Origin of the sequence: Burkholderia sp. Se-20373 (assembly GCF_017104705.1) — a bacterium.
GTDB lineage: Bacteria > Pseudomonadota > Gammaproteobacteria > Burkholderiales > Burkholderiaceae > Burkholderia.
The window spans coordinates 1-54,671 of record NZ_JAAGPH010000044.1 but is presented as its reverse complement, the minus strand read 5'-3'; the positions used below and the strand labels follow the sequence as shown (position 1 = coordinate 54,671).

Genomic DNA, 54,671 nt, shown 5'->3' with positions numbered 1-54,671 from the left:
CTCGCGCAGCGCCTGCCGCGCCGCATGCTCGGCTGCCTCGTCGTCGCACCCGTAATGCAGCACCGCGTCGCCCGCCTCGTCGTGATACTCGCGCGCATCGGGCAATGCGGACGCGGGCGGCTCGCGCAACCCGCCGTCGTTCAGGAACGGACAGAACACGATCGCGTATTCGAGGCCTTTCGACTTGTGCACGGTGACGATCTGCACGAGGTTGCGATCGGATTCGAGCCGCAGCTGCGCTTCCTCGCCGCCGCCGTCGAGCCGTTGCGCGGCGAGCCAGCGCAGTGTCGGCGCGATGCCCGGCTGCGCGGATGCGCGCGCCTGCGTCAGTTCGGCCAGATGGTTGATGTCGGTCACGCGGCGCTCGCCGTCCGCGCCGGCCATCAGGCGCTCGGCAATCCGCAGCTCGCGCGTGAACGTGCGCCACATCACCGCGAAGCCGCGTTCGCGCCACAACAGCCGATACCGCGAGAAGCGCTCGACCCAGCTCATCGCGTCGGCGCTGTCCGCCGCCGAGGCTTCCCGTTGCGCGTCGCCGTCGCCCTGCTCCATCCGCCACAGCGCGCCGGCATCGAGGCCGAACCAGTCGGATGCGAGCGCCGCGCGCAAGCGCCGCAGGTCGCCCGGTGCATCGATCGCCGCCAGCACGCGTTCGAGCTGCTCGGCGTCGCCGGTCGAGAACACCGAGGCCTGCGCCAGTTCGACGCTGCCGATGCCCCACGTGGCCAGCACGCGCTTCACGAGACTGCCCTGCCGGTGCGTCTGCACGAGCACCGCGATATCGCCCGGCGACAGCGGTGTCTCGCCGAGCCGCACGCGCCCTTCGCGCGCGCCGCGCATCAGCCGTGCGATCTCGGCGGCGCAGGCCTGGGCGGCCTGTGCCTGTGCATCACGCTTGAGCAACGTGCCTTCGCCACCGGGCAACGCCCATACCCGGAAGTCGCCTGCCGGGCCCGGATCGGTTGCGTCGACGAACGGCGCGCGCACGCGCGTGCCGGCACGCACCGCGTAGTAGTCGAGCCCGTCCAGCACGAAGGCGCGCGGATTCGACATGAAGAAGCGGTTGCACGCGTCGACGATCGCGGGCGTCGAACGCTGGTTGACCGCGAGCGTATAGCACGCGCTCGCCCGCGCGCGCGCGGCGAGATAGGTATGCAGATCGGCCGCGCGGAAGCTGTAGATCGCCTGCTTCGGATCGCCGACCAGGAACAGCGGGCCGCCCGGCGCGAAGATCCGGTCGAAGATCGCGAACTGCAGCGGGTCGGTATCCTGGAACTCGTCGATCAGCGCGGCCGGATAGCGCGCGCGCAGCGTTTCGGCGAGCCACGGATGCGCATGCAGCGCGTGGTACAGGTTCGCGAGCAGATCGTCGAACGAGACGACGCGCCGCGTGCGCTTGCGCTCGGCCAGCTCGCCCGGCGCCATGTCGAGCCATTCGGCGATCAGCGCGAGCCAGCGCGCGCGCTGCGCGGCCTCGGCCGCCGCCACGGCCGCTTCGAGCGCGTCGGCGACGTCGAAGAATGCGTGTTCGGGCGTCGCGCCGCCTTTTTTCGTCGCCTTCACGAGCGCGGTGCGGGTGAGCTTCAGCGCGGCCTTCGGCAGCGCAGCCGTCGCGTCGCCCTGTGCGAAATGCGCGGTCCATGCGGCCAGCGCAGCGGCCACGGCCTCGGGTTTGTGCGAGCGCTGGTTGAGCGCGGGTTGCGCGACGCGCAGCAACGCATCGATCGCGTCGCGCTCGGCGGCCCACATCCGCCCGGCCTCGGCGAAGCATTCGCCAGCCGCCGCCTCGGCCGATTCGTCCGGCTCGGTCACGCCGTCCCACCGCAGCGCGGCAAGCGGCTTCTTCAGCCGGCGCGCGAGCTGCGTATCGAGCGCGGCCGGGCCGGCGCCCGATTCGACGAGCCAGGTCGCGAAGCCCGGCCAGCGCGCGGCTGCCGGCTCGACGCGCGTGCGCCAGAAATCCGCTGCCAGTTCGAAGCGCAGCGACGCATCGTCGGCCTCCATGTCGAACGCGAACGGCATCGCCGCCGCGAACGGCGCTTCCTGCAGCGCGCGCTGGCAGAACGCATGGATCGTATGGATCGCGGCCTGGTCGAATGCGCGCAGCGCACGCCGGATCCGCTTCGCGGCCGTTTCGGGATCGAGCGCGCCGTCTTCGCCGAGCGTGGTTTCCAGCAGACGCTCGATGAACGGATCACCGCCGTCGTCACCGGTGTCGAGCGCATGCGCGAGCTGCGCGAGCCGGCCGCGAATCCGTTCGTGCAGCTCGGCGGTCGCCGCTTTCGTGAAGGTCACGACGAGGATTTGATCCGCACCGAGATCCTTCTCCAGCAGCAGGCGCACATACAGCGCGCAGATGTTCCAGGTCTTGCCGGTACCGGCCGACGCCTCGATCTGGTTGACACCGTCGAGCGGGCACGCGAACACATCGAGTTCGAGCGCCTGCTGCGGCTGCGACACGGCGCTCATGCGACCTCCTTCAGATGGGCGACGAGCGGATCGAACACGAGCCGCGCAAGCGTGCCGAACGGCTCGTCGAGCGATGCAAGCGCACCGCGCCACGCGATCGCGATGGCCGGATCGTCGGCTTCGCTCACGACCCGCTCGTTGATCCAGACGCTCGCGGCCTTCGCCTCGCCGTCGGACACCCTCGCCCACGCGCTGCGCGGGAAAAACCGCAGCGGCATGCGCCGCCCCGCGCGAAACAGCGCGGCCAGCGGCGCGAGCTGCTCGAGCGGCGCCGCGACGGGTGTCAGCTCGAATGCACCGCCGCTGCCGAACCACAGCGTGCGGCGCGGGCCGCCAGGCTCCACCGCGCAGTAGACGAGATGCGCGAGCCACGCGGACAGGTAGTCGCGCGCACTCGGCCGTGCGTAGCGATAGATGATCTGCCCGGCCGGCGTGAGCCGGTTCAGCGTGCCGTGCAGGTCGAGCGGCGCGCTCACCGCGTCGGCCGACAGCCGCGCGTCGTCGGCGCCGAACAGCGCCTGGTCGGTGTCCGGCCAGGCCGGCACGACGGTGAGCGTGAACGGCCGCCGCTCCATCCCGTCGGCCAGCGCGCGGCGCACGTTCGACGCGAGCTGCGTTATCGAGCCGAGCGCCTGGTCGCGCCACACGGCGCCCGTCGCACCGCCCGGCAGTTCGGGGCTCGCGTCCGCGATGCGCAGCGCGTGATCGTGCACGCCGCCCTCGTCCGACTCGATCAGCAACGGCAGCACGCGCTCGGCGAGCGCATCGCTGCCGGCGAAGTCGAGCGCGAACGGCTCGGTGTCGAGCAGTTCGGCCTGCGCGTCGGCGAGCACGATGCCGAGCCGCGCGCGCAGCAGCGCACGCGCGGGATGGCGCCAGAAGCGTTCGAATTCGCTGAATGCGACAGGCTCGACCGGTTCGGCCGGCAGCGGCTGCGCGAAGAACGGCAACTCGCGCGGCCCGTCGCGCGACCCCTCGGCGGCCAGCAACGACGCGAGCGTCGCACGCTCGGCGTCAAAGGAAACGAGTTCGCTGCCGGGCTGGAAATAGGCGGCCGCGAACGGTTGCAGCGGATGCTCGACGACGAATGCGCGCCGCGCGGCATCGACCGCATCCGGCGCCGCGTCGGGCCCGGCCGTGACGAGCGCGAGATGGTCGAGCAGTTCGTCGACGAGTGCCGCGGGCGGCAACGGCGCGTTGTCGCGAATGCTGCGGCCCGTGTAGGCAATCATCAACCGGTCGCGCGCGGCGAGCAGCAGGTCGAGAAACAGGTTGCGCTCGTCGTCGCGGCGCTGGCGGTCGCCCAGCTTCGGCAATACGGCCATCAGGTCGAATTCGTCGGCACGCGCGAGGCTCGGCAGCACGCCATCGTCCATCCCGAGCAGGCAGACGACGCGATACGGCAGGCCGCGCAGGCTCGTCAGCGACGAGAACGTGACGCCGCCCCACGGCACGCCGCCGCGCGCCGGATCGTCGAGCGCGGCGGCCAGCCCCGCCCGGACGACGGCCGCCGGCAACGCTTCGTCCGGCGCGCCCTCTGTCATCGCGGCCAGCATCGCGTCGAGCGCGTCGCGCACGCCCGCGAGCGCGTCCGCATACGCGGCGCCCGAATCGAAGAACCGCGCGAGCGTATCGGCGAACAGCTCGCTCCAGCCTTGCGGCGTATGCGATTCGGCCAGCCGCCGCGCGAAGCCGTCGAGATCGTCGGTGAAGCGCGCGAGCCGGCCGAGCAGTTCGGCCTCGCTGCCGGTGGCCGCCTCGATCGGCAGCCACGCGCCGACCGGCGCCGCGCCTTCGGGCATCGCATAACCGAGAAAGAGCCGCGCGAGCGCATCGGAGAACGTATGGCGCGGCGACGGCACGGCCGCGTCGTCGCTCACGAGCGGCGACAGCCCGCGCCGCGCGCCGGCCGCCGCGAGCCAGGTCTGCACCGTCTCCAGCGCCGCCGCATCGATGCCGTAGCGCGCCGCCACCGCGTCGACGCGCAGCCATTCGACCAGCTCGGGCGCGCCGACCTGCCGCTCCGGCAACGCGAGCCAGTCGAGCAACACGCGCGCGACCGGGTTCGCCTGCGACGGCGGCAAGCCGGTGATCCGGTAAGGCACACGCGAGCCGCCGGCGCCGGCCGTGCCGAACACGGCATCGATCAGCGGCCCGGCCGCGGCGAGATCGGCCACCGCGACGAGCACGTCGGACGGCTGCAGGCTCGCGTCGGCGTCGAACCACGCGAGCAGCCGGTCGTGCAGCACCTCGAGCTGCCGCGCGAGGCTGTGGCACACGTGTACCTCGATCCCGCGCTCGGCCGGCGTGTCGCCGATTTCGGCCTCCGGCTGCAGTTCGAGGATCGCGTTCTGCACGCGCGCGAGCCACGTCGGCGCGGGATTCTCGACGAAACGCGACGCGTCGCCCGACGCGGCGCTTTCAGTCAGTTCGTGCAGCATGTGCAGCTGCGCCTGGGTCTGCCTGCCCCATTCGGCGAGCAGCGGATGGCCGACTTCCTGGTAATCGAGCCGCCCGGCCGCATCGAGCGCCTCGGCATGCGCGGCGGTCACGATGTCGAACCAGAACTCGCGGCACGGGTTCAGCGCATAGACGCGCACGTCGATCCAGCGCGACAGCTCGCGCAGCAACGCGACATGCAGCGGCGGCATCGTCGGCAGCGCGAACACGCTGACCGATTCCGGCCAGTCCGCGCGCGCGATCGCTTCGGGATCGAGATGGCGCGCCTCGACGAGGAAGCGGTGCGCCGGCGGCGTGCCGCTGTCGCTCAGCTCCGCGAGCAGCGCACGCCACAGCGCGGCCTGCCAGCGCTCGTCGTCGCGCGCGGCGTCGCTGATCCCGCGCGGCGCGCCGTCGCCCGCGAGCACGGACTCGCCGGCCTGCCATGCGGCCAGCCATTCGGGACGATAGGTCAGGTAATGATCGAGCACGGCCGCGACGCGGTGTGCCAGCTCGTAGCGCATCGCATCGTCGGACGCGGACAGATACGCGGCCAGCCGCGGCGACGCGAGCCACGGCGCGCCGCCTGCCGCCTGCGCGAACAGCCGGTAGCAGCGCCACACGAGGCGATCGGGCGCGAACGGCGAACGCTTGGGCACCTCCATCACGCGACCGATCTGCGCCCACAGCCATTGCGCGAGATAGGTGAACTCGACGTTCGCGCACACGCCGTTGCGCGCGGCGATGTCGAGCTCGAGACGGCGGCGCAGCGCCGCGCTCGGCACGATGACCTGTTGCGGCGCCCACGGGCCATTGCGGGCCGGGAACGCGGCCAGATCCTCGAGCAGCGCGTCGGCCAGCGTTTCGTGACGATTCGAATAGAAGAGATGGAGCATGAAGCGGGCGTCGGAACCTCGCGCCGGCCGGGCCGGGCGAACAGGATCACCAAGGATAGCAAATGGGCCGCCGTCGCGAACCTCGTCCGGACGGCCAGGTTTTACGGACCGCGAAATACGATAGACTCGTCGCCAGTCAAGATGCCGCCCCCGGGCGTCTTCGTCTGCTATTCAGCCCATCGATGCGCTATTCGGTCGAAATCAGAAAGTTTTTCTACAGCCAGTACTTTTTCGGCGGCCTGCGGATCGCGGTCGGCGTCTCGCTGCCGGCCGTGCTGTGCCTGATCGTGTTTCACAACCGGGAGCTCGGCTTCACGATCTCGACGGGCGCGCTCGGCGCCTGTGTCGTCGACATGCCCGGCCCGCTCAAGTACAAGCACAACGAAATGCTCGCTTGCAGCGTGATCGGTTTTCTGGCCGCGCTCGCCACCGGCCTCGCGACACCGAACATCTTCGTGCTGTGGCTCACCATCGTGCCGCTCACCTTCGTGCTGTCGCTGATCGTCGTCTACGGCAACCGCTGGCCGCAGATCAGCTTCGCGACGCTGTTCATGATGGTGATGACGCTCGAGGAGAAGTTCACGCCGCTGCAGGCGTTCATCAACGCCGGCTGGATCCTCGCGGGCGGGCTCTGGTACACGTACTGGGCCACGCTCGTGTCGCAATGGCAAGCGCGCCGGATCGAGCAGCAGGCGCTGGCCGAGAGCCTGTTCGCGTGCGCCGACTACCTGCTCGCGCGCGCGCAGTTCTACGATCTCGATGCCGATCTCGACGAGTGCTACCGCAATCTCGTCGCCAAGCAGATCACGGCGGTCGAAACGCAGGAAACCGCGCGCGACATCGTGCTGCGCAACCTGCCGAAGCTGCGCCGCGGCAAGCTCGACCCCGGCCGCACGACGATGTACAACCTGTTCATCAACAGCGTCGACCTGCACGAGCTGTTCGTCGGCGCCCACACCGACTACCCGCTGGTGCGCAATACGTTCGGCGGCTCCGATCTGATCATTTTCTACCGCGACCTGATCCGCAAGGCGGCTGCCGATCTCGAGGAAATCGGCCTCGCGGTGCTCGAGAACCGCGCGCCGCATTCGCGGATCAGCGTGAAGGCCGAGCTGCGCGCGATCGAGTACGAGATCGAGCTGATGCGCAAGAAGAACTTCCCGGCCACCAATGCGGAAGCGTATGCGGCCGTGCTGGCCACGTTCCGCCGCATCTGGAGCGCGACGCGCCTGATCGACCGGATGCGCCGCAACCTGTCGGGCCGCGCCGATCCGCAGCAAACCGAGCTGAAGATCGACAAGGCGCTCACGCGCTTCCTGCAGCGCCGCCGGATGTCGCCGCTCCTGATCTTCTCGAACCTGAACATGCGCTCGCCGAGCTTCCGCCACGCGCTGCGCGTGACGATCGCGGTCGCGGTCGGGTTCTGGCTCGGCCGGCTGCTGCCGCTCACGAACGCGTACTGGATCGTGATGACGACCATCATCATCCTGAAGCCCGGCTACTCGCTCACCAAGCAGCGCAACGCGGCGCGTATCGTCGGTACGCTGATCGGCTGCGCGGCGAGCGTCGCGCTGATCTACACGGTCAAGGACACGCACCTGCTGATCGCGATCATGTTCGGGTCGATGGTGATGAGCTACAGCCTGCTGCTGTTCAACTACGCGGCGAGCGTCGTGTTCACGTCGTCGTACGTGCTGCTGATGTTCCACCTGCTCGCGCCGGGCAGCATGCGGATCATCGGCGAGCGCGCGATCGACACGGTGGTCGGCTGCATGATCGCGATCGCCGCGAGCCGGCTGTTCCCTTACTGGGAATACCGGCTGATGGGCAAGCAGGTCGCCGACATGCTCACCGCCACCCGCAAGTATTTCGAAGCCGTGTGGCGCGCCGGGCGCGGCATGTCGCCGCCGCCGGTGCCGGCCGCCGACGGCGCGGCCGTCGTGCCGGTCGTCGCCGCGGCCATCGAGACGCCGGCCACGGCGCTCGACGACGACTACCGCTACCGCCTCGCGCGCAAGGACGTGCACATCGCGTTCGCGAATCTCGGGCAGGCGTTCCAGCGGATGATGATCGAGCCGAAGGCGCACCAGCGCTTCGTGCCCGAACTGAACGACCTGCTCGTGCAGACGCACGTGCTCGGCGCGCAGATCACGGCCGCCGCGCCGCTGATCCGCACGGCCTGCGCGGCCGACGGCAGCATCCTCCACGACGACGCGCTGCATCGCGGCCTCGCTGCCGTGCTCGACAATCTCGAGAAGGCGGAAGCGGGCGAGCCGCCGCCCGCCGACCAGCTCGACGCGTCGAAGCAGATCACGCGCGACCTCGACGCGATGGTCGTGTCCGCGGAGCAATCCGATGCGGTGGGGGCCGAGCTCACGCACGACCTGAAGGTGCTCGCGCACCAGTGCAAGCAGATGCTCGCGTCGTCGCTGCTGATCCGCAAGGATGCGAGCGTGATCCGCCTGCCCGCCTGACCCCAGGCTTTACCCCGCCGGTGGCCGGCCCGCGCATGCCGCGGATCGGCCCCGGCGCTCCCGATTCAGCGATCCCCGCAGCATGACCCGCCCGTCCCACGCGGCCCGCGCCCTCGAGGCACGACCGCCCCGCCCCGCATTGCGCCCGTCGCGCCAGTCAGGGAATACCCGATTCCGGTCACCCGGCCCGGCTTGTTATCATTCGTTCACATTTAAGTTGTCTATACAACTTGAGCCAATCGGACCGGCCCCGTTCGCCCGGTCCGTCGCATAACGATATCGGAGACACGATGAAAAACTTGCAGCGCCACCTGAGCGCGCGGCACATCCGCTTTCTCGCGCTGGGTTCGGCGATCGGCACGGGCCTGTTCTACGGTTCGGCGTCCGCGATCCAGCTCGCGGGCCCGGCGGTGATTCTGGCGTACATCCTGGGCGGCGCGGCCGTCTACATGGTGATGCGCGCGCTCGGCGAGATGGCCGTGCGCGAGCCCGTCGCCGGCTCGTTCGGCCACTATGCGACCGAGAACCTCGGCCCGTTCGCCGGATTCGTCACCGGCTGGACCTACACGCTCGAAATGGTGATCGTCGCGATCGCCGACATCACCGCGTTCGGCATCTACATGGGCTTCTGGTTTCCGGATGTCCCGCAATGGATCTGGGTGCTCGGCGTGGTCGCGATCATCTGCGGGCTGAACCTGTGCCACGTGAAGGTGTTCGGCGAACTCGAGTTCTGGCTGTCGATCATCAAGGTCGGCGCGATCATCGCGATGATCGGCGGCGGCGTCGCGATCCTGCTGACCGGCATGCACTTCGGCCACTCGGCCGACGTGCCGACGTTCGCGAACCTGTGGAATCATGGCGGCTTCCTGCCGAACGGCGTCGGCGGGCTGATCGCGTCGCTGTCGGTCGTGATCTTCGCGTACGGCGGGATCGAGGTGATCGGCATGAGCGCCGGCGAGGCGAAGGATCCGGAGCGCGTGATTCCGCGCGCGATCAACGCGGTGCCCGCGCGCATCCTGCTGTTCTACGTGCTGACGATGGTCGTGCTGATGTCGATCAGCCCGTGGACGGGTGTCGGCAACGACGGCAGCCCGTTCGTGCAGATCTTCTCGGCGCTCGGCGTGAAGTCGGCCGCGACGATCCTCAACCTGGTGGTGATCAGCGCGGCGATCTCCGCGATCAACAGCGACATCTTCGGCGCGGGCCGGATGATGTTCGGGATGGCGCGCCAGGGCCAGGCGCCGGCCGTGCTGATGACGACGTCGCGGCACGGTGTGCCGTGGGTCACGGTGCTCGTGATGGCGGTCGCGCTGCTCGTCGGCGTGCTGCTCAACTACCTGATGCCGAAGGACGTGTTCCTGATGGTCGCCGCGATCGCGACGTTCGCCACCGTGTGGGTGTGGCTGATGATCCTGCTGTCGCAGGTCGCGATGCGCCGCCGGCTGTCGACCGCCGAAGTCGCGGCGCTGAAGTTCAAGGTGCCGTTGTGGCCGGTCGCGCCGGCCCTGACGATCGCGTTCATGGGCTTCGTGATCGTGATGCTCGGCTGGTTCGAGGACACGCGCGTCGCGCTGTATGTCGGCGCGGCCTGGCTCGCGCTGCTCGCGGCCGTGTTCTACGCACGGATCCGCCCGAAGTTCGCCCCTGCGTCACGTTGACGCTCGACTGATCTGCCTACGCGGCGCGCCGGTTCCGGCGCCCGCTTCTCTTCCGGCTCCGCGCGGCATCCCGCGCGCCGACAGCCGGGCCTCATCCCCTTCGCATCCACCCTGCGTGCGCGGCCCGCCGGGCCGCGCATCGGCACGTCAGTGCGACGCCGCGCTCGCGGCCTCGGCCGGATGGGCCTCGTCGTATGCGTGCTTCTGCGAAATCGCGTTGTACAGGATCGTCCCGATCACGAGCAGCACGGCCACGACGATCAGGATGCTCACGTTGCGGACAGGGTTCTTCTTGCGCTGATCGTTCATGGTCGGGGCGACTCCGTCAAATTCATCGAAGCGGGCATTCTACGCGCTTGCGCGCCCGCTGCGACGCGCCGTTTCCGATCCCCCTTCCCCGTCCTCCGCCCGCTCCCCCGCAAGCTTTCATTTGATAATCGTTCCCATTTCGATCTAGAATCTCGAGTCTTTCATTTTGTAATGTTTCGGGTCGCTCGGGCGGCAGGCGCGCCCCGGAACGCTCCCATCGTCCACCTGCCCCTTCCGGAGTCTTCATGTCGAATCCGCGCACCCGCCTGCTGCCGCTTGCCGGCGCCCTCGCCCTTGCCGCCGCCGCATTCGCGCCGCTGGCCCACGCGGCCGAGGAAGTGAGCCTGTACACCACCCGCGAACCGAAGCTGATCCAGCCGCTCATCGACGCCTTCACGAAGCAGAGCGGCGTCAAGGTCAACACGGTGTTCGTAAAGGACGGCCTGCTCGAGCGCGTGAAGGCGGAAGGCGCGCAGTCGCCGGCCGACGTGCTGATGACGGTCGACGTCGGCAACCTGCTCGACCTCGTCGACGGCGGGCTCACGCAGCCGGTGCGCTCGAAGGCGCTCGACGACGCGATTCCCGCGAACCTGCGCGGCGCGAACGGCGACTGGTACGCGCTGTCGCTGCGCGACCGCGTGCTGTACGTCGAGAAGGACCTGAAGGTCGATGCGTTCCGCTACGAGGATCTCGCCGATCCGAAATGGAAGGGCAAGGTCTGCATCCGCTCGGGCCAGCACCCGTACAACACGGCGCTCGTCGCGGCGATGATCGCGCACGACGGCGAAGCGGCGACCGAGAAGTGGCTGCGCGGCGTGAAGGCGAACCTCGCGCGCAAGGCGACGGGCGGCGACCGCGACGTCGCGCGCGACATCCTCGGCGGCATCTGTGACGTCGGCCTCGCGAACGCTTACTACGTCGGCCACATGAAGAATGCGGAGCCCGGCAGCGATGCACGCAAGTGGGGCGACGCGATCAAGGTCGTGCGGCCGACGTTCGCGAACGCGAAGAGCGGCGGCACGCACGTGAACATCAGCGGCGCGACGGTCGCGAAGCATGCGCCGCACAAGGCCAACGCGGTGAAACTGCTCGAGTACCTCGTGTCGCCGGAAGCGCAGGCGCTGTATGCGCAGGCGAACTACGAATACCCGGTGCGCGCGAACGTGAAGCTCGACCCGGTGATCGCCAGCTTCGGCACGCTGAAGATCGACCCGCTGCCGCTGGCGGACATCGCGAAGCATCGCAAGCAGGCGAGCCAGTTGGTCGACAAGGTCGGTTTTGACAACTGACGCAACCCCCGCCGGCGGCGCGCGCCGCGCGCCCTGCCGGCCGCGCCTGCTACCGCGCGCGGGCAGCCTGTGGCTGCTCGCGGCGCTGGCGATCGCCGCGGCTGTGGCGGCGCCGCTCGCGGTGCTCGTGGCCGCCGCGTTCGACGCCGATCTCGCCCACTGGCGCCATCTCGCCGAATTCGTGCTGCCGCAGGCACTCGTCAATACGCTGCTGCTGCTCGCGGGCGTCGGTGCGATCGTGTCGATCGTCGGCACCGGCTGCGCGTGGCTCGTCACCGCGTACGACTTTCCCGGCCGCCGGATGCTGACGTGGGCGCTGCTGCTGCCGCTCGCGGTTCCCACCTACATCGTCGCGTTCGCCTATCTCGACCTGCTGCACCCGATCGGCCCGGTGCAGGGCGCAGTCCGCTGGCTGCTCGGCTTCGACAGCCCGCGCCAGTTCCGCCTGCCCGACCTGCGCTCGCTGCCCGGCGCGATCTTCGTGCTCGGCTTCGTGCTGTATCCGTATGTTTACCTGAGCACGCGCGCGATGTTCGTCACGCAGTCCGCGAGCCTGCTCGAAGCCGTGCGCACGCTCGGCGCGGGACGCATCGCCACGTTCTGGCGCGTCGTCGTGCCGCTCGCGCGGCCCGCGATCGCGGTGGGCGTGAGCCTCGCGCTGCTCGAAACGCTGAACGATATCGGCGCGTCGGAATTCCTCGGCGTGCAAACGCTGACCGTGTCCGTCTACACGACGTGGATCACGCGCTCCGATCTCGCCGGCGCCGCGCAGATCGCACTTGCGATGCTCGCGATCGTCGTCGGCATGATCGTGCTCGAACGCTACGGGCGCCGCCGCCAGCGCTACGCGCATGGCCGGCGCATGCGGCCGATCACGCCGCGCCGCCTGACGGGTACGGCCGCATTGGGCGCCGCCGTGCTCGGCTGGCTGCCCGTGCTGCTCGGCTTCGGCGCACCGGCTGCGTACCTCGCGGTCGAGACGGCCAAGCGGCTGCATCTGGTCGGCGGCGTCTCCGCACAGTTGATGACCGGGCTCGCGAACACGCTGACGATCGCCACCGCCGCCACCGTCGCGACGCTCGCGTGCGGGCTCGTCGTCGCATGGGCCGCGCGCGCGCAACGCGACAGCGCCCGCGCGGGCCCGGCCCGCGTGTGCGCGAGAATCGCGAGCCTCGGCTATGCGGTGCCCGGCACCGTGCTCGCGATCGGCCTGCTGATCCCGTTCGCGGCGGCCGACCGGCTGTTCGGCGCGGTGCTCGGCCGCGACGGGCTGCTGCTGATGGGCTCGTCGGCCGCGCTCGTGATCGCCTATACCGTGCGCTTTCTCGCGATCCCGGCCGGCAGTATCGAAGCCGGCCTCGCGCGCATCCCGCCGTCGCTCGAACAGGCGGCGCGCTCGCTCGGCGAGACGGCCGGCGGCACGCTGCGCCGCGTGCACCTGCCGCTGCTGCGGCCCGCGCTCACGACGAGCGCGCTGCTGGTGTTCGTCGACGCGATGAAGGAATTGCCGGCGACGCTGCTGCTGCGTCCGCTGAACTTCGACACGCTCGCGACCTGGCTGTATGCGGAAGCCGCGCGCGGCACCTACGAGGAAGGCGCGGTCGCCGCGCTCGCGATCGTGCTGGCCGGGCTCGCGCCCGTGATCCTGCTCGCCCGCACCCGCCACAAGATCGGAGCCTGACACCGTGAATCTGCTCGAACTCGATGACCTCTGCCTCGCCTACGACACGCCGCACGGCCGCCGCACCGTCGTCGACGGGCTGAGCCTCGCGCTGCCGCGCGGCGACATCGGCTGCCTGCTCGGCGCGTCCGGCTGCGGCAAGACCACCGTGCTGCGCGCGATCGCCGGCTTCGAGCCGGTGCGCATGGGGCGCATCATGCTCGACGGGGTGCCCGTCGCGGCGCCATCGCTCGACGTGCCGCCCGAGCGGCGGCGCATCGGCATGATGTTCCAGGATTACGCGCTGTTCCCGCACCTGAGCGCGGCGGACAACGTCGCGTTCGGCCTGCGGCGCATGCCGAAGGCCGAACGGCGCGTGCGTGTCGCGGAAATGCTCGAACTCGTCGGCCTCGCCGATGCCGGCGGCGCGTATCCGCACGAGCTGTCGGGCGGCCAGCAGCAGCGCGTCGCACTCGCGCGTGCGCTCGCACCGTCGCCGGAGCTACTGCTGCTCGACGAGCCGTTCTCGAATCTCGACGTCGATACACGCGAGCGGCTTGCGTTCGAGCTGCGCGACATCCTGAAACGCACGGGCCACACCGCGATCCTCGTCACGCACAACCAGGCCGAAGCGTTCGCGATCGCCGACCGGATCGGCGTGATGAAGGACGGCCAGCTCGCGCAATGGGATACGCCGTACGCGCTGCATCACCATCCGGCCAGCCCGTTCGTCGCGGATTTCGTGCGCCGCGACGCGCTGGCCGACGAACGCGCGCGCGCACTGGCGCGCGGCCGCTGAACTCGCGGGCGCGATGCGCGCCCGCGTCGTTGTTTCATCACCGCGTTTCGTTGCCGCGCTTCATTGCCGCGTCAGGCCGGCTCGGCAAGATCGCGCACGGGCAACGCGGTCGAATACTTGATCTGCTCCATCGCAAACGACGAGCTGACGTCGAACAGCGGCACCGCGCGAATCAGCTGCTTGTAGACGCGGTCGTAATCGTCGATGCCGGTTACCACGACACGCAGCAGGTAATCGGTCTCGCCGCTCATCCGGTACACCTCGACCACTTCCGGCATGTCGCGCACGGCCTGCGTGAAACGCTGCGCCCATTCCTCGGTGTGCTGGTTCGTGCGGATCGCGACGAACACCGTCGTGCCGACCCCGAGCTTGCGCGGATCGCACAGCGCAACCTGCGCGCGAATCGCGCCGGTTTCCTTGAGCCGCTGCACGCGCTTCCAGCACGGCGTCTGCGACAGGTTCACGCGCTGCGCCAGTTCCGCGATCGGCAGCGTGGCATCGGCCTGCAACAGCTCCAGCAGCTTGCGATCGATGGCGTCCATTTCTCCAGTCCCTCGTAGATAGAAATTTATTCTATGCATCCTGCACAACGGGGAACAATATGAAAACGGCTTCGCCGCGTCGACCGGTATAAATACCGATCCCGCACGTGCGAGGCGCGAGCGAATCCGCCGCCACACCGCACGCGCCAAATGAAACAGGCGACTCCGCCCGTGAAGGGGGAATCGCCTGGCGTTCCTGCAAATCGCAGCCAGCCCGGCGCTCACGCGCCACTGGCCGGCGTCAGCGCACCGCTCAATACGCGACCGTCGCGATCTCGTGCACGAAGCTGCCTTGCTCGAGCGCGTCGACGAACGCGACCGCGTAGTCTTCCGCCGAGATCTTGCTGTTGCCTTGTGCGTCCGCGATCAGCTTGCCGACGCCCGTGCGGAACGTACCGGTGCGCTCGCCCGGGGCGATCAGCGCGGCCGGCGCGAAGAACGTCCAGTCGAGATCGCCGACCGTCTTCAGGTAGTCGAGTGCGTCGCGGTGCGCGAGTGCGACCGCCTTGTACGCTTCCGGGAAACCTTCGCTGTCGACGAGCTGCTGGCCCGGCGCAACTTCGAGCGAACCGGCGCCGCCCACCACGACGAGGCGCTTCAGCCCCGCCTGGCGCGTGCCGGCAACCAGCGCCTTCGCAGCCGCGACGACCTTCGCCGCATCGTCCTGCTTCGGGCCGTACGCGCTCGCGACGACGTCATGGCCCGGCAGTGCGGCCGCAATGCTGGCCGCGTCGAACAGGTCGGCCGCCTTCGCGGTGATGCCGTCGCCGGCCGCACCCGGATTGCGCGACAGCGCGGTCACGCGATGGCCGCGTCGTGCCGCTTCCGCGGCGATGCGCGAGCCGATCGTGCCGGTGGCGCCGAACAGCGCGATATTCAAGGTACGTTGCGTCATATCGATTCTCCAGTTAGAAAAATATGTAACGAAGTTAATTACATATAAGACCGAAAAAAACGGGGCAAAGCCCCCGTCGCGCCGGTCGCCGCGCCTCTCGCGCCGTCCGGCCGCCTGCCCTGCCGACGGTTACCCGCCGGCGCGTGTCGCCTGCTGCGTGCGCTGCTCCAGCGCCAGCACGTCGGCCGTCACGTCAGCCAGCGTGCGCGTGCCCAGCGATGCTTCCATCGCCCGCTGCGCGTCGCCGATGTAGCCGACCAGCGCGCCCTGGATGTGCCGCCCGACGAGACACGCGGGATTCGGCGCCTCGCGGTGCAGCGCGAACAGTTGCGCATCGTCGACCGCGCGATACACGTCGAGCAGCGTGATCGCGCCGGGCTCGCGCGCCAGCAGCGCACCGCCGCCCGCGCCCAGTTGCGACGTGGTCAGCCCCGCGGCCGCCAGCATCGACAACAACCGGCGGATCAGCGCCGGATTCGTGTTCACGCTGCCCGCGATGATGTCGGACGACAACGGCACGCCCTCCTGCATCGACAGCAAGGCAAGCACGTGGACGGCAAACGCGAACCGGCTGCTGGTATTCATTCCTGACTCACTTGACGACGCCGGCCCATCCCGCAGCCGGCGACATGTGTAACCATCATAATTACATTTAGCGGATCATGCAAGCCCGCGTCACTCTCCGCTCGCGGGCTTGGCGCCCGGCGCATTCTGCTGGCTCCACTGCTGGAGCTTCTTGCCGGCTTCGGCGATCTTCGCGCCGGCTTCGGAAGCCGCATGCGCGACGACCGCGGACGCGGCCGCGTCGATCTGTGCCTGCGCGGCGGACGCGAGGCCGCTCGCGGACAGCGGCGGCACGGCCGACGCCGCGGACGCGATGCCGGCCTTCGCGGCGTTGAGCTGCTGGTTGACCGTGCTCGCCACCTGGTCGAGCGCCTTGGCCGCATTGTTCGCGGCATCGGCGGCCGCGCTCGCGGCCGTATCGGGTTGCGTGACCGGCGCGCCGGACTTCTCGCAGCCCGCGAGCAACAACAGCGCACCGGCGGCCACGGCCGCCAGTACGGACCCGGGCACGCGACGCGCCCGCGATGTCTTCGTGTTCATCAGCAATCTCCGGCCGCGCGTCGCGCGGCCTCGTGGTTGGACCGACGTCGATGATACCGCCTGTGGAACAGGGCCAATCACGCACCGTGATTAAAAATGGCTTTCAATTTCGGACTCGTCTGATTCAATCGCACACGCGAGGACACTAAAGTGGGCACGCTTCAATCCGCTTTGGACGCGCCCCCTTTTTCTCATGAATTTCCTCGTCGACTGGCTCATCGCCCTGGCCGCCGTGCTCGCCGCCACCCTGTTCCTGTGCCTGCGCCCGCCGTCGGCGCGTCGCCTGGCCGAATCCGGGCGCCCGCGCCGCGTCGCGTCCGCGCGCCTGCTCACGCAGGCCGTGATCGGCTTCTGGACGGCCGCGCTGATCGTCGCGGAAGGCATCCTCGGCCCCACCGCCGACGGTCAGTCGCTGGCGGGCTTCGCGGCACTCGCGTTTGCCGCACTCGGGCTGACGACCGTCGCCGCCTACTGGTCGGCGTGCGCACTGCGGCTGCGCCGGCCGCCGCCGCTGTTCCCGCGCCGCTGACGCGCCGCAACGGTGCGTGGCGAAGCACCATCACGCACCACGCCGTGCCAATCGACATATCACGCGCACCAGTTCCGCACACGTCGCACCACACGCGTGCACCCGGCATCACGTCACCCGCGCACCGGCCACGCCCCCTTCCCGTGCACGATTCACCGGATTGCCGCACCCCACGGGGTTGAAGCACCAACTCAACGCAGCCGTTCACCAAGTTGGCTCGATACTTGCATTCCTTGCCCGTTTTTTGCGCAAGGAAGCCACGGCATGGATGGTCTGAAATCCGGCGTCGACACACTGTTCCTGTTGATCGGCGCCGTCATGGTGCTCGCGATGCACGCGGGCTTCGCATTTCTCGAACTCGGCACGGTCCGCAAGAAGAACCAGGTCAACGCGCTCGTGAAGATCCTGGTCGACTTCTCGGTGTCGACACTCGCGTATTTCTTCATCGGCTACACGATCGCGTACGGCGTCGAGTTCTTCGACGACATCGGCACGCTGTCGCAGCACAGCGGCTATGCGCTCGTGCGCTTCTTCTTCCTGCTGACCTTCGCGGCGGCGATCCCGGCGATCGTGTCCGGCGGCATCGCCGAACGCGCGAAGTTCAATCCGCAGCTCGTCGCGACGCTGATCATCGTCGGCTTCATCTATCCGTTCTTCGAAGGGATCGCGTGGAACGAGCGCTTCGGCGTGCAGGCCTGGCTCACGCACGCGTTCGGTGCGCCGTTCCATGATTTCGCGGGCTCCGTCGTCGTGCACGCGTTCGGCGGCTGGGTCGCGCTGCCCGCCGTGCTGCTGCTCGGCGCGCGCCACGGCCGCTATGCGAAGGACGGCCGGATCGCCGCGCACCCGCCGTCGAACATCCCGTTCCTCGCACTCGGCGCGTGGGTGCTCGCGGTCGGCTGGTTCGGGTTCAACGTGATGAGCGCGCAGACGCTCGACAAGATCAGCGGCCTCGTCGCCGTGAATTCGCTGATGGCGATGGTCGGCGGCACGCTCGCCGCGTGGATGGCCGGCCGCAACGACCCGGGCTTCACGTACAACGGGCCGCTCGCGGGCCTCGTCGCGGTGTGCGCGGGCTCCGACGTGATGCACCCGATCGGCGCGCTCGTCACGGGCGCCGCGGCCGGTGCGCTGTTCGTCGCGATGTTCACCTGCGTGCAGAACAAGTGGCGCATCGACGACGTGCTCGGCGTGTGGCCGCTGCACGGCATGTGCGGCGCGCTCGGCGGCCTCGCGGCCGGCGTGTTCGGCCTGCCCGCGCTCGGCGGTCTCGGCGGCGTGTCGTTCCTGTCGCAGCTCGTCGGCACGCTCGGCGGCATCGCGATCGCGACCGCCGGCGGCACGCTCGTCTACGGCGCGCTGAAAGCGACCGTCGGGCTGCGCCTCGACCGCGAAGCCGAGTTCGACGGCGCGGACCTGTCGATCCACCGCATCTCGGCGACGCCCGAACGCGATTGAGCGCCTGACGAACGCCCGGCGACGCATTACGTTTTCAATTCAAAAAACTTTCATCGAGCGTCCTTACACTTCCGTCCAGTTTTCAATTTGCCTTCGCCGAGCTTGCCGACCGCCTGCTTCGCGAAGGCCATTCTTCCAACAACTGAAACTGGACTCCACATGCCCGCGTTGCCCAATGCTGCCCGTCGTCAGGCCCTGAAGATCCTTGCCGGCGCGCCGATGCTTCCCCTTTCCGGCCTCGCGCTGCCGGCCCTGCTGACGGGTTGCGGCGGCGACGACAATCCCGCGTCGACGCCGGCCCCGGTCGCCGCCGCGTACACGTCGGCGACGTTCTCGGCGATGGCCGCCCCGACGCTCGACAACGCGGCCGCGATGGCCACGACGACGGTCGGCTCGACGCTGTCGGTGTCGTTCTCGGACGGCTCGGCGCGCAACTTCAAGCTGGCGTACCGGCCGTTCTTCGTGACCGGCGACCTGGTGCCGGACGGCAAGGGCGGCACGACGCTCGCGGGCGGCTACTACGACATCAACAACCAGCCGATCATCGATCGCTCGGTGGCCGGCAAGGAGCGCCAGTTCTATTCCGACTGCCCGGACGGCAGCTCGCTGCTGACGCTGAAGAACGCGAACGTGCCCGGCGTGAAGGGCAACACGGTGTTCGCCGTCGTGCAGTTCGAATACACGACGCGCGACCAGGCGAGCGCATCGCAGTACGGCCAGCTGCCGTCGCCGATCGCGGTGATCACGCTCGACCAGGATCCGGCCAACGGCGCGCTGAAGGTCGTCAAGTACCACAACGTCGACACGTCGAAGGCGCACGGCCTGTGGATCACGTGCGGCGCGAGCCTGTCGCCGTGGGGCACGCACCTGTCGAGCGAGGAGTACGAGCCGGACGCGACGAAGGTCGCGACCGACGCGCAGTTCAAGGCGTTCAGCAAGAACACGTTCGGCGACGAGACGAAGGCGAACCCCTACCACTACGGCCACCTGCCCGAGATCACCGTGAATCCGGACGGCACGGGCACCGTGAAGAAGCACTACTGCCTCGGCCGCATCTCGCACGAGCTGATCCAGGTGATGCCGGACCAGCGCACCGTGATGATGGGTGACGATGCCACCAACGGCGGCCTGTTCATGTTCGTCGCCGACAAGGCGGCCGACCTGTCCGCCGGCACGCTGTACGTCGCGAAGTGGACGCAGACGTCGTCCGCCGGCGCGGGCACCGCGACGCTCACGTGGATCAGGATCGGCCACGCAACCAGCGGCGAGATCGAGGCGCTCGCGAACACGCTGAAGGCGTCGGACATCATGGACCTCGCGACCACCGACCCGAACGATGCGAGCTACACGAAGATCCACTTCGGCGGCAAGTTCAACTGGATGCGCGTGAAGCCGGGGATGGAAAAGGCGGCCGCGTTCCTCGAGACGCACCGCTACGCGGCGCTGCTCGGCGGCAGCATGGGCTTCACGAAGCTCGAAGGCACGACCGTGAACGCGAAGGACAAGATCGTCTACACGGCGATGTCGCGGATCGAGACGTCGATGGTCAAGGGCAATGCGGTGTCGCGCGACGTCGCGGTCGACAAGAAGATCGCCGCGGGCGCCGTCTATGCGCTGAACCTGAAGGGCAGCCAGCGCGACACGACGGGCAGCGCGATCGACAGCGACTGGGTGCCGGTCGACATGGGCGCGCCGGCCGCGCTCGTCGGCGAGGATCTCGCCGCGGCCGACGGGCTCGGCAACCTCGCGAACCCGGATAAGATCGCGAACCCGGACAATCTCAAGTTTTCCGAAAAGCTGCGCACGCTCTTCATCGGCGAAGACTCGGGCATGCACGTGAACAACTTCCTGTGGGCCTACAACGTCGACACGAAGTCGCTCGTGCGCGTGCTGTCGTGCCCGGCCGGCGCCGAATCGACGGGCCTGCACGCGGTCGACGAGATCAACGGCTGGACCTACATCATGAGCAACTTCCAGCACGCGGGCGACTGGGAATCGCCGCTGCACGACAAGGTCAAGCCGACGCTCGATCCGCTCGTGCGCGCGAACTTCAAGGACCGCTTCGGCGCCAGCGTCGGCTACCTGACGGCCGAACAGACCAGCATCAAGCTCGCGAAGGCCTGACCGCGCCACGCGAGGAGGGCCCCCTCTGGCGGGCCCCGTTCTTCATCACCGTTCATTCGTCGGCGCTCCACGCCGTTTGATGCGCGATGCCCGTTGCGGGCGTCGCGCTTTTTTTTGCGCACGCGAATCACGCAAGGCGCGCGCGCAAACAGACGCTGCCCGCGTTCAAACGGGGGGTTTCGACGATCGGGGGATAATACGGGCCTGACGCATCCGGGCGGACGAGCAGAAAGACAGGCAAAAAAAAGCGCCACGGAGACCGTGGCGCTAAAAAAGTTCTAGCCATTCCGAGGGCCGTGCTAGAACCTGAGAGACTGCGCGAAACATCGTTGCCGGTTAAACTCTTGAAACGATGTTTCGAAAACGTGAGACATTCTTTCCGTTTCCGCCCGACAAGTCAAGCGGTATTTGCACCGGTTCATGCACTTTCTGGCAACGCTCCTTTGAGCGTTTTCCTAATAAACCAAGGGTGAACCCGTAAAATCTCATCCAATGACCGGTTCGCCCGCGGAACATGCATCCTTTGACAATAGTCCTACAATACCAACAAAATTGAAATCGAGTTTCGGAATTAGAGAGAATCCCTCGTGTCGACAACTGTAACCCCTCCCGCGTCGCGGGACCGTGAATCGTCGCCCGACGAGATCACCGCCCTGGCCCGCGGCCTCGCCGTGCTGCGTCGCATCGCGGCTGCCGACGCGCCCGTCAGCAACCGCGAGCTGACCGAACTGACCGGCATCCCGAAGCCGACCGTCTCGCGCATCACCGCGACGCTCGTCAGCGCCGGCTTCCTGTTCCAGTTGCCCGACAGCGAGCGCTTCGTGCTCACCGCGTCGGTGCTCGAACTAAGCCACGGCTTCCTGCGCAACTTCGACATCCGCGCGCGTTCGCGGCCGTTCATGATCGAGCTGGCCGAACGCACGTCGCTGTCCGTGCACCTCGCGGTGCGCGACCGGCTCGACATGGTCGCGATCGACGTGATCCGTCCACGCTCGGCCGTGCTCGTCACGCGCCTCGAGATCGGCTCGCGGATGGATATCGCGCGCACCGCGGTCGGCCGCGCGTATCTCGCCGCCCTCGAGGACGACGAGCGCCGCCAGTTGCTCGAATCGCTGCGCACCACGGCCGGCGACGACTGGCCGCACGTGTCCGCCCGCCTGACCCCCGCGCTGGACGACGCGATGCGCGACGGCCACGCGATCGCGATCGGCGAATGGCGCGAAGGCCTGAATGCCGTCGCGGCCGGTTTCGTCGGTCCGTCGGGCCAGCGCTATTCGGTGAATTGCGGTGGCGCGTCGCACCAGTGCCCGCCCGAATGGCTGCACGAACATGTGGTGCCCGCCCTGCACGAATGCATCGCGAAAATCACCCGCGAGATCGGCGGCGCACCGGCCCGTCGCATCAGCGTGTAAGCGTTTCGTCATCGCACCGTCGCGTTCTGTAACGACCGTAACCCGTTGAAAGATAGACCACTGGACTGTAACGGGGACGGGACGTAGGATCATGCCCATCGTCGCGCCGCACTCGCGGTGCGCACCGCTCTTTTCCCGCGCAGACCGGCGGGGGCCCGGACCGAGCCGGGCGCCCCCTCCCCGGCACCGCTCGCCCACGCGCAGCCCAGCAGTCCGATTTCCGGCCCGCCGCGCCGTCTTCCTGACAGATCACGATGGATAACGAACAAAAGCCCACGCCCCCTTCGAAAGACCCCGCGTCCCCCGCCGCGCGGCGCCCGCGCCGCACGCTGATGGCCGGCGCGCTCGCGGTCGTCGTCATCGGCGGCCTGCTGTGGTGGCATCCGTGGAACCGCACGCCGGCGGCCGGCAGTGGGGCGAGCGGCGCGGGCGCAAGCGCCGCCGGTGGTGCCGGCGGCCACCGCGGCCGTGGCGGCCCCGCCGCAATGGCGAATATTCCGCAGCCCGTGCAGGTCGCGACCGCGACCCAGGGCGAAATGCCGATCGTGCTGTCCGCGCTCGGCACCGTCACGCCGCTCGCGAACGTGACGGTCAAGACCCAGTTGTCCGGCTACCTGCAGTCGGTCGCGTTCCAGGAAGGCCAGATCGTCAAGAAGGGCGACCTGCTCGCGCAGATCGATCCGCGCCCGTACCAGGTCGCGCTCGAGAACGCCGAAGGCACGCACGCGCGCGACTCTGCGCTGCTCGCGACGGCCCGCCTCGACCTGAAGCGCTACCAGACGCTGCTGTCGCAGGACTCGATCGCGTCGCAGACCGTCGACACGCAGGCCTCCCTCGTCAAGCAATACGAAGGCGCGGTGAAGACCGACCAGGCCGCGATCGATTCCGCGAAGCTGAACCTCACGTACGCGCGCATCACCGCGCCGGTGTCGGGCCGCGTCGGCCTGCGCCAGGTCGACCCCGGCAACTACGTGACGCCGGGCGATGCCAACGGCCTCGTCGTGATCACGCAGCTGCAGCCGATGAGCGTGATCTTCACGACGTCGGAAGACAACCTGCCGCAGATCCTCAAGCAGGTGAACGCGGGCCAGAAGCTGTCGGTCACCGCGTACAACCGCAACAACACGGTGCCGCTCGAGACGGGCTCGCTCGCGACGCTCGACAACCAGATCGACACGAGCACGGGCACGGTCAAGCTGCGCGCGAACTTCGATAACAAGGAAGGCATGCTGTTCCCGAATCAGTTCGTGAACACGCGCCTGCTCGTCGACGTGCTGCGCAACGCGACGATCGTGCCGACCTCGGCCGTGCTGACCGGCTCGATCGGCCAGTTCGTCTACGTCGTGAAACCCGACAACACGGTGACCGTGCGCAAGGTCACGATCGGCCCGGTCGACGGCGAACGCACGAGCATCGTCAGCGGCGTGTCGCTCGGCGAGCGCGTGGTGACCGACGGCTCCGACCGCCTGCGCGAAGGCGCGAAGATCTCGATCCCGGCCGACAAGCCGAAAGGCGCGTCGGGCGCGCGCGGCGCCGGTGCGGCATCGGGCGCATCGGGCGCCGGCGGCCATCGCGGCGGACACAAGCACGGCGCGTCGCAGGCAGCGGCCTCCGCGGCCCAGTAACGCGCGGGCCGCTCGATGAATCCATCCCGCCTTTTCATTCTCCGGCCGGTCGGCACCGCCCTCCTGATGGCGGCGATCATGCTGGCCGGTCTCGTCGCGCTGCGCTTCCTGCCGCTCGCCGCGCTGCCGGAAGTCGACTATCCGACGATCCAGGTCCAGACCTTCTACCCGGGCGCGAGCCCGGAGGTGATGACCTCGTCGGTCACCGCGCCGCTCGAACGGCAGTTCGGGCAGATGCCGTCGCTGAACCAGATGTCGTCGCAGAGCTCGGCCGGCTCGTCCGTGATCACGCTGCAGTTCTCGCTCGACCTGCCGCTCGACATCGCCGAACAAGAAGTGCAGGCCGCGATCAACGCGGCCGGCAACCTGCTGCCGTCCGACCTCCCTGCCCCGCCGATCTACGCGAAGGTCAACCCGGCCGATGCGCCGGTGCTGACGCTCGCCGTCAAGTCGAAGACGCTGCCGCTCACGCAGGTGCAGGATCTCGCCGACACGCGCCTCGCGATGAAGATCTCGCAGGTCGCGGGCGTCGGCCTCGTCAGCCTGTCGGGCGGCAACCGCCCGGCCGTGCGGATCCAGGCGAACCCGACCGCGCTCGCGAAGTACGGGATGAACCTCGACGACCTGCGCACGACGATCTCGAACCTGAACGTGAACACGCCGAAGGGCAACTTCGACGGCCCGACGCGCGCGTACACGATCAACGCGAACGACCAGCTGACGAGCGCCGACCAGTACAACAGCGCGGTCGTCGCCTACAAGAACGGCCGCCCGGTGATGCTCACCGACGTCGCGACGGTCGTCGCCGGCTCGGAGAACACCAAGCTCGGCGCGTGGGTGAATTCGGACCCGGCCATCATCCTGAACGTGCAGCGCCAGCCGGGCGCGAACGTGATCGCGACCGTCGACGCGATCAAGGCGCAATTGCCGAAGCTGCAGGAAACGCTGCCCGCCGCGCTCGACGTGGAGATCGTCACCGACCGCACGACGATGATCCGCGCCGCCGTGCGCGACGTGCAGTTCGAACTGCTGCTCGCGGTCGCGCTGGTCGTGCTGGTGATGTACCTGTTCCTCGCGAACGTCTACGCGACGATCATCCCGAGCCTGTCGGTGCCGCTGTCGCTGATCGGCACGCTCGCGGTGATGTACATGGCCGGCTTCTCGCTGAACAACCTGTCGCTGATGGCGCTCACCATCGCGACCGGCTTCGTCGTCGACGACGCGATCGTGATGATCGAGAACATCGCGCGCTACGTCGAGGAAGGCGAAACGGGGCTCGAGGCCGCGCTGAAGGGCTCGCGGCAGATCGGCTTCACGATCATCTCGCTGACGGTGTCGCTGATCGCGGTGCTGATCCCGCTGCTGTTCATGGGCGACGTGGTCGGGCGCCTGTTCCATGAATTCGCGATCACGCTCGCGGTGACGATCGTGATCTCGGCGATCGTGTCGCTCACGCTCGTACCGATGATGTGCGCGAAGCTGCTGCGCCATTCGCCGCCGCCCGAGAGCCATCGCTTCGAGGCGCGCGTGCACCGGGCGATCGACTGGGTGATCGCGCGCTACGCGGTCGCGCTCGAATGGGTGCTGAACCGCCAGCGCTCGACGCTCGTCGTCGCGCTGCTGACGCTCGCGCTGACCGGCCTGCTGTACGTCTACGTGCCGAAGGGCTTCTTCCCCGCGCAGGATACCGGCGTGATCCAGGCGATCACGCAGGCGCCGCAGTCGATCTCGTACGGCGCGATGGCGGAGCGCCAGCAGGCGCTCGCGGCAGAGATCCTGAAGGATCCGAACGTCGAGAGCCTCACGTCGTTCATCGGCGTCGACGGCAGCAACATCACGCTGAACAGCGGCCGGATGCTGATCAACCTGAAGGCGCGCGACGAACGCGCCGAAACCGCAGCGCAGATCATCCGCGACCTGCAGCACCGCGTCGCGAACATCACCGGCATCTCGCTGTTCATGCAGTCGGTACAGGACCTGACGATCGACTCGACCGTCAGCCCGACGCAGTACCAGTTCATGCTGACGAGCCCGAACTCGGAGGAATTCGCGACCTGGGTGCCGAAGCTCGTGGCCCGGCTGCAGCAGGAGCCGTCGCTCGCCGACGTCGCGACCGACCTGCAGAGCAACGGCCAGTCCGTCTACATCGAGATCGACCGCCCGAGCGCCGCGCGCTTCGGCATCACGCCGGCGACCGTCGACAACGCGCTGTACGACGCGTTCGGCCAGCGCATCGTGTCGACGATCTTCACGCAGTCGAACCAGTACCGCGTGATTCTCGAGTCCGAGCCGAAGGAGCAGCACTACGCGCAATCGCTGAACGACATCTACCTGCCGTCGGCGGGCGGCGGCCAGGTGCCGCTGGCGTCGATCGCGACGTTCCACGAGCGGCCGTCGCCGCTGCTGGTCGCGCACCTGTCGCAGTTCCCGTCGACCACCATCTCGTTCAACCTCGCGCCGGGCGCGTCGCTCGGCGAGGCGGTCAAGGCGATCGACGCCGCCGAGAAGGACATCGGGCTGCCCGCGTCGTTCCAGACGCGCTTCCAGGGCGCGGCGCTCGCGTTCCAGGCCTCGCTGTCGAACCAGCTGTTCCTGATCCTCGCCGCGGTCATCACGATGTACATCGTGCTCGGCGTGCTGTACGAGAGCTACATCCACCCGATCACGATCCTGTCGACGCTGCCGTCGGCCGGCGTCGGCGCGCTGCTCGCGCTGATGATCACCGGGCACGACCTCGACATCATCGGGATCATCGGCATCGTGCTGCTGATCGGCATCGTGAAGAAGAACGCGATCATGATGATCGACTTCGCGCTCGAGGCCGAGCGCGTCGAAGGCAAGCCGCCGCGCGAGGCGATCTACCAGGCGTGCCTGCTGCGCTTCCGGCCGATCCTGATGACCACGCTCGCCGCGCTGCTCGGCGCGGTGCCGCTGATCGTCGGCTCCGGCGCGGGCTCCGAGCTGCGCCAGCCGCTCGGGATCGCGATCGCCGGCGGCCTGATCGTGTCGCAGGTGCTGACGCTGTTCACGACGCCCGTGATCTACCTCGGCTTCGATTCGCTCGCGCGCCGCGTGCGCGGCTGGTTCGAACGCAACGGCCCGCAAGCCGGCCCGCGCACGGATGCGTAATCAATGAACCTGTCGCGTCCCTTCATCACCCGCCCCGTCGCGACGACGCTGCTCGCGATCGGCGTCGCGCTCGCGGGCCTGTTCGCGTTCGTCAAGCTGCCGGTGTCGCCGCTGCCGCAGGTCGACTTCCCGACCATCTCGGTGCAGGCGTCGCTGCCGGGCGCGAGCCCGGAAACGGTCGCGACCAGCGTGACGAGCCCGCTCGAGCGGCACCTCGGCTCGATCGCCGACGTGTCCGAAATGACGTCGACGAGCACGGTCGGCAACGCGCGGATCATCCTGCAGTTCGGGCTGAACCGCGACATCGACGGCGCCGCGCGCGACGTGCAGGCCGCGATCAACGCGGCGCGCGCCGACCTGCCCGCCGCGCTGAAGAGCAACCCGACCTACCGCAAGGTCAACCCGGCCGATTCGCCGATCATGATCGTGTCGCTGACGTCGGAGACCTCGTCGCCCGCGAAGCTGTACGACGCCGCGTCGACGGTGCTGCAGCAGTCGTTGTCGCAGATCGACGGGATCGGCCAGGTGTCGGTCAGCGGCTCCGCGAACCCGGCCGTGCGCGTCGAGCTCGAACCGCAGGCGCTGTTCCATTACGGGATCGGCCTCGAGGACGTGCGCGCGGCGCTGGCCTCCGCGAACGCCAACGCACCGAAGGGCGCGATCGAATTCGGCCCGCAGCGCTACCAGCTCTATACGAACGACCAGGCATCCCAGGCGTCGCAATACCGCGACCTCGTCGTGGCCTACCGCAACGGCTCGGCCGTGCGGCTGTCCGACCTGTCGGACGTCGTCGATTCGGTCGAGGATCTCCGCAACCTCGGCCTGTCGAACGGCAAGCGCGCGGTGCTCGTGATCCTCTACCGCTCGCCCGGCGCGAACATCATCGACACGATCGACCGCGTGCGCGCGGCGCTGCCGCAGCTCACCGCGTCGCTGCCGGCCGACATCACCGTCACGCCCGTGCTAGACCGCTCGACCACGATTCGCGCGTCGCTGAAGGACACCGAGCACACGCTGCTGATCGCGGTCAGCCTGGTCGTGATGGTCGTGTTCCTGTTCCTGCGCAACTGGCGCGCGACGCTGATCCCGAGCGTCGCGGTGCCGATCTCGATCATCGGCACGTTCGGCGCGATGTACCTGCTCGGCTTCTCGATCGACAACCTGTCGCTGATGGCGCTGATCGTCGCGACCGGCTTCGTCGTCGACGATGCGATCGTCGTGCTCGAGAACATCTCGCGGCACATCGAGCACGGCAAGTCGCGCATGCAGGCCGCGTTCGACGGCGCGCGCGAGGTCGGCTTCACGGTGTTGTCGATGAGCATTTCGCTCGTCGCGGTGTTCCTGCCGATCCTGCTGATGGGCGGCATCGTCGGGCGGCTGTTCCGCGAGTTCGCACTGACGCTGTCGCTCGCGATCGCCGTCTCGCTCGCGGTGTCGCTCACGGTCACGCCGATGATGTGCGCGCGCCTGCTGCCCGAGTCGCACGACCCGCAAAACGAAGGCCGCTTCGGGCGTTTCCTGGAACGCTGTTTCAGCCGCATGCAGCGCGGCTACGAGCGCTCGCTGTCGTGGGCGCTGCGCCGGCCGCTCCTGATCCTGCTGACCCTGTTCGCGACGATCGGGCTGAACGTGTACCTGTACATCGTCGTGCCGAAGGGTTTCTTCCCGCAGCAGGACACCGGGCTGATGATCGGCGGCATCCGGGCCGACCAGTCGACGTCGTTCCAGGCGATGAAGCTGAAGTTCTCCGAGATGATGCGCATCGTGCAGGGCAACCCGAACGTGAAGAGCGTCGCGGGCTTCACCGGCGGCACGCAGACCAACTCGGGCTTCATGTTCGTCACGCTGAAGGACCGCACCGAGCGCAAGCTGTCGGCCGACCAGGTGATCCAGCAACTGCGCGTCCCGCTGTCGGATGTCGCCGGCGCGAGCACGTTCCTGCAGGCGGCGCAGGACATTCGCGTCGGCGGCCGGCAGAGCAACGCGCAGTACCAGTTCACGCTGCTCGGCGATTCGAGCGCCGACCTGTACAAGTGGGGGCCGATCCTGACCGAGGCGCTGCAGAAGCGCCCCGAGCTGACCGACGTGAACTCCGACCAGCAGCAAGGCGGCATGGAAGCCATGGTGACGATCGACCGGGCGACGGCCGCGCGGTTCGGCATCAAGCCCGCGCAGATCGACAATACGCTGTACGACGCGTTCGGCCAGCGCCAGGTCTCGACGATCTACAACCCGCTGAACCAGTACCACGTGGTGATGGAAGTCGCGCCGAAGTACTGGCAGAGCCCCGAGATGCTGAACCAGGTGTGGATCAGCACGTCGGGCGGCAGCGCGAACGGCTCGCAGACCACCAACGCGGCGGCCGGCACCTACGTCGCGACCTCTGCCGGCACGTCGAGCGCCGGCACCGCCACGCAGAGCGCCGCGGCGATCGCGTCCGACTCCGCGCGCAACCAGGCGCTCAACGCGATCGCGGCGAGCGGCAAGTCGAGCGCGTCGTCGGGTGCGTCGGTGTCGACGTCGAAGTCGACGATGATCCCGCTGTCGGCGATCGCGACGTTCGGGCCGAGCACGACGCCGCTGTCGGTCAACCACCAGGGGCTGTTCGTCGCGACGACGATCTCGTTCAACCTGCCGCCCGGCGTGTCGCTGTCGCAGGCGACGCAGGTGATCTACCAGACGATGGCGCAGGTCGGCGTCCCGCCGACCATCGTCGGCAGCTTCCAGGGCACCGCGCAGGCGTTCCAGCAGTCGATGAACGACCAGCCGATCCTGATCCTCGCGGCGTTGCTGGCCGTCTATATCGTGCTCGGGATCCTGTACGAGAGCTACATCCACCCGATCACGATCCTGTCGACGCTGCCGTCGGCCGGCGTCGGCGCACTGCTCGCGCTGCTGCTGTGCAAGACCGAGTTCAGCATCATCGCGCTGATCGGCGTGATCCTGCTGATCGGGATCGTGAAGAAGAACGCGATCATGATGGTCGACTTCGCGATCGACCAGACGCGCAATAACGGGAAGTCGTCGTTCGACGCGATCCACGAGGCGTGCCTGCTGCGCTTCCGCCCGATCATGATGACGACGATGGCCGCGCTGCTCGGCGCGCTGCCGCTCGCGTTCGGCCACGGCGACGGCGCCGAGCTGCGCGCGCCGCTCGGGATCGCGATCGCCGGCGGCCTGATCGTGTCGCAGGTGCTGACGCTCTATACGACGCCGGTCGTCTACCTGTACATGGACCGCTTCCGCGTGTGGGCCGAGAAGCGACGCAACCGCCGCGGGAATAACGGCGGGCCGGCCGTTGCCGGGGAATGATGAAGCGGCCGCCCGAGGGCGGCCGTTTTTTTGCGCTTGAACCGCGGTGACGATCGGCTATCGTGAGCCCACCGCCGCGCCCTTCACGGGAACCCGCCATGAACGTCCAGCTCAACCACACGATCGTCTGGTGCCGCGACAAGCACGCGTCGAGCCGCTTCCTCACCGAGCTGCTGGCGTTGCCGCCGCCGACGCCGTTCGGCGCGATGCTGGTCGTCCCGCTCGGCAACGGCGTATCGCTCGATTTCTATGAACGGTCGGGAGCGATCGCGTCGCAGCACTACGCATTCCTGCTCGACGAAGCAGGATTCGATCGCGTGCTCGCGCGCATTCGCGAGCGCGGGCTGCCGCACTGGGCCGATCCGGCGAAGCGGCAGCCCGACGACATCTACCGCCACAACGGCGGTCGCGGCGTGTATTTCGACGATCCGGACGGCCACTTCCTCGAAGTGATGACGCAGCCTTACGCGCTGAACGGCTAGTTCGACGGGCCGGCGTTGCACCGGCCGGTACCGTGACGCGGATGCCGCCCCGCCCGGGACGGCATCCGGCCGACCGACGTTACTCGGCAGCGTCCGCCGCCGTCTTGCGCGGACGACGCGCGCGCGGGGCGGCCTTGCGGGCCGGCTTCTTCGGCTTGGCAGCGGCCGGCGCTTGCGCAACCGCGTCGGCATGGGCTTCAGCCGGCGCCGCGTCGTGCGACGGCTGGGCGGCGGCACGCTCGCCGCCGGCATCGCCTGCCGCCGGCCCGGCGTGCGTCGTCTTGACATGCCGCTCGTCGCCCTGCTCCGCGTCGCGATACGCGTCCCCGGCATCGTTGCCGTGCGCGTGCTTGTCGTCGCCGTGCTTCGGCGCGCCATGCCCGGCGTCGTCCGGCTTCCCGGCTGCCTGACGGGCTGCGCTCTTCGCGGCGGCGCCCTTCTTCGCGCCTGCCTTCTTCGCCGCGGTCTTGCGCGCGCGCTTGCGGCCATCCTTCGCGTCGCCATGCGCGTCGGCCACTTCGACCGTTTCCGCGGGCGACATCATCGGTGCCGACTCGGCCACCTCGGCGACCTCGGCCACTTCCGTCTCGTCCACCTCGACCGGCACGCTTTCGTGCATGACCGCTTCCGCCCGCTGCCCGCGACGTTGCGCATTGCGCCCGGCCCGCGCCGGCTCGGCCGCGCGCGTGCCGTGGTGCGCGCCGCCGTGTCCGCCGCCTTCGCCGCCCGCCGTGACGTGCTCCGCGGCCGCCGACTGGCGCGCCCGCGACACGAACGCGCCCGACTTGTCGTCACGCCCCACTTCGAGCAGGCCGCGCGCCTGCGCCTCGTCGAGCAGGTTGCCGAACGCGCGGAATCCGTAGTACGACTCGTTGAAATCCGGCTTGCGCCGCTTGATCGCGCTCTTGAGCACCGACGCCCAGATCTTGCCGACGTCGTCCCGCTCCGACGCCAACGCGTCGAACGTCTCGACGGCCAGCGCGATCGCCTCGGCCTTGCGCGCGTCCATGTCGTGCTTGCGCGACGACGGCTCGTCGGGCCGCTTCGCGCCGCCGTTGCCCGCGCGCTGCTGCTGTTCGCGCTTCGCGAGCGCGCGCTGCTGCTCGCGCACCAGGTCGTCGTAGAAGATGAATTCGTCGCAGTTCGCGACCAGCAGGTCCGACGTCGATTTCTTCACGCCGACGCCGATCACCTTCTTCGCGTTCTCGCGCAGCTTCGACACCAGCGGCGAAAAATCCGAGTCGCCGCTGATGATCACGAACGTATCGACGTGCGACTTCGTGTAGCAGAGGTCGAGCGCATCGACGACGAGCCGGATGTCGGCCGAGTTCTTGCCCGACTGGCGCACGTGCGGAATCTCGATCAGCTCGAAGCTCGCCTCGTGCATCGACGCCTTGAAGCCCTTGTAGCGATCCCAGTCGCAATAGGCCTTCTTCACGACGATGCTGCCCTTCAGCAGCAGGCGCTCCAGCACGGGCTTGATGTCGAACTTCTCGTACTTCGCGTCGCGCACGCCGAGCGCGACGTTCTCGAAGTCGCAGAACACGGCCATGCTGACGTTGTCCAGGGGTATTGCCATGTGTACTCCAACCGGTGGGCCGATGCGTTGTATGACGTAACGGCGAAAAAAGCATCGCGCACATGATAGCCGGTCGGCGCGGCATTCCCGCATCCGTGTGAACGAATGGCGGCCGGAATGTCGGTGTCGGTCGCGCGCTGCCGGTATGCCCGCTGCCGGTATGCCCCTTAATACACCCCCGCCGCGGCGGCAAATCGACATTACACTTGAGTTATCGGTCGTCCGTCCCTATCTGGAAGGATGACGCATCGAGCAAGGAGCGGTTTCATGACGACGAAGGTACTGCTGATTGGCGCGACCGGCCGAACGGGTCAGGCCTGCGCGGATCTGCTGCTCAAGCAGCCGGAGTTCGAGGTCACGGCGCTCGTGCGCCGCCACGGCTATGCGCTGGCAGGCGCACGGGTGGTCGAGGCCGACTTGACGAACGATTTCTCGCACGCATTCCAGGGCATCTCGCACGTGATCTACGCGGCTGGCTCGGCCGAATCGGAAGGCGCGGCCGAAGAGGAGCAGGTCGACCGCGACGCGGTCGCCCGCGCGGCCGAATACGCGCTGGCTTACAACGTTCAGAAGCTGGTGGTGATCAGCTCGCTGTCCGCGTACCGGCCCGAGCTCGGCCCGGACGCGCTGCGCCACTATTCGCAGATGAAGCGCGAAGGCGACGATCGCGTGATCGCGTCGGGCGTCGACTACGCGATCCTGCGCCCGGGCCCGCTCACGGACGATCCGGGCGTCGGCAAGATCGCGCTCACCGACGCATGGTTCGATGGCGCCCCACCCGTGTCGCGCCAGGATGTCGCCTGGGCCGCGATCGAGGCGATCAAGCTGGGCATCTCGCGCAAGATCGTCGGCTTCGTCGGCGGCAGCGTGCCGATCGAACAGGCATTGCGCGCATAACGGCCTCTCACGCGCGGCGGCTGCGTCGCTCCGTACCGGCGGCCCGCACGACGGGCCGCTTTGCCGTGCGGCCCGCCCGCTTACTGCTTCGGATGCGCGTCCGCCCACGCCTTCACGGCGGCGAGCGTGTTCTCGACGTGCTTGTCGGGCGACAGGCTCGTGTATTCGTAGAGCACCTTCCCTTCCGGCGAAATCACGTAGGACACGCGGTTCGCCTTGTCGATCGCCGGCAGCTTCGCGTCATATTCCCGGATGATCTTCGCGTCCGGATCGGCCGCGACCGGGAACTTGCTCCGGCACTCGCTCACCGAGAACTTCGTCAGCGTGTCGATCTTGTCGGCCGAGACGCCGATCACCGTCGCGCCGTAAGCCTTGTAACGGTCGACCGCGTCCGCGAACGCATGCGCCTCGATCGTGCAGCCCTTGGTGAACGCGGCCGGATAGAAATACAGCACGACCGGCCCCTGCTTCAGCGCGTCCGCGAGCGAGTACGTGTAAGTCTTGCCGCCCAGCGACGCCTGCGTCGTGAAATCGGGCGCCGCGGCGCCCGGCTTCAATTCCGCCTGCGCCATCAGCGCATGGCCGGCCACCAGCGCCGCCACGGCGGCGCCCAGCAACAGTTTTCGCTTCATCTGCGTCCTCATTTCTTATAAAGTCAGCCTCAATGTAGGCCCCGCCGGCGTTCGCCTGTCGAACACCCGCGTGGCCGATCCGGGCCAGCGGCAACGCCATCCGCGGCCGGTCCGTTAAAGATTCCGCACAGTCTGCCGTTATTCCTTCCGGACAACCGGTTCCAGCCCTTCACGTCAGCGAGAAACATGGAAGCCAACAGGAAACAGACGTCACGCAAGGGCTCCTGGCGCAGCGCCTTGCATACGCTGCGCCGCTTCGCCTGGTCGGGCGGCGCGCTGATGCCCGCGCGCGCCGGTGCGCCGCGACGCGACGACTCCGTGCGCAACTGGCTGGAACAGACGGTCGGCACGGTGGATTTCCTCGCCCATGTCGACCGCGAGCTGCGCTTTCTGTACGTGTCCGACGCGAGCCTGCGCTTCATCGGCTACCACCGCGACTATCTGCACACGCTGACGCTGCGCGACCTGATCGCCGAACAGGATACCGCGGCGCTCGAAGGCCTGCTTGCACGCGCCGCGCGTTCCGGCCAGGTCGAGAAGGCGACGATGTGCATCGTCAAGTCGCTCACCTACCCGCTGGACGTCGAGATCCGCGCGTTCAAGAGCCGCCATCACGGGGTCGACGGGTTCGCGATCGCGGCGTTCGACGTGTCGTCGTGGCGCGCGCTCGAGGCGCGCCTGACTTACGAAATGCACCACGACCCGATGACGGGGCTCGACAACCTGTCCGCGCTCGTGCCCGCGCTGATGCGCGCGCAGCAGGCCGCCGACGGGGACGGCTCGTGCGCGGCGCTGCTGCTGCTCGACCTTGACGACTACCAGCGGATCAACCGCGCGCTCGGCTACGACGCGGGCGACATGCTGCTGCGCGAGACCGCGCAGCGGCTGAAGGCGCTCGTCACGCCGAACGAGCAGCTCGCGCGCGTCGCGAGCGACAAGTTCGCGGTCGTGCTCGGCGCACCGGACCGCACGCAGGCGAGCAACGCGGCGGACGCACTCGCCCGCCGGCTGCAGGCCGCGGTGCGCGAGCCCTACGTGTACCAGGGGCAGACCGTGCACCTGTCCGCGAGCATCGGCATCGCGCTCTACCCTGACGAGCGCTCGGCGCCGCACCGCGCGCAGCACCACAGCCCGCTGCTGCGCCGCGCCGACCACGCGCTCGCGCAGGCGAAGGCGTCGGGCGGCAATGCGCTCGCGTTCCACGCCCCCGTCGACGATCCGGCCGACGCCGAACGGCTGAAGCTCGAGGCCGACCTGTACGACGGCGTGCGCAACGGCGAGTTTTCGCTCCATTTCCAGCCGATCACGCGCAGCCAGTCGGGCGCGGTGGTCGGGGTCGAGGCGCTGATCCGCTGGCGCCATCCGGTGCACGGCCTCGTGCCGCCGGCGACCTTCATTCCGCTCGCCGAATCGATCGGCCTGATCAACTATCTCGGCAACTGGGTGCTCAAGGCCGCGTGCATGCAGCTCGTCGCCTGGGACCGCCAGGGGCTCGCGCTGCAGTATGTGGCGGTCAACGTGTCGCCGCAGCAGTTCCGCGACCCGCGCTTCACGCAAAGCGTGCGCGAGGCGATCGCGCTGACGGGCATCGACCCGCGCCGCATCGTGCTCGAAATCACCGAAAGCCTGCTGATGCACGATCCCGCGCAGGCCAAGGGGCTGCTCGAGGAGCTGACCGATCTCGGCATCCGCTTCGCGATCGACGATTTCGGCACCGGCTATTCGAGCCTCGCGTACCTGCAGCGCTTCCCGCTCGCGAAGCTGAAGATCGACCGCAGTTTCGTCGAGAACCTGCTGACCTCGCGCAACGACCGCGCGATCGTGTCGGCGGTGGTCGGCCTCGCGCAGACGCTCGATCTCGAACTCGTCGCCGAAGGCGTCGAGACCGAGGCGCAGCGCGAATTGCTGACGGAGATGGGCTGCAACCATATCCAGGGCTGGCTCGTCTGCCAGGCGCTGCCGTCCGAGGAGCTCGCGCGGCGCTTCGAGGCGCAGCAGTTGCACCTGCACGCCGCCGCCTGACGCGCGCGGCGAACCGGACAGATCCGTATGTCAATCACCGAACACCTGCCCCGCACCGCATTGCTCGACAAGCTGTGGGCCCGGATGAACGAACGGGGCGATTTCCCGCTGCTGTCGGAATCGTTGCGCGCGACGATGGCCGCGATGAAGAACGACGACCTCGACTTCACCGCGCTCGTGCGCGTCGTGCTGTCGGACTTCGCGCTCACGCAGAAAGTGCTGCGGCTCGCGAACTCCGCGATGTACATGGCGTTCGGCGGCAACATCACGACCGTGACCCGCGCCCTGATGGTGCTCGGCATGGACGCCGTCGGCCACCTGGTCGTCGGGCTCAAGCTCGTCGACCATTTCCACCACAGCACACCGCGGCGCATCGACGCGAAGCTCGAGCTGAACCGCGCGCTGCTGTCCGGCTGCGTCGCGCGCAAGCTCACCGAGCGCGCCGAGCTGCGCGCGGGCGAGGAAGCCGTCGTCTGCACGCTGATGCGCCAGGTCGGCAAGCTGCTCGTAGTCTGCTATCTCGACAGCGAATGGGACCGGATCCGCCGCCGCGCGGCCGAGCTGAACGGCGACGAAGCGGCCGCCTGCATCGATGTGCTCGGCGTCGGCTTCGACGAGATCGGGCTCGAGGCGGCCGCGCGCTGGCGCTTGCCCGACGTGATCCGCGCGGGGATGGCCGATCACGACCACGTGGCCCACGCGGACGCGTTCGGCAACGACGATGACGATCACGATGCGGGCCGTGCGACCGACGACGGCCCGGCCGACCGCGTCCGCTGGCTGCGCGCGATCAGCCGCTGCTCGACCGACGTCGCGGGCGCGCTGGTGATGCCCGCGAGCCCGCAGCGCGACGCACGCATCACGGCGCTCGCGCAGCACTACGGCGCGGAACTCGACATGGAAGCCGACGCGCTCGTCGAGATCGCCGAGCGGCTCGCGCGCGAGGAAGCGAGCGACACCGTGATGCGCGAGATCGTCGAGCTGCGCGCGAACGCCGATGCGATCGCGCGCGCCCAGGCCGCGCCCGAGGCGTGCCTCGAAGCCGGCCTCGCGGACCTGCGTGCGCTGCCGTCCGAGCACGTGCTGACGCCGGTGCTCGCGCTCGCGTCGGAAAGCCTGCTGGCCGGCCTCGCGTTCACGCGCACCGTGATGTTCGTGCGCCACGACGACGGCATGTTCGCCGCGCGCCTCGGCTTCGGCCCGGGCGTCGATACGACGCTCGACCGGCTGCGCTTCGACGAGCGCTTCGAGCCGGACGTGTTTCATCTCGCGATCTCGAACTCGGTCGGCATCTTCATCGAGCAGGCGCAGGAGCCGAAGATGCTCAAGCGCCTGCCCGCGTGGTACCTCGACGCATTCGACGACACGCGCGCGTTCGTGCTGCTGCCGGTGCGCGTCGGCACGACGACCGTCGCGCTGCTGTACGGCGACTGGGCCGGCGCGCAGCCCGCGCGCAAGATCACGCAGCAGGAGATGGCCGTGCTCAACGAGCTGGCACGCGAACTGGGCCGGTTCTTTCCGGCCTGACGCCGCCGCCTGCCGCCGCAGCGCGGTTTCTCGCCCATTCCCGCCCCCAAAAACAAACCGGCCGCGTCAGCGGCCGGTTTGCTTGCATCGTGCGATCGAACGCAGCGCTTACTTGAGCGTCACGGGCACGCTGAAGTACTTCTTCGCGAGGTTGTCGATCGTGCCGTCGGCCTTCAGTTCCTTCAGCGCCTGATCGAGCGCGGTCTTCAGCGCCGCGTCGTTCTTGCGCAGGCCGAAGCCGACGCCCGAGCCGAGGATCTCGGCGTCGCTCACGGTACCGCCCGCGAACGCGAAGCCCTGGCCTTGCGGCTTCGTCAGGAAGCCCTTCGAACCGGCTTCCGCGTCCTGGAACGTCGCGTCGAGACGGCCCGACTTCAGGTCGGCGTAGGCCAGGTCCTGCGTCTGGTACGGCACGACTTCGACGCCGGCCGGCGCCCACTTCTTCTTCGCGTACGCTTCCTGGATCGTGCCCTGCAGCACGCCCACGCGCTTGCCCTTCAGCGATTGCGGGGTCGGCAACAGGCCGCTGCCCTGCTTCGCGATCAGCTGGTTCGGGATCGTGTAGATCGCGTCGGTGAATGCGATCGCGTGCTTGCGCTGGTCGGTGATCGTCATGTCCGAGTTGATCGCGTCGAACTTGCGCGCCTGCAGCGCCGGGATCAGGCCGTCGAAGTCGTTCTCGACCCACACGCACTTCGTCTTCAGCTTCGCGCACACCGCGTTGCCGATATCGATGTCGAAGCCGGTCAGCTTGCCGTCGGGCGTCTTGTATTCGAACGGCGCGTACGAGGCTTCGACGCCGAAACGGATCTCTTTCAGATCCGCCGCCATCGCGCTGCCTGCCGCCACGGCCGATGCCGCCACCACCGCATGCGCGGCCACTTTACGCCAATCCAACTTCATCAGGTGTTCTCCTCGATACTCGAATGTTCCGGAACTACGGGCGCATGCATCATTGCAGGGTCGGATGACCACGGCAATGCTGCCGCCGCGCCGTGATGCGGCGCAACAGCCGCAAGGCCGCGATTGTACCAATCCGCGCGGCCCGATATGGCAAAGCAGCCGCCGGCGCGCGATGCTGCGCTGCGGGCGCCGACGTCAGCCGGGCGGCCCGTCGAACTTGCAAGACGATGTCGCAAATACGCAAGCGCGACCCGCGGGCCTTCTGCGCGGCAGGTGGGCGTTATCTCGAATTAGGAATGGTGGCCGGGCGAGGCGCGAGCCGCGGGTTGCCGCGGCCACGCGCAACCAGCCACCGTCAGACGAGCGCCGCGACCGTCTCGCGGGTCGTGTCGACGACGAGCAGGCCCGCGCGCAAACCCGGCTTCACCGACGGATTCGGGAACACGATGCGCTCCTCGTCGTGCGTCACCGTGTAGCGGTAATCGCCGTCCTGCGCGAGCACCGTGCCGCGTGCGAACGCGGTGAAGTTCGCGACGTCGGCCGCGACGAACAGCTCGAGCGCGTCGCTCTGCTTCGTGATCTGGTCGATCACCGTGAACACGCGCGGCAACGGCGCGTCGGCCTCGCAAGCGGCGCCCGACACGAGCTTGCGCACCGCGCGGTCAGCCGGCGCGAAGCGCGCCAGGTCGTTCTGGCCGAACGGGCGCACCTTGCCGAGTTCCAGCGTGCACGCGAGCGCACCGCAACGCTCGGCCGTGAAATGCGAATACGTGTTGCCCTTCGCGGTATGCAGCAGCACGGCCGCGATCCGCGCGTCGCCGAGCCATTCGAACATCGTGCGTGTCGGCGGCATGCCCGTGTGCGGCAGCAGCGCGAACTGCTCGAACACCGACGCGCGGATCGCCGTATGCATGTCGATGTGCCAGCGCGCGGCGCCGGCCGGCGCGGCCGCGAAGAATGCAGCGGCGGCCGCTTCGAGCTGCACGGCGCGCGGTGCTTCGCGGCTGTCGGGCACCTGCGCGTGACGGCCGCTGAACAGGCGGTTCAGGTCGTCGTCGAGATAGCGTTCGCCGGCGCGCATCGCCGGCACGTTGCCGAGCACGACGAGCAGCCGGCACGCGAGCGGTAGCGCGCCCGATGCGAGATCGCGCACGAGCATCGACAGCAGCTCGATCGGCGCCGTCTCGTCACCGTGCACGCCGGCCGACACGAGCACGCTCGCGCGCGCCGGGCCGGCGGCCTCGGCCGCCACCGGTTCGAGCGCGAGCAGCCCGTCGCCGCGCCATTGCCAGCGCACGGCGCCGGCCGCGCAGGTGCCGTCCGTCGCGGATGGTGCGCGGCCAGCCAGCGTGAACGCGAGGAAGTCGTCGAGCAGCGCGCCGGCCATGCGGGAATCAGCGCTGGAAGTCATACAGCGAACCGACGCGCAGGATCTGCGTGAGCTCGTCGAGCGCCGTGCGCGATTCGTCGAGCAGCGCCGGATCGGCGAGGTCTTCCGGTGCGAGGCGGTCGCGATAGTGCCGGTCGATCCACGTATCGAGCGACGCGAACAGCGTGTCGTTGATCCACACGTTCGACGTGACGGCCGCGCGTTCCGCTTCGTTCAGCACGACGCGCAGGCGCAGGCACGCAGGGCCGCCGCCGTTCTTCATGCTTTCGCGCAGGTCGAACACGAGCACGTCGCGGATCGGGCCGTTGCCGGCCGCGAGTTCGTCGAGATAGGCCGCGACGTTGCCGTTCTCGCGGCATTCCTGCGGCACGACGAGCACCTGCGAGCCGTCCGCGCGCGACAGCAGCTGGCTGTTGAACAGGTACGACGTCACCGCATCGTTCACGCTCACGGCCGCGTCGGGCACCTCGATCACGTTCAGGCGCGCACCGCGCGCGTCGAGCGCGGCGGTCAGCGTGTCGTAGATCGCCTGCTTGTTGACGAACGCGCGCTCGTGCGTGAACAGCGTGTCGCGGTTGCCGACCGAGATCACGTCGTTGTGGAACACGCCCGCGTCGATCACGTCCGGATCCTGCTGCGCATAGACCGTCGCTTCTTCGGCGAGGCCGTGGCGATGCGCGACCGCGCGGCTCGCCTCGAAGGTCTGGCGTGCCGGGAAGCGCTTCGGCTCGGGCCCGCGGCGGTATTCCGCGCGGCCGTACACGAAGAACTCGATGCCCGGCTTGCCGTATTCGGCGCAGAAGCGCGTGTGGTTCGCCGCGCCTTCGTCGCCGAGTGCCGGCGTGCCGGTCAGCGCTTCGTGCACCGCGAAATGCGCGGGATCGGCGAACAGCGTCGACAGCGTGCGGCGCGTCGCTTCGTGCTCGATCGCGCGATGCAGCTTGCTGCACAGGTTCGCCGGCGTGAAGTGCACGCGGCCGTCGCTCGTGTCGGCCGACGGGCTGACGGTGGCTGCGTTCGCGGTCCACATCGCCGATGCCGAGCTCGCCGCGGCGAGCAGTTCGGGCGCCTGCTTCGCGGCCTTCGCGATCACCTCCGCGTCCTTGCCGGAGAAGCCGAGCTCGCGCAAGAGGCGCAGCGACGGCCGCTCCTGAGGCGGCAGCACGCCTTGCGCGAAACCGAGATCCGCGAGCTGCTTCATCTTGCGCAGCCCCTGCTTTGCGGCGGCCTTCGGGTTCGCGGCCGACTTTTCGTTGTTGAGCGACGCCACGTTGCCGAACGACAGCCCGGCGTAGTTGTGGGTCGGGCCGACGAGCCCGTCGAAATTGGCTTCTTGTGCGTTCATCGTCGTTCCCTCGATCAGAAATGCAGGCCCGGCGACAGGCTCGCGGGCAAGGTCAGTTGCGTGCTTTCCACCGACGCCATCGGATACGCGCAATAGTCGGCCGCGTAGTACGCGCTCGGGCGATGGTTGCCCGAGCGGCCGGTGCCGCCGAACGGCGCGGCGGACGACGCGCCGTTGGTCGGCCGGTTCCAGTTGACGATCCCGGCGCGAATCGTGCGGCGGAAGTGTTCCCAGGCGTTCGCGTCGTCGGCCAGCAGGCCGGCGGACAGGCCGAACGCCGTGTCGTTCGCGCGCTCGATCGCTTCGTCGAACGTCGCGTAGCGGACGATCTGCGCGAGCGGGCCGAAATGTTCTTCGTCCGGCAGGTTCGCGACGCCCGTCACGTCGACGATCGCCGCGTTCACGAAGCCGAGGCGCGGATCGCGCTGCGTCATCGCGATGATCGGCTTCGCGCCCTGCTCGATCAGGCGCGACTGCGCGTCGACGAGTTTCGCCGCGGCGCGCGCCGAGATCACCGCGCCCATGAACGGCTGCGGATCGGCGTCGAACACGTCGGCCGTGATCTTCGACGTCACGTCGGCGAAGCGCGCGAGGAAGCGGTCGCCGAACGCGCCCTGCGGCACGAAGATGCGGCGCGCGCACGTGCAGCGCTGGCCGGCCGACAGGAACGCCGACTGGATCGTGTGATGGACGGCCGCGTCGACATCCTCGACTTCGCCGATCACGAGCGGGTTGTTGCCGCCCATCTCGAGCGCGAGCACGATTTCCGGACGGCCGCCGAACTGCTTGTGCAGCAGCGTGCCGGTATCCGAGCTGCCGGTGAAGAACAGGCCATCGATCTGCCGATGGTTCGCGAGCGCGATGCCCGTGTCCTTCTCGCCCTGCACGAGGTTCAGCACGCCGTCCGGCAAGCCGGCGTCCTTCCACACTTCGACCGTCGCGCGCGCGACGCCCGGTGCGAGTTCCGACGGCTTGAACACGACCGCATTGCCGGCGATCAGCGCGGGCACGATATGGCCGTTCGGCAAGTGGCCGGGGAAGTTGTAGGGGCCGAACACCGCGACGACGCCGTGCGGGCGATGGCGCAGCACCGCGACGCCATCGGCCATGTCCTGGCGCTTCTCGCCGGTGCGTTCCTGGTAGGCCTGGATCGAGATGCCGACCTTCGCGGCCATCGACGCGACTTCCGTGCGCGCTTCCCACAGCGGCTTGCCCGTCTCGCGGCCGATCGCGGTCGCGATCGCTTCCTTGCGTTCGGTGAGCAACGCGGCGAAACGCTTGACGATCGCGCAACGCGATTCGAAGTCGAGCGCCGACCAGCCGGCGAATGCGCGGCGCGCGCTGGCGACCGCGCGATCGACGTCGGCCGCCGACGCGCTTTCACCCTGCCATGCGATCTCGTCGGTGCCGGGGTTGCGCGAAGCGAACACGGGGCCCGAGCCTGCGACCCAGGCGCCGTCGATGAAGAGTTCCGTCATGATTCGTTTATCCCTGTTTGACTTTGAGCGGCAGCACGCGCACCGGATCGCCGGCCTTCACGTCGAGCGCGACGGCGTCGTCGGCCGACAGCACGAACGCGCCGTTCGCGACCACGCCCGGCGCGACACCGACGCGGAAATCGGTGAGCGACGTGTTCGACACCAGCGACTTCGGCGCATCATCCCGCGCATCCGGCACACCGATCGCGACCGGCACGACGACGCTCTCGCGCACCGTGCGCAGGTCGTTGACGTGGCATTCGAGCACGGGGCCGGCGTCGAAGATGTCGACGTGATTCTGGTAACGCAGCCCTTCCGCCTCGAGCATCTTGCGGGCCGGCAGCGTGTCGCGGTGCGTGAGGCCGACCGCGTCCTGCGCGTCCTGCGGCAGCAGGTCGACGTACACCGGATAGCGCGGCATCAGTTCCGCGAGGAACGACTTGCGGCCGTGCGAGCTGAGATAGTCGGCCGCGTTGAAATCGATCTGGTAGAAGTGCGAACCGACTGCGCGCCAGAACGGCGACGTGCCGTCGTCGTCGAAGTGGCCGCGCAGTTCCGCGCAGATGCGTTCCGGAAAGCGCTCGCGGAACTGCGCGATGAACATGAAGCGCGAGCGCGACAGCAGGCCGCCCACGCCGCCCGTGCGATAGCGCGGGCTCAGGAACAGCGAGCACACTTCCGCATAACCGGTCAGGTCGTGCGAGATGTTCAGCGCGGACATCCGCGTCCACACGCCGAGCTCCTGGCTCGCGTGCACGACCGTGCTCACGCGGTAGTTGTAGAACGGCTGTTCGAGGCCGACCTGCGTCTCGATCCCGCACACGCCCGCGATGTCGCCCGTCTTCGATTCTTCCATCACGAAGAAGTAGCCGGCCTCGCCGGCTGCCGCCTCGCCCGCGAGCGTGCGGCGTGTGCGCTCGATGCGCGCGGCGAGCGCGTCGCGGTCGGGCTTGAACGTGGTCAGGCCCGGCCCGGTTTCCTTCGCGAGCGACACGAGCGCGTCGACGTCGCCCGTTTGTACGACCCGAACGACGATCATGCTGCGTCTCCCTTCAAATCCTCATCGTCGCGGCGGTGCAGCGGCACGCAGCGCACGACATCGCCATCCTTTACATCGAGCGCCGCGCGCACGTCGCCGGCCAGCGGCGCGTCACCCGCCTCGCCCGGCAGGTCGGCCAGCACGCAGCGGAACGATTCGCCGCTGCCCGTCGACACCAGGTAGGCCACATCGCCCTGCTGGTGCGCAGCCTCGCGCACGACGCGCTCCGTGCCGTGCTTCACGCACGCGGTGCGGTCGACCTGCGCGGTCAGCACCGGGCCTGCGTCGAAGATGTCGACGAAGCGGTCGGGCTCGAAGCCTTCCTCGAGATGGATGTCATAGGCGAGCAGCGCCGATTCGTTCGGCTCGCCGAGCACGCGCTGCGCGGCTTCCGGCAGCAGCGGCACGTAGAGCGGATACGCCGGCATCACTTCCGCGATGAAGGTACGGCTGCGGCCGCCCGACGCGATGTCGACGTCGGTGAAGTCACGGCCGAAGAACTTGCGGCCCACCGCTTCCCAGAACGGCGAAGCGCCGTTGCCGTCGCTCACGCCGAGCAGCAGCGTGAACACTTCGGGCGTGAAGCGGCGGCGGTTCGCGGCGATGTACATCATCCGCGCACGCGAGATCAGGTGCGCGGCCGCGTCGCCGCGCAGCGACGGATCGACGTAGAAGCCCGCCAGCCGGCTCTTGCCGGTCAGCTCGTGCGACATCGTGAGCGCGTGGATCTTGCGGTTCACGTGCAGCTCGCGCGACGCGTGGATCAGTGCGTCGTTGCGGAACGCGTAGAACGGTTCCGAGTAGCCGGCTGCGGCCACGATGCTCGCCGTGCCGAGCAGCTTGCCGGTCGACGAATCCTCGAGCACGAAGAGGTAGAACTCCTCGCCCGCGAAGTCGACGTCCGCGCGAAACGAATCCTCGGAGAGCGCCACGCGCGCTTCGAGCGCCGCGCGGTCGTGCGGCAGCGAGTGCAGGACCGGCTGCGCGGTGCGCGCCATGTGCGCGAGCGCATCGAGATCCGTGAGTTTGCCGGGGCGAACAAATAGCATCGTCGTTCCTGTCTGCGATGGGTGCGCCGATCAGCGCGCGGTGGCTTCCTGGGCGGCGAGCACTTGTTCGACAGCCTTCTCGAAGCGCTTCATGCCTTCGTCGAGCAGGTCGAACGGGATCACCAGCGACGGGACGAAGCGCAGCACGTTCGGGCCGGCGATCAGCATGATCAGGCCGTTCTCGGCGGCGGCGGTGACGAAGTCCTTCGCGCGGCCGTCGAATGCGGCGGTGAGTTCGGCGCCGACGAGCAGGCCCTTGCCGCGCACGTCCTTGAAGATGCCGAAGCGTGCGTTGATGCGCTCGAGCGCGCCTTTCAGGCGCACGCTGCGTTCACGCACGCCTTCGAGCAGCGCCGGGTCGCTGATCAGTTCGACGACCTTGTCGCCGATCGCCGATGCGAGCGGATTGCCGCCGTACGTCGTGCCGTGCACGCCGACCTTGAAATGCGCGGCCAGTTCGTTCGTCGTCAGCATCGCGCCGATCGGGAAGCCGTTGCCGAGCGCCTTGGCGGTCGTCAGGATGTCCGGCGTGACGCCCGTGTCCATGTATGCATAGAACTGGCCCGTGCGGCCGACGCCCGTTTGCACTTCGTCGAAAATCAGCAGTGCGCCGTGTGCGTCGCACGCTTCGCGCAGCGCCTTCAGGAAGGCCGGATCGGCCGGGATCACGCCGCCTTCGCCTTGCACGGGCTCGACGATCACCGCGCAGGTTTTCGGGCCGATCGCGGCCTTCGCGGCTTCGATGTCGTTGTACGGCAGGTGCTTGATGCCTTCCGGCACGGGGCCGAAGCCTTCCGAGTACTTCGGCTGGCCGCCGACGCTGACCGTGAAGAACGTCCGGCCGTGGAACGACTGCACGAACGACACGATTTCATATTTGTCGGCGCCGTGGCGATCGAATGCGACGCGGCGTGCGAGTTTCAGGGCGGCTTCGTTCGCTTCCGCGCCGGAGTTCGCGAAGAACGCGCGGTCGGCGAAGGTCAGCGATTCGAGGCGCTTCGCGAGGCGCAGCACCGGCTCGTTCGTGTAGCCGTTGCCGATGTGCCAGAGCTTGCGGCCTTGTTCGTCCAGGACTTTCAGCAGTTCCGGGTGGCCGTGGCCCAGCGACGTTACCGCGATGCCGCACGCGAAGTCGATGTACTCGCGGCCAGCCGTGTCCCACACGCGGGAGCCCTCTGCGCGATCCGGCACGAACGGCGCGGGGGAAAATACCGGCACCATCACTTCATCGAATGTCTGGCGGGTCACGGTCGAGGTCGTCATGGTCGTTCCTTTCGGTTTCGTAAGAGGGTTCAACAGGATCAAGTTTAGGTAAGGGCGACGCAAGCGTCTTGCGGAATTGCGACGGGTTCTATCGGAAGCGGATAGTGCGGTTTGGTTTTGCCCTTCCGGGCGGGCGGGGGTTCGGTTTCGGTGGGCGTATTTTGAGGCTTTTTGGGTGGGGCGCTTGCGTTTGGCGTGAAGCACCTGTGATCTTGTCGGTCTATTAGCGTCGCCCCTGCGCGGGGCGGCGGTCACTTTTCTTTGTCTTGCCAAAGAAAAGTAACCAAAAGAAAGGCGCTGTGAGAACGCATGACTTCCCGGTGCCATGGCACTCGGAGTGGATCGCGCCTAAGTGTCCGCGCCAGTCACGAACACGGAGTGGTTCGAGCAATGGTTCTGACACCTTCCACTACCCGACAGAGCGGTATACCGCCCGCTAGCTCCACCCTCGCTACGCTCGGCCGACAGGGACACCCTCTCCAGTAACATCTGAGGCCGGTCAGCTCCGGCAATCACACGCGAGTCGCGGATTCAGCGAATCAAGGCATGCCCTCATTCGCCACGAAAAAGGGACGCAGCACGCACTTACGTGCTCACGCCGTTATCCAACACTCACCGATGGCTAGCAGTCCGATCGGGTACGAATGGTGTGAAAAAAGAGGGTTGCGTGCTTTGCTGATGCAGCGCTGGCAGAAGCATGTGAGCGCATGCAACGCGACGTGAAGTACCTTGCAGCCGAGCGTAGCGAGGATGGAGCTGGCGGGCGGTATACCGCTCTGTTGGGCAGTGGAGGATGTCAGAACCATTGCTCGAACCACTCCGTGTTCGTGACTGGCGCGGACACTTAGGCGCGATCCACTCCGAGTGCCATGGCACCGGGAGGTCTTGCGTTCTCACAGCGCCTTTCTTTTGGTTACTTTTCTTTGGCAAGACAAAGAAAAGTAACCGCCGCCCCGCGCAGGGGCGACGCTAATAGACCGCTAAGACAACAGGTGCTTCACGCCAAACGCAAGCGAACCGCCAAAAAAAACAAAATCAATCCTTCCCCGCGCGCTCAACAAGCGCGCCCCCCCGAGGCTCTCCGCCGCCCCCGGTCTGCTTCTCGAGCCAGGCTCGCCGATCCTCCCGAGGCGTGACCCCAAACCTTTCGCGGTAAGCGTTAGAAAAGTGCGCAGCAGAAGAGAACCCACAGGCAAGGCTAACCTGCACAACCGACTTGCTGGTCCGCTGCAACTGAGTCCGAGCCTTGAGCAACCGAAGATTGAGGTAATACTTGGAGGGCATCGCCCCGAGATACTGCCGAAAGAGCCGTTCCAGTTGCCGGCGTGAAACGCCAACGAGCTCGGCGATTTCATCGGTGGTCAACGGATCCTCGACATTGGCTTCCATGAGCAGCAAAGCATCATTCAACCGAGGATGCCGCTCGCCGGGCGCAGTCACGAAAGGAATCCGCTGCCGCTCCTCGCCGCTGCGCAAAGTCCCGGCGCCGAGCGCATCGGCGATCCTTTCCGCGAGGTCAGGCCCATGTTCCCGGCCGATCATGGCCAGCATGAAGTCAACGGTGGCTTGCCCACCAGCACAGGTCGCCCGATCGCGATCGATTTCGAAGATCTGCTGCGTGACGATCGACCGCTCGAACTGTTCGGCGAACTGCTGATACGTCTCCCAGTTCACGCTCACGCGATACCCGGAAAGCTGCCCGGCCATGGCAAGCCACCAAACGCCATGATGAATGCCGGTCACGACAGGCGTGCGCTGCCCCACCCTCGCGAGACTCGCGAGAAACAACCGATAGTCGGCAAACTGCTGAAACCGCTCCGACACGACGATGACCCAGTCACACGCGATCGCATCGTTGAACGCCGCATCGGCATGCCACTGCGCGCCGCCGGCGAGCGGCACCGGCCGCCCGTCCCACGAACACACCTGCCAGCGATACAGCAGCCGCCCGTCGATCTCGTTCGCGAGGTTCAGCGCATCGACGATCGGACCCACGCCCGACATCGACACGGGCGGCAATGCAACGATCGCCACCTGCGTCGTGCGGGTGGCGCCTGCGGGACGAGACACCGGTACCACGGTTGAAACCTGCCCTGTCGCGTTACTTGAGACTGCCCGACAGGAACTGCTTCAGCCGCTCGCTCTGCGGGCGTACCAGCACTTCCTTCGGATCACCCTCTTCCTCGGTCCGCCCCTGATGCAGGAACATCACGTGGTTCGACACGTTGCGCGCGAAACCCATCTCGTGCGTGACGACGATCATCGTGCGGCCTTCCTCGGCCAGCTTCTGCATCACCTTCAGCACTTCACCCACCAGCTCCGGGTCGAGCGCCGACGTCGGCTCGTCGAACAGCATCACGTCCGGATGCATCGCCAGCGCCCGCGCAATCGCCACGCGCTGCTGCTGGCCGCCCGACAGATGAGACGGATACTGCTTCTCGACGCGCGGCGGCAAGCCGACCTTCTCCAGGTACTCGCGCGCCCGCTCCTCGGCTTCCTTCTTCGAAATGCCGAGCACGTGCACCGGCGCTTCCATCACGTTCTCGAGCACGTTCATGTGCGCCCAGAGGTTGAAGTGCTGGAACACCATCGCGAGCTTCGTGCGAATGCGCTGCAGCTGCTTGTGATCGGCAACTTCGAGCGCGCCGGCGCGGTCGGTCTTCGTGCGCACGGCCTCGCCGTCGACGACGATCTGCCCCGCATTCGGCCGCTCGAGAAAATTGATGCAGCGCAGGAACGTGCTCTTGCCCGAGCCGCTCGCGCCGATGATGCTGATGACGTCGCCGGCCTTCGCGTTCAGCGATACGCCCTTGAGCACTTCGTTGTCACCGTAGCGCTTGTGAATGTCGACCGCGGCAAGCTTGGTGGAAGCGGCAGCGCTCGTTTGAGTGATCTCGGCCAACTGGCTCTCCTCGAAGTAATTCAATGACGGGCGGCCGCGAGATACGCAAGCCAGTGGCGCTCCGCACGGCGAAACGCCGCGACGAGTGCGAACGATACCGCAAGATAGATCAGCGCGGCGATCCCGAACGACTGGAACGCCATGTAGGTGGCGGAATTCGCGTCCCGCGCGACCTTCAGGATGTCCGGCACGGTCGCGGTGAACGCGACGGTCGTCGCGTGCAGCATCAGGATCACCTCGTTGCTGTACAGCGGCAACGCGCGGCGCAGCGCCGACGGCAGGATCACGCGGCGGTACATCGTGAACGGCGACATCCCGTACGCACGCGCCGCCTCCACTTCACCGTGCGGAATCGCGCGGATCGCACCCGCGAAGATCTCCGTGGTGTACGCGCAGGTGTTCAGCGCGAACGCGAGAATCGCGCAGTTGAAGCCGCTGCGGAAGAACGCGTCGAGCAGCGAGTGCGACCGCACGAACTCGAGGCTGTACATGCCCGTGTACAGCAGCAGCAACTGCACGTAGAGCGGCGTGCCGCGGAACACGTACGTGTAGAACCGCACCGGCGTCGAGACCCACTTGTTCTTCGACACGCGTGCGACCGCGAGCGGCACCGCGCACACGAAGCCGAGCGAAATCGACGCGACGAGCAGCCACAGCGTCACCGCGAGGCCGGAGAGGCGCTGGCCGTCCCAGTAAAGGAACGCCTGGCCGAATTCCTGGAGAATTTCGATCATAGCTCTGCGTGCCGCACGCCCATGGAATAACGCTTCTCGAGCTGGATCAGCACGAGGTTGGAAACGGTCGTGATCGCGAGATAGATCAGCGCCGCGACGAGAATGAAGAAGAACATGTTGAACGTGCTCTTGCCGGCGTCCTGCGCGGCCTTCACGACGTCCGCGAGGCCGATGATCGACACCAGCGCGGTGGCCTTCACGAGCACCTGCCAGTTGTTGCCGATGCCCGGCAGCGCGAAGCGCATCATCTGCGGAAACATGATCCGCGCGAACACCCGCGCGCCGCTCATCCCGTACGCCGCGCCGGCTTCGAGCTGGCCGCGCGGCACCGACAGGAACGCGCCGCGGAACGTCTCGGTGAAGTACGCGCCATAGATGAAGCCGAGCGTCAGCACGCCGGCCACGAACGGGTCGATGTCGATCTGGTCCCAGCCGACGAAGTCGGTGAACTGGTTCAGCCAGATCTGGATGCTGTAGAACAACAGCAGCATCAGGACGAGATCGGGCACCGAGCGGATCAGCGTCGTATAGCCGGTCGCGATCGCTCGCAGCACCCGGTTGTGCGACAGCTTCGCCACCGCGCCGATCAGCCCCAGCGCCACCGCAGTGGCGAGCGACAGCACCGACAGCTCGATGGTCTGCACGGTGCCGGCCCAGAGGACAGGACCAAAGCCGTAAAGGAACACGCGCGTCTCCAGAGTTGGAATGGATGCCGACGCGTATGCCTGTCCCGCGCCGGGCTGACGCGGATAGTCGCAAGCGAAATTGATTGCCTCAAACCACCTTGCACGTGATTGCTGCGTCGCAACAATCCGCCCCATCATTTGCAACCACGGCCTACGCCACTGTTTCAAAAGGAAAAAAGCCGCTTCCTGACAACCGGATAACCGGCGGGGAAGCGGACTTTTTGCAATTTTCCGGTCGCTTTTTCGATATAGCGCCGAAGGAGGCTGCGGCTACGCCTATCGCCCTTTCAGGATGTCGGAGCGCGAAGTCGTATAGACAAGCCCGTCCGGGCCGAAATGGACGTTGAAGAATGCGTCGGTGTTGACGCCGTCCTCGAGCCAGCGCCAGCTCCAGACGATCTCGGGCTTGAGCGGATATTGCGCGATGTCGCCGGGCTTGCCGAGCAGGCGCCGCACCTCGTCCTCGTTCATCCCGGGGCGCACCTTCGCGAAATTCTCGGCGGTCAGCACCTGCGTCGCGCCCGTGTAGCGGCCGTTCGCATCGAGATCGACGAACCACGTCTGGTTGCCCATCGGGCCGCGCGGGTATTCGAGCCGCTTCGAGCCGTCGGTGAAGTCGCGCTCGGTCTCGGGCTTGCCCATCGTGCCGCGCACGTCGGCCTCGGTCGATTCGCCGACCTTCAGCCCCTTCAGCAGCAGCGGCGCGGGCTTGATCGCGTTGAAGAAGTCCCTGATACGTTGCACGTCGAGGTTGCCTTGCTTGTCGTCGCAGCCGGTCAGCGCCAGCGCGGCGGCCAGCATCGTCACGGGAAGCAGCCGGAAACGGAAATTCATCGGAAGAAATGCGCGTCGAGAAAACACGCGGCAAGGATACCCGCGCAACGCCAAAAGCGCGAGACGGGCGCGCGGCCCGTCTCGTGTTCAATGCATCGTTTCGGTTTCGGTCTCGGCCCGGGTCGTGCGGCTCGTCGCTTGCGGCGCGCGCGGCACGGCCGGCGGCACGCCGATACGGCGGCGCGTGCGCACGAGCTCGGCCAGCTGCCACGAACCGAGCGCCAGGCAGCCGAACAGCACCTCGCGGCCGCGCTTGACCAGCGCGAGCGATAGCGCCGTCTCGCGATCGACGCCGAACATCTGCGCGAGCAGCACGACGGTCGCCTCCTGGACACCAAGGCCGCCCGGCACCATGAATGCCGCATGGCGCACGGCCTGCGTCATCGCCTCGATCGCGATCGCGCCGCCGATCGACACCGGATGGCCGAGCAGCGCGAGCGCCCAGTAGATCTCGAGCGCGCCGAGCACGTAGCCGGCCAGCTGCCAGAAGAATGCGCTGAACAGCAGGCCCGTGCGCGACATCAGCCCGTCGATATCGGCGTCCAGCCGCTTGCCGTCGACGCCCTGCAGCAGCCGGTGCGAATCGCCGAGCAGGCGGCCCGCGAAACGCTCGATGGCATGGAAGATGCCGCCACGGCGCATCAGCACGACCCCGAGCACCGGCAGCGGCAGCGTGAGCAGCAACGCGAGGCCGATCGTGCCGCCGCCCATGCTGTCCGTCGTCGCAAGCAGCAGCACGAGGCCGAGCGCGGCGAACGCGTACTGGACGACAATCGTCACGAGCAACTCGACGATCACCGATGCCGTCACGCGGCTCGCGTCGGGCACCTGCCAGCGCGCGAGGCGGATGCCGACGATCTCGCCGCCGATCCCGACCACCGGCAGCAGCCGGTTCACGGCCTCGCGCACGGTCGCGATCCACCACAGGAAGGGCAGCGACGAGCGCTTGTCGAGCAGCAGGTGCCACGCGTAGGCGTCGAGCAGCAGCGGCAGCGCATGGAACGGCACGAGCCACAGCAACGCATAACCGGCGCGCGCGAGCATCTGCGATACGTCGCCGATGCCTTCGTGCAGCCCCAGCGCGAGCAGGATGCCGATGCCGAGCGGCCAGCCGAGCCATTTGATCCATTTGGTCATGACGGCTGCGCTCCCGGTGCGCGCGACGCCGGCGCGGCGCGCCGTGCGGCGGGCTGGCCGAACACGTCGGCAAAGCCGCCGGTCGCGACACCCGCCGCCTTCAGCGCGGCCGCGACGCGCGGCGACAGCAGCGCATCGAGTTCGTCCACCGGACGGTAGCCGGCCATCGTCGGCGTGATCGGGCCGTCGCCGGCTTCGGCCGGATGGCAGTAGATCTCGCCGACACCCGGCGGCAGCGTGGCGAGCGCATCGAGCAGCACAGCCTCGTCCATCGCGCCCGTATGCTCGATCCCGACCACGTAGTCGTTGTGCGCAAGCCCGGCGCGGTCGAGCCGCGCGCGCACGAGCGCGATCCACGGCTTGAGCAGCGCGGGCGCGCTCGTCTCGTAGGGCAGCCGCACCGCGCGCAGCCCGTAGTCGCGGCCGATCTCGATGATCAGCGACAGGACGGTCGGATGCAGGTGGAAATGCTTGTGCGCGTTCACGTGGTCGAGCGGCAAGCCGCTCGCCGCGAACGCGTCGAACTGCGCGCGAATCTCGCGGCGCAGCTGCGCCCGCACGTGCGGCAGGAAGAAGAAGCGGCAGCCGTCCTTCGCCATCGCATCGCCGAACCGCCCGTCGGGGCCGACGAGCGCGGGAATCTCACGTACGGGCAGCGTGGCCGGCCCGTCCGCGAGGACGAGATGCAGGCCGACCGCGAGCGACGGCAGCCGCCGCGCGCGCTCGATCGCATCTTGCGCGGCGGGTGCGCCGACCATCAGGCTGGCGGCATTCAGCACACCGTCGCGGTGCGCGCGCTCGACCGCCGCGTTGACACGCGGGTGCAGCCCGAAGTCGTCCGCGGTGAAGATCAGCGCCCGCGCCGCCGGCTGCGTCGCCATGAATCAGGCCTCGTGTGCGCGCAGGAAGCGGAAGAACTCGACACCTTCGCGCAGGCGGCGCTTCATCATGTCCCAGCTCGTCAGCATCTCGCGGACGATCTCCCAGATCTTCGACGGACGGAAGTAGAACTGGCGATAGAACTGCTCGAGGTGGTGATAGATCTCGTCGCGCGACAGGTGCGCATAGCCGATCGCCGCGAGCTGCACGCCTTCCTTGCTCACCAGGTTGATGGTCTTGTTCTCTTCCATCCAGCCGTTTTCCACGGCCTGCTTGTAGAGCGTCGTGCCCGGATACGGCGCGGCGAGCGAGACCTGGATCGTGTGCGGATTGATTTCCTTCGCGTACTCGATCGTCTTCTTGATGGTCTCCTGCGTCTCGCCCGGCAGGCCGAGAATGAAGGTGCCGTGGATCTTGATGCCGAGCTTCTTGCAGTCCGCGCTGAAGCGGCGCGCGAAATCGGTGCGCACGCCCTTCTTGATGTTCACGAGGATCTGGTCGTCGCCGGATTCGAAGCCGACCAGCAGCAGGCGCAGGCCGTTTTCCTTCATGACCTTCAGCGTCTTGTACGGCACGTTCGCCTTCGCGTTGCACGACCACGTCATGCCCAGCTTGCCCAGGCCGATGGCGATGGCTTCGGCGCGCGGCAGGTCGTCGGTGAAGGTGTCGTCGTCGAACATCAGTTCCTTCACTTCCGGCATGTTGTCGCGGATCCACTTCGCTTCCGCGAGCACGTTCTCGACCGAGCGCGTGCGGTAGCGATGGCCGCTGACCGTCTGCGGCCACAGGCAGAAGGTGCAGCGCGACTTGCAGCCGCGGCCCGTGTAGATCGACACGTACGGATAGTTGAGGTAGCCGATGAAGTAGTTGTCGATCTTCAGGTCGCGCTTGTAGACGGGCGCGACGAACGGCAGTTCGTCCATGTTCTCGAGGATCGGACGCGCTTCGTTGTGCTCGATCGAGCCGTCCTTCGCGCGCCAGCTCAAGCCCTTGATCTCCGGGAACGGCTTGCCTTCGGCGATTTCCTTGCAGGTGTAGTCGAATTCCTCGCGGCACACGAAGTCGATCGCCTCGCTCGCCGTGAGCGAGTTGTGCGGATCGACCATCACCTTCGCGCCGACCATGCCGACCAGCATCGACGGCTTCATCTTCTTCAGGTCCTGCGCGAACATTGCGTCGGTCGGGAACGACGGCGTGCTCGTGTGGATGATCACGAGGTCGTAGTCGTTCGCGATCTTCAGCGTTTCCTCGACCGACAGGCCGTCGGCCGGCGCGTCGACGACGCGGCTGCCCGGCACGAGCGCGGCCGGCTGCGCGAGCCACGTCGGATACCAGAAGGAACGGATTTCGCGCTTCGCCTGGTAGCGCGAGCCGGCTCCGCCGTCGAAGCCGTCATACGAAGGGGCCTGCAAGAACAGCGTTTTCATGAATGCTCCGGTAGCCTGCATAGTTCGATTCGTCACAACGATTCAGTCAAAAAACCGCGGGCCGCCCTGCCGGCGCCCGCCTCCCTGTCATGTCGCGCCGCGCGGCCTCGCCGCGCAGCGCGTCTCGGCCTTCGGGCCGGGTTCGGTCGGAACGGCCCTAGCGGCCGTCCACTGCTTCCACTGCCGCCGTCGCGCGCTCGCCGCCGACGACCGTCATCCTCGCGCCGCGCCACACCACGTGCGTGCCGAACACGGCCGCGAGCCATTCGAGCGCGAGCAGCGTGTCGCGCACAGCGACGAGCGGCAGGTAGCGCCAGAACGCGCGCCAGCCGTCCTCGCCGCG

The 54,671-nt window shown here is 67.9% G+C and carries 40 protein-coding genes and 1 pseudogene; 16 read left to right on the top strand and 25 right to left on the bottom strand.

What is annotated here, in order from left to right; translation table 11 throughout:
* The coding region (locus G3N96_RS16715; RefSeq protein ID WP_206137866.1) for a UvrD-helicase domain-containing protein at positions 1 to 2,469 on the bottom strand (2,469 nt) is incomplete at its 3' end.
* The gene (recC, locus tag G3N96_RS16710) at positions 2,466 to 5,804 is read right to left on the bottom strand and encodes an exodeoxyribonuclease V subunit gamma (protein WP_206137865.1); all 3,339 of its coding nucleotides are present in this window, start codon (positions 5,802 to 5,804) and stop codon (positions 2,466 to 2,468) included. The genes recC and G3N96_RS16715, both read right to left, overlap by 4 nt.
* Before the next feature lie 182 nt (positions 5,805 to 5,986).
* On the opposite strand from recC, the gene G3N96_RS16705 reads away from it, so the two are divergent.
* Positions 5,987 to 8,278 carry an FUSC family membrane protein gene (locus G3N96_RS16705; protein WP_206137864.1) on the top strand — a complete coding sequence of 764 codons (2,292 nt, stop codon included), beginning with the start codon at positions 5,987 to 5,989 and terminating at the stop codon, positions 8,276 to 8,278.
* Between the two features lie 290 nt (positions 8,279 to 8,568).
* The gene (locus tag G3N96_RS16700; RefSeq protein ID WP_206137863.1) at positions 8,569 to 9,936 is read left to right on the top strand and encodes an amino acid permease; all 1,368 of its coding nucleotides are present in this window, start codon (positions 8,569 to 8,571) and stop codon (positions 9,934 to 9,936) included.
* A gap of 147 nt (positions 9,937 to 10,083) precedes the next feature.
* Here G3N96_RS16700 and G3N96_RS16695 read toward each other — a convergent pair whose 3' ends face one another.
* Positions 10,084 to 10,245 (bottom strand): hypothetical protein, encoded by a 162-nt coding sequence (locus tag G3N96_RS16695; RefSeq protein WP_006476417.1) that lies wholly within the window; start codon positions 10,243 to 10,245, stop codon positions 10,084 to 10,086.
* Between the two features lie 245 nt (positions 10,246 to 10,490).
* Between G3N96_RS16695 and G3N96_RS16690 the strand changes: the two genes are divergently transcribed.
* From G3N96_RS16690 to G3N96_RS16680, 3 genes are read left to right on the top strand one after another with little or no spacing between them, the layout of a single operon-like run.
* Complete coding sequence (locus G3N96_RS16690) at positions 10,491 to 11,534, top strand: Fe(3+) ABC transporter substrate-binding protein (protein WP_089424913.1); 1,044 nt, start codon at positions 10,491 to 10,493, stop codon at positions 11,532 to 11,534.
* Positions 11,535 to 11,580: 46 nt separating this feature from the next.
* The gene (locus G3N96_RS16685; RefSeq protein ID WP_241022679.1) at positions 11,581 to 13,215 is read left to right on the top strand and encodes an iron ABC transporter permease; all 1,635 of its coding nucleotides are present in this window, start codon (positions 11,581 to 11,583) and stop codon (positions 13,213 to 13,215) included.
* Between the two features lie 4 nt (positions 13,216 to 13,219).
* The gene (locus G3N96_RS16680) at positions 13,220 to 13,993 is read left to right on the top strand and encodes an ABC transporter ATP-binding protein (RefSeq protein ID WP_089455896.1); all 774 of its coding nucleotides are present in this window, start codon (positions 13,220 to 13,222) and stop codon (positions 13,991 to 13,993) included.
* Positions 13,994 to 14,064: 71 nt separating this feature from the next.
* On the opposite strand, the gene G3N96_RS16675 is transcribed toward G3N96_RS16680, so the two are convergent.
* From G3N96_RS16675 to G3N96_RS16660, 4 genes are all read right to left on the bottom strand, one after another.
* Entirely contained in the window at positions 14,065 to 14,535 is a 471-nt protein-coding gene (locus G3N96_RS16675; protein ID WP_069247564.1) for an Lrp/AsnC family transcriptional regulator, read from the bottom strand.
* A 253-nt stretch (positions 14,536 to 14,788) separates the two neighbouring features.
* Positions 14,789 to 15,430, bottom strand: a complete 642-nt coding sequence (locus G3N96_RS16670; RefSeq protein ID WP_206137861.1) for an NAD(P)H-binding protein — start codon at positions 15,428 to 15,430, stop codon at positions 14,789 to 14,791.
* A gap of 129 nt (positions 15,431 to 15,559) precedes the next feature.
* The gene (locus tag G3N96_RS16665; protein WP_124575922.1) at positions 15,560 to 16,015 is read right to left on the bottom strand and encodes an Rrf2 family transcriptional regulator; all 456 of its coding nucleotides are present in this window, start codon (positions 16,013 to 16,015) and stop codon (positions 15,560 to 15,562) included.
* A 90-nt stretch (positions 16,016 to 16,105) separates the two neighbouring features.
* Positions 16,106 to 16,534 carry a hypothetical protein gene (locus G3N96_RS16660; protein ID WP_124575923.1) on the bottom strand — a complete coding sequence of 143 codons (429 nt, stop codon included), beginning with the start codon at positions 16,532 to 16,534 and terminating at the stop codon, positions 16,106 to 16,108.
* A gap of 193 nt (positions 16,535 to 16,727) precedes the next feature.
* Between G3N96_RS16660 and G3N96_RS16655 the strand changes: the two genes are divergently transcribed.
* The 8 genes from G3N96_RS16655 (at position 16,728) to G3N96_RS16620 (ending at position 30,605) form a co-directional block, all read left to right on the top strand.
* The gene (locus tag G3N96_RS16655) at positions 16,728 to 17,063 is read left to right on the top strand and encodes a hypothetical protein (RefSeq protein WP_124575924.1); all 336 of its coding nucleotides are present in this window, start codon (positions 16,728 to 16,730) and stop codon (positions 17,061 to 17,063) included.
* A gap of 264 nt (positions 17,064 to 17,327) precedes the next feature.
* Positions 17,328 to 18,521 carry an ammonium transporter gene (locus G3N96_RS16650; protein ID WP_069256214.1) on the top strand — a complete coding sequence of 398 codons (1,194 nt, stop codon included), beginning with the start codon at positions 17,328 to 17,330 and terminating at the stop codon, positions 18,519 to 18,521.
* A 159-nt stretch (positions 18,522 to 18,680) separates the two neighbouring features.
* Positions 18,681 to 20,645 carry an alkaline phosphatase PhoX gene (locus G3N96_RS16645; protein WP_206137860.1) on the top strand — a complete coding sequence of 655 codons (1,965 nt, stop codon included), beginning with the start codon at positions 18,681 to 18,683 and terminating at the stop codon, positions 20,643 to 20,645.
* 587 nt (positions 20,646 to 21,232) lie between these two features.
* Positions 21,233 to 22,057 (top strand): IclR family transcriptional regulator, encoded by an 825-nt coding sequence (locus tag G3N96_RS16640; RefSeq protein WP_089424904.1) that lies wholly within the window; start codon positions 21,233 to 21,235, stop codon positions 22,055 to 22,057.
* Between the two features lie 254 nt (positions 22,058 to 22,311).
* Positions 22,312 to 23,682, top strand: coding sequence for an MdtA/MuxA family multidrug efflux RND transporter periplasmic adaptor subunit (locus G3N96_RS16635; protein WP_124575926.1), 1,371 nt, complete (start codon positions 22,312 to 22,314; stop codon positions 23,680 to 23,682).
* A gap of 15 nt (positions 23,683 to 23,697) precedes the next feature.
* Positions 23,698 to 26,811 (top strand): MdtB/MuxB family multidrug efflux RND transporter permease subunit, encoded by a 3,114-nt coding sequence (locus tag G3N96_RS16630; protein WP_206137859.1) that lies wholly within the window; start codon positions 23,698 to 23,700, stop codon positions 26,809 to 26,811.
* Between the two features lie 3 nt (positions 26,812 to 26,814).
* Positions 26,815 to 30,123 carry an efflux RND transporter permease subunit gene (locus G3N96_RS16625; protein ID WP_206137858.1) on the top strand — a complete coding sequence of 1,103 codons (3,309 nt, stop codon included), beginning with the start codon at positions 26,815 to 26,817 and terminating at the stop codon, positions 30,121 to 30,123.
* Positions 30,124 to 30,221: 98 nt separating this feature from the next.
* Positions 30,222 to 30,605, top strand: a complete 384-nt coding sequence (locus tag G3N96_RS16620; protein WP_206137857.1) for a VOC family protein — start codon at positions 30,222 to 30,224, stop codon at positions 30,603 to 30,605.
* A 79-nt stretch (positions 30,606 to 30,684) separates the two neighbouring features.
* On the opposite strand, the gene G3N96_RS16615 is transcribed toward G3N96_RS16620, so the two are convergent.
* Positions 30,685 to 32,184, bottom strand: a complete 1,500-nt coding sequence (locus G3N96_RS16615) for an NYN domain-containing protein (RefSeq protein ID WP_206137856.1) — start codon at positions 32,182 to 32,184, stop codon at positions 30,685 to 30,687.
* 267 nt (positions 32,185 to 32,451) lie between these two features.
* On the opposite strand from G3N96_RS16615, the gene G3N96_RS16610 reads away from it, so the two are divergent.
* Complete coding sequence (locus G3N96_RS16610; RefSeq protein ID WP_206137855.1) at positions 32,452 to 33,081, top strand: NAD(P)H-binding protein; 630 nt, start codon at positions 32,452 to 32,454, stop codon at positions 33,079 to 33,081.
* Positions 33,082 to 33,161: 80 nt separating this feature from the next.
* On the opposite strand, the gene G3N96_RS16605 is transcribed toward G3N96_RS16610, so the two are convergent.
* Positions 33,162 to 33,713 (bottom strand): peroxiredoxin, encoded by a 552-nt coding sequence (locus G3N96_RS16605; RefSeq protein ID WP_069247531.1) that lies wholly within the window; start codon positions 33,711 to 33,713, stop codon positions 33,162 to 33,164.
* Positions 33,714 to 33,992: 279 nt separating this feature from the next.
* Here G3N96_RS16605 and cdpA point away from each other — a divergent pair, with 279 nt between their 5' ends.
* Positions 33,993 to 35,735 (top strand): sensor domain-containing phosphodiesterase, encoded by a 1,743-nt coding sequence (cdpA, locus tag G3N96_RS16600; protein WP_206137867.1) that lies wholly within the window; start codon positions 33,993 to 33,995, stop codon positions 35,733 to 35,735.
* 27 nt (positions 35,736 to 35,762) lie between these two features.
* Positions 35,763 to 37,262: an HDOD domain-containing protein gene (locus G3N96_RS16595; protein ID WP_206137854.1), complete on the top strand. Its 1,500-nt coding sequence runs from the start codon at positions 35,763 to 35,765 to the stop codon at positions 37,260 to 37,262.
* Positions 37,263 to 37,370: 108 nt separating this feature from the next.
* Here G3N96_RS16595 and G3N96_RS16590 read toward each other — a convergent pair whose 3' ends face one another.
* The 16 genes and pseudogenes from G3N96_RS16590 to G3N96_RS16515 form a co-directional block, all read right to left on the bottom strand.
* Entirely contained in the window at positions 37,371 to 38,165 is a 795-nt protein-coding gene (locus G3N96_RS16590; RefSeq protein ID WP_043182082.1) for an ABC transporter substrate-binding protein, read from the bottom strand.
* A gap of 355 nt (positions 38,166 to 38,520) precedes the next feature.
* The gene (gene astE, locus G3N96_RS16585) at positions 38,521 to 39,576 is read right to left on the bottom strand and encodes a succinylglutamate desuccinylase (protein WP_124575932.1); all 1,056 of its coding nucleotides are present in this window, start codon (positions 39,574 to 39,576) and stop codon (positions 38,521 to 38,523) included.
* Positions 39,560 to 40,900, bottom strand: a complete 1,341-nt coding sequence (astB, locus tag G3N96_RS16580; RefSeq protein ID WP_206137853.1) for an N-succinylarginine dihydrolase — start codon at positions 40,898 to 40,900, stop codon at positions 39,560 to 39,562. The genes astE and astB overlap by 17 nt, the downstream gene beginning before the upstream one ends.
* A gap of 14 nt (positions 40,901 to 40,914) precedes the next feature.
* Positions 40,915 to 42,378, bottom strand: coding sequence for a succinylglutamate-semialdehyde dehydrogenase (astD, locus tag G3N96_RS16575; RefSeq protein WP_124575934.1), 1,464 nt, complete (start codon positions 42,376 to 42,378; stop codon positions 40,915 to 40,917).
* 7 nt (positions 42,379 to 42,385) lie between these two features.
* Positions 42,386 to 43,417, bottom strand: a complete 1,032-nt coding sequence (astA, locus tag G3N96_RS16570; RefSeq protein WP_124575935.1) for an arginine N-succinyltransferase — start codon at positions 43,415 to 43,417, stop codon at positions 42,386 to 42,388.
* Positions 43,414 to 44,466 carry an arginine/ornithine succinyltransferase subunit alpha gene (gene aruF, locus G3N96_RS16565; RefSeq protein ID WP_206137852.1) on the bottom strand — a complete coding sequence of 351 codons (1,053 nt, stop codon included), beginning with the start codon at positions 44,464 to 44,466 and terminating at the stop codon, positions 43,414 to 43,416. The genes astA and aruF overlap by 4 nt, the downstream gene beginning before the upstream one ends.
* 30 nt (positions 44,467 to 44,496) lie before the next feature.
* Complete coding sequence (locus G3N96_RS16560; RefSeq protein ID WP_124575937.1) at positions 44,497 to 45,729, bottom strand: aspartate aminotransferase family protein; 1,233 nt, start codon at positions 45,727 to 45,729, stop codon at positions 44,497 to 44,499.
* Between the two features lie 1,035 nt (positions 45,730 to 46,764).
* Complete coding sequence (locus G3N96_RS16555) at positions 46,765 to 47,808, bottom strand: GlxA family transcriptional regulator (protein ID WP_089455867.1); 1,044 nt, start codon at positions 47,806 to 47,808, stop codon at positions 46,765 to 46,767.
* Between the two features lie 22 nt (positions 47,809 to 47,830).
* The gene (locus tag G3N96_RS16550; RefSeq protein WP_039348269.1) at positions 47,831 to 48,631 is read right to left on the bottom strand and encodes an ABC transporter ATP-binding protein; all 801 of its coding nucleotides are present in this window, start codon (positions 48,629 to 48,631) and stop codon (positions 47,831 to 47,833) included.
* Positions 48,632 to 48,651: 20 nt separating this feature from the next.
* Positions 48,652 to 49,365 (bottom strand): ABC transporter permease, encoded by a 714-nt coding sequence (locus tag G3N96_RS16545; protein WP_011351456.1) that lies wholly within the window; start codon positions 49,363 to 49,365, stop codon positions 48,652 to 48,654.
* Positions 49,362 to 50,051: a histidine ABC transporter permease HisQ gene (gene hisQ / locus G3N96_RS16540; RefSeq protein ID WP_043182060.1), complete on the bottom strand. Its 690-nt coding sequence runs from the start codon at positions 50,049 to 50,051 to the stop codon at positions 49,362 to 49,364. Before hisQ ends, G3N96_RS16545 begins: the two co-directional genes overlap by 4 nt.
* Positions 50,052 to 50,327: 276 nt before the next feature.
* Complete coding sequence (locus G3N96_RS16535) at positions 50,328 to 50,885, bottom strand: hypothetical protein (protein ID WP_011351454.1); 558 nt, start codon at positions 50,883 to 50,885, stop codon at positions 50,328 to 50,330.
* Positions 50,886 to 50,972: 87 nt separating this feature from the next.
* The gene (locus G3N96_RS16530; protein WP_124575939.1) at positions 50,973 to 52,022 is read right to left on the bottom strand and encodes a lysylphosphatidylglycerol synthase domain-containing protein; all 1,050 of its coding nucleotides are present in this window, start codon (positions 52,020 to 52,022) and stop codon (positions 50,973 to 50,975) included.
* Positions 52,019 to 52,903 carry a hopanoid biosynthesis-associated protein HpnK gene (gene hpnK / locus G3N96_RS16525; protein WP_124575940.1) on the bottom strand — a complete coding sequence of 295 codons (885 nt, stop codon included), beginning with the start codon at positions 52,901 to 52,903 and terminating at the stop codon, positions 52,019 to 52,021. Before hpnK ends, G3N96_RS16530 begins: the two co-directional genes overlap by 4 nt.
* A 3-nt stretch (positions 52,904 to 52,906) precedes the next feature.
* Positions 52,907 to 54,328 carry a hopanoid biosynthesis associated radical SAM protein HpnJ gene (gene hpnJ, locus G3N96_RS16520; protein WP_031400064.1) on the bottom strand — a complete coding sequence of 474 codons (1,422 nt, stop codon included), beginning with the start codon at positions 54,326 to 54,328 and terminating at the stop codon, positions 52,907 to 52,909.
* A gap of 157 nt (positions 54,329 to 54,485) precedes the next feature.
* Positions 54,486 to 54,671: pseudogene (locus G3N96_RS16515) on the bottom strand (ceramide glucosyltransferase); the annotation flags it as partial.

Bases quoted from the DNA above. Each gene is read 5' to 3' on its own strand.
- recC (WP_206137865.1), bottom strand. From the start codon at position 5,804: ATGCTCCATCTCTTCTATTCGAATCGTCACGAAACGCTGGCCGACGCG.
- G3N96_RS16705 (WP_206137864.1), top strand. From the start codon at position 5,987: ATGCGCTATTCGGTCGAAATCAGAAAGTTTTTCTACAGCCAGTACTTT.
- G3N96_RS16700 (WP_206137863.1), top strand. From the start codon at position 8,569: ATGAAAAACTTGCAGCGCCACCTGAGCGCGCGGCACATCCGCTTTCTC.
- G3N96_RS16695 (WP_006476417.1), bottom strand. From the start codon at position 10,245: ATGAACGATCAGCGCAAGAAGAACCCTGTCCGCAACGTGAGCATCCTG.
- G3N96_RS16690 (WP_089424913.1), top strand. From the start codon at position 10,491: ATGTCGAATCCGCGCACCCGCCTGCTGCCGCTTGCCGGCGCCCTCGCC.
- G3N96_RS16675 (WP_069247564.1), bottom strand. From the start codon at position 14,535: ATGGACGCCATCGATCGCAAGCTGCTGGAGCTGTTGCAGGCCGATGCC.
- G3N96_RS16670 (WP_206137861.1), bottom strand. From the start codon at position 15,430: ATGACGCAACGTACCTTGAATATCGCGCTGTTCGGCGCCACCGGCACG.
- G3N96_RS16665 (WP_124575922.1), bottom strand. From the start codon at position 16,015: ATGAATACCAGCAGCCGGTTCGCGTTTGCCGTCCACGTGCTTGCCTTG.
- G3N96_RS16660 (WP_124575923.1), bottom strand. From the start codon at position 16,534: ATGAACACGAAGACATCGCGGGCGCGTCGCGTGCCCGGGTCCGTACTG.
- G3N96_RS16655 (WP_124575924.1), top strand. From the start codon at position 16,728: ATGAATTTCCTCGTCGACTGGCTCATCGCCCTGGCCGCCGTGCTCGCC.
- G3N96_RS16650 (WP_069256214.1), top strand. From the start codon at position 17,328: ATGGATGGTCTGAAATCCGGCGTCGACACACTGTTCCTGTTGATCGGC.
- G3N96_RS16645 (WP_206137860.1), top strand. From the start codon at position 18,681: ATGCCCGCGTTGCCCAATGCTGCCCGTCGTCAGGCCCTGAAGATCCTT.
- G3N96_RS16635 (WP_124575926.1), top strand. From the start codon at position 22,312: ATGGATAACGAACAAAAGCCCACGCCCCCTTCGAAAGACCCCGCGTCC.
- G3N96_RS16630 (WP_206137859.1), top strand. From the start codon at position 23,698: ATGAATCCATCCCGCCTTTTCATTCTCCGGCCGGTCGGCACCGCCCTC.
- G3N96_RS16625 (WP_206137858.1), top strand. From the start codon at position 26,815: ATGAACCTGTCGCGTCCCTTCATCACCCGCCCCGTCGCGACGACGCTG.
- G3N96_RS16620 (WP_206137857.1), top strand. From the start codon at position 30,222: ATGAACGTCCAGCTCAACCACACGATCGTCTGGTGCCGCGACAAGCAC.
- G3N96_RS16615 (WP_206137856.1), bottom strand. From the start codon at position 32,184: ATGGCAATACCCCTGGACAACGTCAGCATGGCCGTGTTCTGCGACTTC.
- G3N96_RS16610 (WP_206137855.1), top strand. From the start codon at position 32,452: ATGACGACGAAGGTACTGCTGATTGGCGCGACCGGCCGAACGGGTCAG.
- G3N96_RS16605 (WP_069247531.1), bottom strand. From the start codon at position 33,713: ATGAAGCGAAAACTGTTGCTGGGCGCCGCCGTGGCGGCGCTGGTGGCC.
- cdpA (WP_206137867.1), top strand. From the start codon at position 33,993: ATGCCCGCGCGCGCCGGTGCGCCGCGACGCGACGACTCCGTGCGCAAC.
- G3N96_RS16595 (WP_206137854.1), top strand. From the start codon at position 35,763: ATGTCAATCACCGAACACCTGCCCCGCACCGCATTGCTCGACAAGCTG.
- G3N96_RS16590 (WP_043182082.1), bottom strand. From the start codon at position 38,165: ATGAAGTTGGATTGGCGTAAAGTGGCCGCGCATGCGGTGGTGGCGGCA.
- astE (WP_124575932.1), bottom strand. From the start codon at position 39,576: ATGACTTCCAGCGCTGATTCCCGCATGGCCGGCGCGCTGCTCGACGAC.
- astB (WP_206137853.1), bottom strand. From the start codon at position 40,900: ATGAACGCACAAGAAGCCAATTTCGACGGGCTCGTCGGCCCGACCCAC.
- astD (WP_124575934.1), bottom strand. From the start codon at position 42,378: ATGACGGAACTCTTCATCGACGGCGCCTGGGTCGCAGGCTCGGGCCCC.
- astA (WP_124575935.1), bottom strand. From the start codon at position 43,417: ATGATCGTCGTTCGGGTCGTACAAACGGGCGACGTCGACGCGCTCGTG.
- aruF (WP_206137852.1), bottom strand. From the start codon at position 44,466: ATGCTATTTGTTCGCCCCGGCAAACTCACGGATCTCGATGCGCTCGCG.
- G3N96_RS16560 (WP_124575937.1), bottom strand. From the start codon at position 45,729: ATGACGACCTCGACCGTGACCCGCCAGACATTCGATGAAGTGATGGTG.
- G3N96_RS16545 (WP_011351456.1), bottom strand. From the start codon at position 49,365: ATGATCGAAATTCTCCAGGAATTCGGCCAGGCGTTCCTTTACTGGGAC.
- G3N96_RS16535 (WP_011351454.1), bottom strand. From the start codon at position 50,885: ATGAATTTCCGTTTCCGGCTGCTTCCCGTGACGATGCTGGCCGCCGCG.
- G3N96_RS16530 (WP_124575939.1), bottom strand. From the start codon at position 52,022: ATGACCAAATGGATCAAATGGCTCGGCTGGCCGCTCGGCATCGGCATC.
- hpnK (WP_124575940.1), bottom strand. From the start codon at position 52,903: ATGGCGACGCAGCCGGCGGCGCGGGCGCTGATCTTCACCGCGGACGAC.
- hpnJ (WP_031400064.1), bottom strand. From the start codon at position 54,328: ATGAAAACGCTGTTCTTGCAGGCCCCTTCGTATGACGGCTTCGACGGC.